At 43.1% G+C, this 57671-nt stretch carries 52 protein-coding genes (2 of these 52 running past the window's edge); 14 read left to right on the top strand and 38 right to left on the bottom strand.

Annotation, left to right across the window (positions count from 1 at the left end):
- From panB (AC1ECB_RS27530) to ilvD (AC1ECB_RS27455), 16 genes are all read right to left on the bottom strand, one after another.
- Positions 1–687, bottom strand: the 5' portion of a protein-coding gene (gene panB / locus AC1ECB_RS27530) for a 3-methyl-2-oxobutanoate hydroxymethyltransferase (protein ID WP_485666730.1). It extends 165 nt beyond the left edge of the window; only the first 687 of its 852 coding nucleotides appear in the window; it begins with the start codon at positions 685–687; its stop codon lies off the left edge, out of view.
- Positions 688–809: 122 nt separating this feature from the next.
- Positions 810–2540, bottom strand: a complete 1731-nt coding sequence (ilvD, locus tag AC1ECB_RS27525; RefSeq protein WP_485666729.1) for a dihydroxy-acid dehydratase — start codon at positions 2538–2540, stop codon at positions 810–812.
- A gap of 24 nt (positions 2541–2564) precedes the next feature.
- Positions 2565–3812: a four-carbon acid sugar kinase family protein gene (locus AC1ECB_RS27520; protein WP_485666728.1), complete on the bottom strand. Its 1248-nt coding sequence runs from the start codon at positions 3810–3812 to the stop codon at positions 2565–2567.
- A gap of 218 nt (positions 3813–4030) precedes the next feature.
- Positions 4031–5965 carry a sigma 54-interacting transcriptional regulator gene (locus tag AC1ECB_RS27515; protein WP_485666727.1) on the bottom strand — a complete coding sequence of 645 codons (1935 nt, stop codon included), beginning with the start codon at positions 5963–5965 and terminating at the stop codon, positions 4031–4033.
- Between the two features lie 58 nt (positions 5966–6023).
- Positions 6024–7703: a dihydroxy-acid dehydratase gene (gene ilvD / locus AC1ECB_RS27510; protein ID WP_485666726.1), complete on the bottom strand. Its 1680-nt coding sequence runs from the start codon at positions 7701–7703 to the stop codon at positions 6024–6026.
- Between the two features lie 30 nt (positions 7704–7733).
- Positions 7734–8744, bottom strand: coding sequence for a 4-hydroxy-2-oxovalerate aldolase (gene dmpG / locus AC1ECB_RS27505; RefSeq protein WP_485666725.1), 1011 nt, complete (start codon positions 8742–8744; stop codon positions 7734–7736).
- Positions 8741–9631, bottom strand: a complete 891-nt coding sequence (locus AC1ECB_RS27500) for an acetaldehyde dehydrogenase (acetylating) (protein ID WP_485666724.1) — start codon at positions 9629–9631, stop codon at positions 8741–8743. Before AC1ECB_RS27500 ends, dmpG begins: the two co-directional genes overlap by 4 nt.
- A gap of 102 nt (positions 9632–9733) precedes the next feature.
- The gene (locus AC1ECB_RS27495; protein ID WP_485666723.1) at positions 9734–10522 is read right to left on the bottom strand and encodes an IclR family transcriptional regulator; all 789 of its coding nucleotides are present in this window, start codon (positions 10520–10522) and stop codon (positions 9734–9736) included.
- A 105-nt stretch (positions 10523–10627) separates the two neighbouring features.
- A complete protein-coding gene (dapA, locus tag AC1ECB_RS27490) occupies positions 10628–11527 on the bottom strand; it encodes a 4-hydroxy-tetrahydrodipicolinate synthase (protein ID WP_485666722.1) in 900 nt (299 codons plus the stop codon).
- A 46-nt stretch (positions 11528–11573) separates the two neighbouring features.
- Entirely contained in the window at positions 11574–13139 is a 1566-nt protein-coding gene (locus AC1ECB_RS27485; protein ID WP_485666721.1) for a response regulator transcription factor, read from the bottom strand.
- Positions 13140–13175: 36 nt separating this feature from the next.
- Positions 13176–14750, bottom strand: coding sequence for a histidine kinase (locus AC1ECB_RS27480; RefSeq protein WP_485666720.1), 1575 nt, complete (start codon positions 14748–14750; stop codon positions 13176–13178).
- A 149-nt stretch (positions 14751–14899) separates the two neighbouring features.
- Positions 14900–16198: an MFS transporter gene (locus tag AC1ECB_RS27475; RefSeq protein WP_485666719.1), complete on the bottom strand. Its 1299-nt coding sequence runs from the start codon at positions 16196–16198 to the stop codon at positions 14900–14902.
- A gap of 330 nt (positions 16199–16528) precedes the next feature.
- Positions 16529–17818 carry an NPN-dependent 2-hydroxyacid racemase, LarAH10 family gene (larAH10, locus tag AC1ECB_RS27470; RefSeq protein WP_485666718.1) on the bottom strand — a complete coding sequence of 430 codons (1290 nt, stop codon included), beginning with the start codon at positions 17816–17818 and terminating at the stop codon, positions 16529–16531.
- Positions 17819–17958: 140 nt separating this feature from the next.
- Positions 17959–18810 carry a 3-methyl-2-oxobutanoate hydroxymethyltransferase gene (gene panB / locus AC1ECB_RS27465; protein WP_485666717.1) on the bottom strand — a complete coding sequence of 284 codons (852 nt, stop codon included), beginning with the start codon at positions 18808–18810 and terminating at the stop codon, positions 17959–17961.
- Between the two features lie 24 nt (positions 18811–18834).
- Complete coding sequence (gene panB / locus AC1ECB_RS27460; protein ID WP_021168907.1) at positions 18835–19668, bottom strand: 3-methyl-2-oxobutanoate hydroxymethyltransferase; 834 nt, start codon at positions 19666–19668, stop codon at positions 18835–18837.
- A gap of 34 nt (positions 19669–19702) precedes the next feature.
- Positions 19703–21367: a dihydroxy-acid dehydratase gene (ilvD, locus tag AC1ECB_RS27455; RefSeq protein ID WP_485666716.1), complete on the bottom strand. Its 1665-nt coding sequence runs from the start codon at positions 21365–21367 to the stop codon at positions 19703–19705.
- A 342-nt stretch (positions 21368–21709) separates the two neighbouring features.
- Between ilvD (AC1ECB_RS27455) and AC1ECB_RS27450 the strand changes: the two genes are divergently transcribed.
- Together AC1ECB_RS27450 and AC1ECB_RS27445 are read left to right on the top strand one after the other, a co-directional pair.
- The gene (locus AC1ECB_RS27450; protein WP_485666715.1) at positions 21710–22474 is read left to right on the top strand and encodes a DUF2087 domain-containing protein; all 765 of its coding nucleotides are present in this window, start codon (positions 21710–21712) and stop codon (positions 22472–22474) included.
- A 30-nt stretch (positions 22475–22504) separates the two neighbouring features.
- Positions 22505–22861 (top strand): GIY-YIG nuclease family protein, encoded by a 357-nt coding sequence (locus tag AC1ECB_RS27445; protein ID WP_485666714.1) that lies wholly within the window; start codon positions 22505–22507, stop codon positions 22859–22861.
- A gap of 236 nt (positions 22862–23097) precedes the next feature.
- Here AC1ECB_RS27445 and AC1ECB_RS27440 read toward each other — a convergent pair whose 3' ends face one another.
- The 4 genes from AC1ECB_RS27440 to AC1ECB_RS27425 all read right to left on the bottom strand — a co-directional run bounded on the left by AC1ECB_RS27440 (position 23098) and on the right by AC1ECB_RS27425 (position 26460).
- On the bottom strand, positions 23098–23820 hold the full coding sequence (locus AC1ECB_RS27440) for a phosphatase PAP2 family protein (RefSeq protein ID WP_485666713.1): 723 nt from the start codon (positions 23818–23820) through the stop codon (positions 23098–23100).
- A gap of 52 nt (positions 23821–23872) precedes the next feature.
- A complete protein-coding gene (locus AC1ECB_RS27435; protein WP_485666712.1) occupies positions 23873–25789 on the bottom strand; it encodes an LTA synthase family protein in 1917 nt (638 codons plus the stop codon).
- Positions 25790–25959: 170 nt separating this feature from the next.
- The gene (locus AC1ECB_RS27430; RefSeq protein ID WP_021168901.1) at positions 25960–26106 is read right to left on the bottom strand and encodes a hypothetical protein; all 147 of its coding nucleotides are present in this window, start codon (positions 26104–26106) and stop codon (positions 25960–25962) included.
- 48 nt (positions 26107–26154) lie between these two features.
- On the bottom strand, positions 26155–26460 hold the full coding sequence (locus tag AC1ECB_RS27425) for a zinc-ribbon domain containing protein (protein WP_094606035.1): 306 nt from the start codon (positions 26458–26460) through the stop codon (positions 26155–26157).
- A gap of 400 nt (positions 26461–26860) precedes the next feature.
- Here AC1ECB_RS27425 and gltS point away from each other — a divergent pair, with 400 nt between their 5' ends.
- Positions 26861–28084 (top strand): sodium/glutamate symporter, encoded by a 1224-nt coding sequence (gene gltS, locus AC1ECB_RS27420; RefSeq protein ID WP_485666711.1) that lies wholly within the window; start codon positions 26861–26863, stop codon positions 28082–28084.
- A 42-nt stretch (positions 28085–28126) separates the two neighbouring features.
- Here gltS and AC1ECB_RS27415 read toward each other — a convergent pair whose 3' ends face one another.
- Positions 28127–28609 (bottom strand): hypothetical protein, encoded by a 483-nt coding sequence (locus tag AC1ECB_RS27415; RefSeq protein WP_485666710.1) that lies wholly within the window; start codon positions 28607–28609, stop codon positions 28127–28129.
- 400 nt (positions 28610–29009) lie between these two features.
- On the opposite strand from AC1ECB_RS27415, the gene murI reads away from it, so the two are divergent.
- Positions 29010–29861: a glutamate racemase gene (gene murI / locus AC1ECB_RS27410; RefSeq protein WP_485666709.1), complete on the top strand. Its 852-nt coding sequence runs from the start codon at positions 29010–29012 to the stop codon at positions 29859–29861.
- A 32-nt stretch (positions 29862–29893) separates the two neighbouring features.
- Here the strand turns inward: murI and AC1ECB_RS27405 are convergent, their stop codons facing one another.
- The 12 genes from AC1ECB_RS27405 to AC1ECB_RS27350 form a co-directional block, all read right to left on the bottom strand.
- Complete coding sequence (locus AC1ECB_RS27405; RefSeq protein ID WP_485666708.1) at positions 29894–30103, bottom strand: CopZ family metallochaperone; 210 nt, start codon at positions 30101–30103, stop codon at positions 29894–29896.
- Between the two features lie 27 nt (positions 30104–30130).
- Positions 30131–32557, bottom strand: a complete 2427-nt coding sequence (locus tag AC1ECB_RS27400) for a heavy metal translocating P-type ATPase (RefSeq protein ID WP_485666707.1) — start codon at positions 32555–32557, stop codon at positions 30131–30133.
- 30 nt (positions 32558–32587) lie between these two features.
- Complete coding sequence (locus AC1ECB_RS27395) at positions 32588–32857, bottom strand: metal-sensitive transcriptional regulator (RefSeq protein ID WP_485666706.1); 270 nt, start codon at positions 32855–32857, stop codon at positions 32588–32590.
- 198 nt (positions 32858–33055) lie between these two features.
- Positions 33056–34342, bottom strand: coding sequence for an ArsB/NhaD family transporter (locus AC1ECB_RS27390; RefSeq protein ID WP_485666705.1), 1287 nt, complete (start codon positions 34340–34342; stop codon positions 33056–33058).
- Between the two features lie 325 nt (positions 34343–34667).
- A complete protein-coding gene (locus tag AC1ECB_RS27385) occupies positions 34668–35069 on the bottom strand; it encodes a bacteriohemerythrin (RefSeq protein WP_485666704.1) in 402 nt (133 codons plus the stop codon).
- A gap of 114 nt (positions 35070–35183) precedes the next feature.
- Positions 35184–35621, bottom strand: a complete 438-nt coding sequence (locus tag AC1ECB_RS27380; RefSeq protein ID WP_485666703.1) for a GNAT family N-acetyltransferase — start codon at positions 35619–35621, stop codon at positions 35184–35186.
- 67 nt (positions 35622–35688) lie between these two features.
- Complete coding sequence (gene asrC, locus AC1ECB_RS27375; RefSeq protein ID WP_485666702.1) at positions 35689–36651, bottom strand: sulfite reductase subunit C; 963 nt, start codon at positions 36649–36651, stop codon at positions 35689–35691.
- 15 nt (positions 36652–36666) lie between these two features.
- Entirely contained in the window at positions 36667–36969 is a 303-nt protein-coding gene (locus tag AC1ECB_RS27370; RefSeq protein ID WP_485666701.1) for an iron-sulfur cluster-binding protein, read from the bottom strand.
- Positions 36970–36996: 27 nt separating this feature from the next.
- Positions 36997–37461 (bottom strand): hypothetical protein, encoded by a 465-nt coding sequence (locus AC1ECB_RS27365; RefSeq protein WP_485666700.1) that lies wholly within the window; start codon positions 37459–37461, stop codon positions 36997–36999.
- Entirely contained in the window at positions 37448–38536 is a 1089-nt protein-coding gene (gene asrA / locus AC1ECB_RS27360; RefSeq protein WP_485666699.1) for an anaerobic sulfite reductase subunit AsrA, read from the bottom strand. The genes AC1ECB_RS27365 and asrA overlap by 14 nt, the downstream gene beginning before the upstream one ends.
- Positions 38537–38578: 42 nt before the next feature.
- A complete protein-coding gene (locus tag AC1ECB_RS27355) occupies positions 38579–38851 on the bottom strand; it encodes a helix-turn-helix domain-containing protein (protein ID WP_485666698.1) in 273 nt (90 codons plus the stop codon).
- Positions 38835–39089: a cyclic nucleotide-binding domain-containing protein gene (locus tag AC1ECB_RS27350; RefSeq protein WP_485666697.1), complete on the bottom strand. Its 255-nt coding sequence runs from the start codon at positions 39087–39089 to the stop codon at positions 38835–38837. The genes AC1ECB_RS27355 and AC1ECB_RS27350 overlap by 17 nt, the downstream gene beginning before the upstream one ends.
- A gap of 201 nt (positions 39090–39290) precedes the next feature.
- Here AC1ECB_RS27350 and AC1ECB_RS27345 point away from each other — a divergent pair, with 201 nt between their 5' ends.
- From AC1ECB_RS27345 to AC1ECB_RS27335, 3 genes are read left to right on the top strand one after another with little or no spacing between them, the layout of a single operon-like run.
- Positions 39291–40400, top strand: coding sequence for a citrate/2-methylcitrate synthase (locus AC1ECB_RS27345; RefSeq protein ID WP_485666696.1), 1110 nt, complete (start codon positions 39291–39293; stop codon positions 40398–40400).
- A 23-nt stretch (positions 40401–40423) separates the two neighbouring features.
- Positions 40424–42352: an aconitate hydratase gene (locus AC1ECB_RS27340; RefSeq protein ID WP_485666695.1), complete on the top strand. Its 1929-nt coding sequence runs from the start codon at positions 40424–40426 to the stop codon at positions 42350–42352.
- Between the two features lie 4 nt (positions 42353–42356).
- Positions 42357–43358: an isocitrate/isopropylmalate dehydrogenase family protein gene (locus AC1ECB_RS27335; RefSeq protein ID WP_485666694.1), complete on the top strand. Its 1002-nt coding sequence runs from the start codon at positions 42357–42359 to the stop codon at positions 43356–43358.
- 543 nt (positions 43359–43901) lie between these two features.
- Here AC1ECB_RS27335 and AC1ECB_RS27330 read toward each other — a convergent pair.
- From AC1ECB_RS27330 to AC1ECB_RS27320, 3 genes are all read right to left on the bottom strand, one after another.
- Positions 43902–44054 (bottom strand): hypothetical protein, encoded by a 153-nt coding sequence (locus AC1ECB_RS27330; protein WP_485666693.1) that lies wholly within the window; start codon positions 44052–44054, stop codon positions 43902–43904.
- Between the two features lie 282 nt (positions 44055–44336).
- Positions 44337–45362 (bottom strand): C4-dicarboxylate TRAP transporter substrate-binding protein, encoded by a 1026-nt coding sequence (locus AC1ECB_RS27325; protein WP_485666692.1) that lies wholly within the window; start codon positions 45360–45362, stop codon positions 44337–44339.
- A gap of 294 nt (positions 45363–45656) precedes the next feature.
- Positions 45657–46778: a DUF6765 family protein gene (locus AC1ECB_RS27320; RefSeq protein ID WP_485666691.1), complete on the bottom strand. Its 1122-nt coding sequence runs from the start codon at positions 46776–46778 to the stop codon at positions 45657–45659.
- A gap of 428 nt (positions 46779–47206) precedes the next feature.
- Between AC1ECB_RS27320 and AC1ECB_RS27315 the strand changes: the two genes are divergently transcribed.
- The 6 genes from AC1ECB_RS27315 (at position 47207) to AC1ECB_RS27290 (ending at position 54636) form a co-directional block, all read left to right on the top strand.
- Positions 47207–48049: an MBL fold metallo-hydrolase gene (locus AC1ECB_RS27315; RefSeq protein WP_485666690.1), complete on the top strand. Its 843-nt coding sequence runs from the start codon at positions 47207–47209 to the stop codon at positions 48047–48049.
- 215 nt (positions 48050–48264) lie between these two features.
- The gene (locus AC1ECB_RS27310; protein WP_485666689.1) at positions 48265–50496 is read left to right on the top strand and encodes a HelD family protein; all 2232 of its coding nucleotides are present in this window, start codon (positions 48265–48267) and stop codon (positions 50494–50496) included.
- A gap of 169 nt (positions 50497–50665) precedes the next feature.
- Positions 50666–51034: an IS66 family insertion sequence element accessory protein TnpA gene (gene tnpA, locus AC1ECB_RS27305; RefSeq protein ID WP_485664427.1), complete on the top strand. Its 369-nt coding sequence runs from the start codon at positions 50666–50668 to the stop codon at positions 51032–51034.
- Positions 51028–51384 (top strand): IS66 family insertion sequence element accessory protein TnpB, encoded by a 357-nt coding sequence (gene tnpB, locus AC1ECB_RS27300; RefSeq protein WP_485666585.1) that lies wholly within the window; start codon positions 51028–51030, stop codon positions 51382–51384. Before tnpA ends, tnpB begins: the two co-directional genes overlap by 7 nt.
- An 89-nt stretch (positions 51385–51473) precedes the next feature.
- Positions 51474–53057, top strand: a complete 1584-nt coding sequence (gene tnpC, locus AC1ECB_RS27295) for an IS66 family transposase (RefSeq protein WP_485664464.1) — start codon at positions 51474–51476, stop codon at positions 53055–53057.
- Positions 53058–53361: 304 nt separating this feature from the next.
- Positions 53362–54636: a PocR ligand-binding domain-containing protein gene (locus tag AC1ECB_RS27290; RefSeq protein WP_485666688.1), complete on the top strand. Its 1275-nt coding sequence runs from the start codon at positions 53362–53364 to the stop codon at positions 54634–54636.
- Positions 54637–54647: 11 nt separating this feature from the next.
- On the opposite strand, the gene AC1ECB_RS27285 is transcribed toward AC1ECB_RS27290, so the two are convergent.
- Together AC1ECB_RS27285 and hcp are read right to left on the bottom strand one after the other, a co-directional pair.
- Positions 54648–55055, bottom strand: coding sequence for an HD domain-containing protein (locus AC1ECB_RS27285; protein ID WP_485666687.1), 408 nt, complete (start codon positions 55053–55055; stop codon positions 54648–54650).
- Between the two features lie 270 nt (positions 55056–55325).
- On the bottom strand, positions 55326–56969 hold the full coding sequence (gene hcp, locus AC1ECB_RS27280; RefSeq protein WP_485666686.1) for a hydroxylamine reductase: 1644 nt from the start codon (positions 56967–56969) through the stop codon (positions 55326–55328).
- Positions 56970–57081: 112 nt separating this feature from the next.
- Here hcp and AC1ECB_RS27275 point away from each other — a divergent pair, with 112 nt between their 5' ends.
- Positions 57082–57671, top strand: the 5' portion of a protein-coding gene (locus tag AC1ECB_RS27275; RefSeq protein WP_485666685.1) for a Crp/Fnr family transcriptional regulator. 103 nt of this gene lie beyond the right edge of the window; only the first 590 of its 693 coding nucleotides appear in the window; the start codon lies at positions 57082–57084; its stop codon lies off the right edge, out of view.

Genomic DNA, 57671 nt, shown 5'->3' with positions numbered 1-57671 from the left:
TGTAAAGTTATCATACATACCAACCATGTCCGCATAAATCAGCAGTTGACCGTGAGTATAAGAACCGGCGCCAATACCCAGGATGGGAATCCCGGCTCTTTCAGTAATGGCTTTGCCGACAGCAGTAGGAATGCCCTCTACCAGAATGCTGAAGGCACCTGCTGCTTCAACTGCTTTGGCCTCATTGACAATCTTCATGGCCGCCGCCGAGCTGCGACCCTGGGCTCTGTAACCACCGATTTGCCCCATAAGCTGAGGTGTCAGGCCGATGTGACCCATAACCAGGATACCAGCCTGCTGGATGGCTTTAATCCGCTCAGCAATCATCGGGCCGCCGCCTTCCAGTTTGATGCAATCGGCACCGGCTTCTTTTATGAACCGACCGGCATTAGCAATAGCTTGCTCATTGGAAGTCTGGTAAGACATATATGGCATATCGCCAACAATAAAGGTATTAGGAGCGCCGCGGCGGACAGCCGAGCAATGGCGAATCATGTCATCCATAGTTACCGGAAAAGTAGTATCATAACCTAAGCTTACCATACCGAGAGAATCACCAACCAGGATCATATCTACGCCAGCTTTTTCTTCCATTTTGGCTGTTAGATAGTCATAAGCCGTAAGATATACGATCTTCTCACCATTTTCCACCATTTGAGCAAAATCATTAATTGTTTTCTTCGCCATACTACCGCCTCTTTTCATTTTTTTCTATAAATTTTCTATAAAGTTAGACTTTGCTTCAGGTGGGGGTTGGACCCCAGTTGAAGTTTAGTCGGACTTAGTCATCGGAGAAAGCAAATACCACCTTAAATATCTAATCCTGCGCCTTCCGTACAGGTACGAGCTAGCTTCTTGTACATTCTTAGTAATGGTGTTGTTTCTTTCACCGGGAATACCTTCGTCTTTTTACGTTCTGCCAACACTGCCGCTACCTCTTCGGGAGTAGCAGGTTCGCCTTTAATACCGACAATATCCAGCTTGCGGGCGGCAACATCCATCTTAATCAGATCGCCATCTTCCAGATAAGCAATGGGACCGCCTTCCACTGCTTCAGGAGCAATGTGACCTACCGCCGGGCCTCTGGTGGCGCCGGAAAAACGTCCGTCAGTGAACAAGGCTACACTATTTGACAGTTCCGGCATATTCCACAATGCTTCTGTTGTCCGCAGCATTTCAGGCATACCAGAACCTTTAGGGCCTTCAAACCGGATGAATATCGCTGTTTTGGGACCAATTTTTCCATCCAGCAGCTCAGCGACAGCCTCTTCTTCAGAATCAAATACCCTCGCGGTACCAGTAAAGTTGTGGATAGCCTCATCAACACCAGATAACTTAATGACTGCCCCTTCTGGTGCCAAATTGCCTTTGAGGACTTTGATATTACCTTGTGGCTTGACAGGGTTTTTGCGGGTTTTTACAATATCGCCGGCCTGTACTTTATAGTTGGCTAAATAGCTGTTTACTTCATTAAACCAACCAACAGCTTCCAGGTCGTCCAAGTTTTGACCAACCGTTTTGCCGGTAACCGTCATGGCATCAAGGTACAGCATATCTTTCAGTTCGCGCATCAATGCCGGTACGCCGCCTGCATACCAGAACAGGTCTGTCGGCCATTGCCCACCTGTTTTAAGGCTGACAAGCACCGGAACCTCACGGTTAATAGCATCAAACTCCTGTTGCTCAATAGCAATTCCCACTTCGCGGGCAATTGCCGGCAGATGCAGCATTGCATTGGTTGAGCCGCCCAGCGCCGCATGAACCATCAAGGCATTCATGAAGTTCTTTTTGCTGATAAATTTACGGGGAATCAATGAATCTTTTACATTTTGAATAATTTGCCGTCCGGCTCTACGGGCAAAGCGGGTCAGATGGGTAGTGTACGCAGCAGCCAGCGCATTGCCCGGTAAGGCTAAGCCCAGTGCTTCTGACATACATTGCATAGTACTTGCTGTGCCAATAAACTGACAAGCACCGGCGCTGGGACAACAGTTACGGGAATAATACATTAATTCCTGCTCTGTCATCTCGCCCTTAGCATACTTATCGCCTGCTCCATAGAGAATTTCGGAAGACATGAAATTAGGGCCGCTGAGCATGGAACCGCCGGTAACATGGATAGTAGCCATATCCAGACGCATCATAGTCATCAGTTGCGCCGGTACTGATTTATCACAAGAGGCCATGAAAATACTGCCGTCGAAGGGTGACGCCAAGGCATGTATTTCAAACATAAATGACATGATTTCACGGCTGGCCAGGGAATAATTCATTCCATCATGCGCCATGGCAATACCATCACAGATATCGGTAACTGCATACACGGCCGGTTTTCCCTGTGATTCATAAACACCTATTTTAGCTTCGTCGGCAAGTCCACCTAAGTGACTGCTGCCAGGATGGCTGTCACCATGCACGGTATCAATCAAAATCTGAAGCTTTCCCAGATCTGCATCCTCCCACTGCATTCCTGATCTCAGGCCATCTCCCTGATAATTGACTTTTCGTAAGTTTTGACTCCGACTACAACCACAACTCATATAATCAACCTCCTTAATTTTTTACTATAATAATTCCAATACTTTGCGGAGTGAATTTCGTTTGCCGAAACCGCCGGCCTTTGTAACCAAGTGCACACCATCACAACTGCTGCCAACTACTTTGCCAACCGGTATGCCAGGCAATATTTCCCGTTCGAGATCAATGAGTCCAATCCCCAAGGTATGACAAATACTTGTAGTCGTACCATCACCGGCGATAACGAGATTGCGCAACCCATGCTTCCTAACAATTTTTTGGGTGATCTCCGCCAGAAAATTGGTTACTGCCTGACCATACTTTTGCACTTGTATTGACAAACTTAGCGCTCCGGCGTCATTACGATTTTTAAGCAGCGTATCAGTTACAACTACTGGAATCCTGCTGTCATCTAACGCTGTCTCCACCCTGGCTATCACCTGTTGCAATTCTTCCACTACCCTGCCATCATAAATTGCATTTGATTGAATCTCAATTAACTCGGTATTAGGATAATCTAAAACACTGATTATTTGCTCAGCAGTAACATGATTCAAGGTTCCTGCGACAACCATAGTACCTTGCCGCAATCCTAAATGCGCTTGCTGAGTCACCTTCCAGGCAATCGGTAATTTGCTTGCTAACCCGGCAGACCCGACAGGGAGGCAAGGAATATCAAGTTTACTGATAGCAATAGCAATAGTATGCAAATCCTCATCTGTTACTGCGTCAACCGCAATTAAGCTGATGCCTGCGGTGTAGAGCTCAGTAAATTTTTGCCGAAGCTTTTTCTCACCCTGCCGTACGTCTGCCAATGGTAAGACCGCTACAGGAATTTTAACTGCAGGCTTTATTATTGAGGGAACATAGCAGATAGGCAGCGAACTGCTGTTATCACCCCAACCCTGTACAATCTGCAAATAGCCATTTTCGACAATTCGGCCATGAGCAGGATAGGACGGAACAATAATCGCGAGAGTAAGCGCCAGCGATTTCATCGTTGCGTTTATTTCTTCAGCAATATTTCCCCGCAGGGTAGAGTCAATTTTTTTATAAAAGCGTCGAAAACCAAGTTTAATAAGCGCAGACCCGACCTGATAGACACGGTCATAGGCAACCTCTGCCGAGAGCTTGCGTGAGTTAGTATTAATTGAAATCACATCAATTCCCGTACAGTAGTTTGTTAGTTCTGTGTGGTTGAGTACAACTTGAGTACCAAAACCAAATTTCCGAAATTGTACTCCCGCATCATTTGCACCAGTCAGGTTATCTGCAATAATCGCTAGCTGCTCCATTATCTATCTCCATCCTCATTTCTACCTATTAGTATATGCATTTTCCATGCCAAGTTTCCGTTGCGATTATATTTTCGCAAAAACATAGCAATATCAAGGTTATTGTCGAAATAGCACTACTAATTTGAATTTATACCAATAGTATAACATTACAAAATGAAAGCCAGAAATATAGTTAATACTATATTCCTGGCTTAATAGTTAAGCTTTAATGAGCTTTATTGGATTTGTTGCAAATTGAAATCATTTCTTTCATTTTGAAATAGCTTTATTTTTCGCCAAATAGTCGTCGTACTAATCCCCAAAATTTTGGCTGCTTTCTCATGACTGCCTGTTTCTTTCAAAACCTGCATTATTATGGCATATTCTATTTCTTCCATTGTTCCGTTAGGCACCGTTCTAACGCCATCAGCCTGGCAGCCACTGACATCTAAAACTTTTTTTACATCATCGCTAGTCACATTGGTATCTTTTTTTAGAATTATTAGTCGCTCAATAACACCCGCCAATTCTCTTACATTTCCCGGCCATTGATAACGCCTCAGAACATCTATAGCCCCAGCGCTAAACTGCAAGGACTGTTTAAATAGCTTGGCTGAAAGTTTTTTCGCAATATTTTCAACCAATAAAGGTATATCTTCCGGTCTGGCCGACAGCGGCAATAGCCTTAGCTGTAAAATACTTAAGCGATAATAAAGATCTCTGCGGAATACTCCTTTTTCTATTAGGTCAGGCAAATTTCTATGCGTTGCCGCTATAATGCCCACATCTACAGGGATTACTTTATCCCCGCCCACCCGCATAATCTCACGCTGCTGCAGCACTCGCAGTAATCTGGCCTGCATACCTAAGGAGACCTCGCCTATTTCATCAAGAAAAATCGTCCCCTTATCGGCTTGTTCAAACAGGCCTTTCTTGCCGTTTTTACGAGCACCAGTGAAAGCTCCGCTCTCATAACCAAAAAGCTCACTTTCCAGCAGGCTTTCCGGCAAAGCGGCACAGTTAACCGCAACAAAGGGACCCCGGCAGCGCTGGCTATAGTTATGAATACTTTGCGCAATAATTTCCTTGCCTGTACCAGTATCACCGTTAATTAGAATTGTTGAGTCAACACATGCATAGCTTTTAGCCGCCTCCAGGGTCTCCTTCATGAAGGTGTTCGCAGTGATAAAATTCTCAAAATTATAGGTAGCTTTATAGCCGCTTTCAGCAAGGGCCCTGCTCGCCTTATCTTTGTCCTTAGCAGCAAACGGCGCTTCGGCAATCGTTAAAACAGCACCTACGGTTTGTCCACTGATAAGCATGGGTACAATCCGGCAGGTAAATCCCTGGTCGCCATCATTCACTTCTGCAACCCTCGTTTGTCCATACCGCAAGGTATCATCAAGATTTACATCCGGAAAAATAGTGGCGGCAAGACTGCCAATAACCTGCGCCTTACTCTTATTCAATAATTTTTCTGCCGTATGATTGATGTAGGCAATCCGCCGCTGGCTGTCAACAGCAACAATTCCTTCCCCGGTAAACTCCATAACGGCCTTAAACTGTTCCAGCTTTACCCTGTCTACACGCCCAGCCAAAACCAGCTCGCGCGCCTGACGTACCGACTTAAACACAGTTTCATGGCCTACGGTTATCGAAAAACAAGGAATGTCATTTATAGTAGATGTTGGTTCACTGCCCTGACTGTTTGCTATATCCGCAACTTCCCTGACAACAACTGCAAGCTCTGCTAGTTCTCCGGCCTGACTATCAGACAAAACCGTAGTCTTAATTCCCAGGATGTCAGCCACAACTGTGGCCTCAGCAATAATGGCATCGCCGATTATCCCTACCGTCTGCTGAGCGCCGGCCCATTCCCTGTTTTTTTCCAACCATTCCTTGACCCCTTGCAAACTCCGCAAAATGTCCAACATACTTGGCCGCAGGGAAACAGTGGGGATGTTAACTGTTGTTTTTATTGTCTCATTAAAAGACGCATAACAAATAAGTGCATCTGCCCCTCGTTCGCTGAGCTGCTGCGCGATGACAATACTATCTTCCCGTGAGGCCACTGCCACATGGATCTTTTCTCCCCATTCACTAAATAAATCCAGAGCCCGCAAGGTGAAATCCTTATTAGGAGCAATAAGTGCAATTTTATTTGTCTGCAAGGTTAATCCTCCCCATCGTGCGCGGTACCCGGAATAATCTCTGGCAGTCATTTTTTGCTTAGAGCTTAATTACAGCACCCTTTGCCGCCGAACTTGCCAGTTTGGAATAGATCCCCAAATAGCCGCGGGTAAATTTTGGTTCAGGTCGTTGCCATTTTTCCAGTCTTGCACTAATTTCTTCATCCGAAAGATGCAACTGCAACAGTCCCTTAGTAATGTCAATGGTAATCTTATCACCATTTTCTACAGCAGCTAACGGTCCGCCCTCAGCCGCTTCCGGCGAGATATGGCCAACAAAACAACCATTATTTGTGCCTGAAAAACGTCCGTCGGTAATTAATGCCGTCTTTTTGGCTAATCCCATACCATAAAGATACTTCATTGCTTTATACATTTCCCGCATACCAGGTCCGCCTTTCGGCCCCTCATAGCGAATTACGACAACATCACCGGCTGTAATACCGCCATTTAATATTGCCGCTTCAGCGGTTTCTTCACTGTCAAACACCTTAGCGCTGCCTGTAAACACATGCATAGCCGGGTCAATTGCCGCCGGCTTGGTCACCGCTGTATCAGGCGCAAGATTACCCCTCAAGATAGCTAACCCCTTTTGCGTACCGAAAGGTTTATCCAGGGTACTGATTACGTTATGATTAAAGGGATATTTAAATTTGTAGTCTGCCAGGTTTTGTTCTACCGTTTTACCGGTTACTGTAATGCTGTCCTTATTAAGCAATTGCTGAATCTCTTGCATCACCTTCGGGATTCCTCCCGCCTGATGAAAGTCTTCCATATCGTATTGCGAAGCCGGATTTACCTTAGCAATCTGCGGTGTCGACTGACTGAGCCGGTCATAGGCAGCCATCATAGTCTCAGCCTCAATCCCCAGTTCTGCCGCAATCGCCGACAGGTGTAAAACGGCATTTGTCGAGCCGCCGGTAGCCATCAATACCCGGATCGCGTTCTCCAGTGACTGATAGGTAATGACTTTGTCAGCCGTGACTTGGCTAGTTACTAATGATACTATGGCCTTACCCGTATTTTCCGCCAGCCTTAGCCTATCGGCATAAACAGCAGGCACAAGCGCCGCTCCCGGCAGAGACATTCCCAGCGCTTCTGCCATGCAGCACATGGTGTTAGCTGTACCATAAAAAGCGCAAGAACCGCAGGTCGGACCACATAGTTCCTCTAACTGCTCATAGCTCTCGCCGCTGATTTTGTCACTTTTTAGCATACCCAAGGCCTCTGACATTGTTGTTAAATCAGATTTCCGGTTATCAAATGTTACGCCGCCAAGCATCGGCCCGCCAGCCAGGAAAATCGCCGGAATTTTAAGTCTGGCCGCCGCCATTAACATTCCGGGGACAATCTTATCACAGGAACCCAGCAAAACAATACCATCTAACCGGTGAGCCTCCACCATTACCTCAACATCATTAGCAATTAAGTCGCGCGACGGCAAAATATAGTGCATGCCCGCATGCCCCTGGGCAGTACCATCACAAGCACCAATAACGCCAAATTCAGCAACTGTCCCGCCAGCCCGATAGATACCTTTGCGCACATGTTCAGCAACCTGACGCAGGTTGGCATGACCGGGAACCAGTTCATTCCAGGAGTTGGCAATACCAATAACAGGACGTTTTAAATCATCATCAGAAAACCCTACTGACTTAAATACGCTCCGGTTGAAACACCAATCAGGTTTGTTTAAAATATCATTACTTCTATTTCCCATACCAGCTATTCCTCCCTTTATTCACCGAAATTATAAAGCGGCTTTTTTCTTAGCCAATTCGATGGCTACGTCAATAATCAGATCCTCTTGTCCGCCTACCGTTTTCCGGCGTCCGAGTTCCAGTAAGATATCACGTGCATCTACCCCAAATTTTTCAGCTGCCCGCCGGCTATGGAGCATAAAACTGCCGTAAGCACCAGCATAGCCAATGGCCAAAGCATCATTGCTGATAATCTGGGGACGGTCCATTATATTGTCAATAATATCTTTTCCCAGATCCATTAGTTTATAAAAATCAACCCCGGTCTCATAACCGGCTTTGCTCATCGCGGCAGTCAACACTTCCAATTGAGCATTGCCGGCCCCGGCACCCAGTCCGCGTATAGTACCATCTACCGACGTTGCACCGGCCTCAAGCGCCGCCAACGTATTGCCGATTGCCAGGCCCAAATTATTATGGGCATGAAAACCCACCGGAACAGATACCGCCTCCAATACGCTCTCAATCCTGATTTTGATTTCGACCGGCAGCATTGCTCCCGCTGAATCGGTTATATTGATCCGGTCTGCGCCGTAGCTTTCAAATTTTTTGGCTTGTTCCACCACTTTTTCCGGTGTCGCCATATGTGACATCATCAGAAATCCGATGGTTTCCAGTCCATTTTGTTTGGCAAATTTAATGTGCTGTTCACCGGTATCGGCTTCAGTGACATGGGTAGCTACCCGTACGGTGTTCAACCCGTATTCCATAGCAACCTCCAAGTCTTCTACTGTGCCAATCCCCGGAATTAGTAAAACAGCAAACTTCGTTTTCTTTAAAACTTTAGCAACCGCTTTAAAATACTCTTCGTCTGTAGCTCTGGCAAAACCGTACTGCATAGATGATCCACCGACACCGTCGCCATGACCCACCTCAATGGTATCTACACCGGCCGCATCCAGCCGGGCAGCAATAGTTGCCATTTGTTCCGGCGTCATTTGGTGACTAACGGCGTGCATTCCGTCGCGCAGTGTTGTATCGAAAATTCGAATTGATTTCATTTTGTTACCTCCCCGGACTTCAGTTTTGCGTAATGTTCCGCAACAGCTACGGCAGCGGACGTAATAATATCAAGATTGCCAGAGTACTTGGGCAGGTAATCTCCCCTACCTTCAACTTCCACCATAGTAACCACGCGGTCACCGTCTGCATATGGCTGCACTTTCAAATGATAGCCTGGTACATACTGCCTCAAGTCTGCTACCATTGCCTGCACAGAATCGACAATGCTTGCGATTTTACTGGTATCACACTTGGTGTAGATCGTATTGCGCATCATGATCGGCGGCTCGGCCGGATTGAGAATAATAATTGCCTTAGCTTTTTTTGCCCCGCCAACCTTCACCAATGCATCGCGGGTAGTCTGAGTAAATTCGTCAATGTTCTGCCTGGTCCCCGGACCGGCACTCAGACTGCTAAGTGTGGCAACAATTTCCGCATATTCGACCGCTGCTACCCGGTTAATCGCATAGACAATCGGCACAGTTGCCTGTCCACCGCAGGTGACCATATTGACGTTGCATTCATTGATATGCTGCTCCATATTCACTGCCGGCACCATATAGGGACCGAAGGCAGCCGGAGTTAGATCAATCGCAAAAATCCCTGCTTCTTTTAATAACGGCGCATGCATGGTATGCGGTCTGGCACCGGTAGCATCAAAAACAAAATCGATCTTGTTGGTAGCATGATACGCCAACACACCGTCAATGCTTTCGGCACTTGTGGCAATACCAAATTCCTTTGCCATTCTCAACCCTTCCGATGCAGCAACAACACCTGCCATCATCACCAGTTCCAAATTTTCGCTGCGCCGAATCTTCATCATTAGGTCAATTCCAATATTACCGGGACCAATAATGGCTGCCCGCAATTTCTTTTGCTCCAAATCAATCATCCCTTCTCTTGTGACACTACTATATTAGTTCGACATTACCAAACACTGTTCTCATTTTCACTTAAAAAAAACCTGCCTCCAAGCCCCCTTTGGTTAGTCCCTAAATCCCAATTGAAGGGAAATCTTTTTGGCAGTTCTTACTACTTCAATGGCAATCTGATCCATTTGCGAAGCCAGCAGCCTGCTAGCCGGTCCCGAAAGACTAATTGCGGCGATAATTGTGCCAGAACTATCCTTTATCGGCGCGGCAACGCATTGCAGGTCTTGTTCAAATTCCTCACTATCAAAAGCATATCCCTGCTTGCGTACCTGCTGTATCTGACTAATCAGTTCCGGCAAATTTTTCACTGTATTACTCGTGTACTCTTGCAATACTTTGTCATAATACAAATTTTCGATTTGCTGTTTATCTAACCCGGACAGCAGCACCTTCCCGACGCCTGTACAATAGGCCGGGTTGCGCCCTCCGACTTGCGAGCGTATGCCAACAGAGCGCAAACCATCCACTTTTTCTATATAAACAACATCTTCACCAGAAAGTATCGCCAAATGCGTTGTTTCCTGATAAGTAAGTGATAGTTCCTTTAGATACGGCAACGCAATTTGGCGCAAATCAAGATTAGCAATATAAGCCTGTCCCAACTCGAAAACCTTTATCCCAAGAGAATATTTTCCGGTCTTGGGGTCCTGACGCATATAGCCGCATTTCTCCAAAGTAGCAATAAGACCATGGACCGTACTTTTGTTTATGTCAAGCCCTTTGCTTATTTCCATTAGACCAGCGAGATTCCCATGCTCTGCTACATACTCTACGATCTTAAGTGCGCGAAATAGCGATTGAATGGTTCTATCGCCTTCTACTTTGCCAGCCAGTAGGCCCACCTCCGTTCGGCATTATCAACTACTGTTTGTGATTATTTTGCATATTCGCTGTTCACCAGCATTATTCCTGCTCTCCAGGTTATTGCCATAAAAAATATTTTTAGACTAATTCCGGATAACTGCTGCTTTTTTCAGCAAATCCTGAATGGTCTGCAATTGCGTAGTTGTCAATTCAGTTGCTGGTTCTTTTACCGCAGGAACTATCGGCACTCCCACCGCGGCCACAGCACCTTTAATGCCAGCGATAAAAGGTTGAGACACATCATATAGGTTCATTAACAAGGAAATCTTAGCTTGTGCTGCTGCAACCTTGTCCAAATCCTTGGCAGCATAGGCGTTCATAAGACCGGCAAACACCTGGGGAACGATATTGGTTAAACCACATAAAACACCATCGCCTCCTGCCATTAGGTTAGGTATCAGATATTCATCAAAGCCTGATAAAACACTAAAATCCGGACGTTCATCCTTAACAAGCTGGATCACCTTTCTCGTATGGCTGATGTTATCTACGGTATCTTTGATGCCAACAATATTGTCGAACTCTTTGACCAGTCGAAGAACAAGCTCCGGCGTAAGGTCTGAAGCTGTCCTGTCAGGGAAATTATATAGCATAATCGGCAGCGAAGTGCTCCGGGCAAGATTAGCATAATAACGGTAGATAGTATCGGGCCCCAGTTTGAAATAATAAGGGGAAATAACTACCGCCGCGTCGGCCCCTGCCTGCTCTGCAAACCGGGTAAGTTCAATAACTTCCTCTTGCACCGTACCGCCTGTCCCAATAAGCACAGGTACCCGCTTGTTTACTGTTTTTACGGCAAAGGTGATAAAAGCCTTTTTTTCTTCCATCGAAAGAGCAAAAAACTCGCCAATACTCCCCAGAAAAAGAATTCCGTTAATACCATTGTCAATTAGCCTGTTAATGTGGAACTCGTTTCCCTTAAAGTCCAGTCTTCCTTGCTCATCAAGAACAGTAATAATTGGTGATAATATTCCTCTAAACATATCTATTCCCTCCGTTGTAGTTAAAATTCCAATATATCTACCTGCATCAGGAGCCCACTCGTATAGATGCAGCAAGATTACTGGGCGATTGGTGGTAGTGCTTTTTAAAAACACTGCTAAAATAGCTGGCATCACGAAATCCTACCATACGTGCAACCTCATTAACAGTGTAGTTACCTGTCAGCAATATTTCTTTTGCTTTTTTCAAGCGAATATTGGTCAAATAGGTCGCATAGCCTTCGCCGGCATGTTTCTTGAAAATACGACAGAAATAGCCTGTACTTATAAATAATTTTTCGGCCAATTGTTCCAGTGTAAGCTCTTTATGATAATTACTGTTTATATACTCAATCGCCCATTTTACCGCCTGCTCAGCCTGGTTTTGTTCTAAAGAACCAACATTACTCTCCAATGTGTCAATCAAGTTACACAAACATTGTTCCAAATCGCATACGGAAACTGTCTGATTCACTTGACTGATGAAATTTTTCCGAATCAAAATCGCATCATTGTCCGAAATAATGTACTCAGCATACTTTTCAATAAGATTATTGGCAATTTTTATAATTGCGGCATGCACATATTCCGGCTGACAAACACGTTGCTTTGCTTCACTCAAAAACTGATGGAAAATTGCTTTGGCTTTATCTGATTTACGTTCCAATAAACACTCCCGGAGTTGTTTTTGAACGTCTTCACACTCTATTTCTTGCGGCCCGTCTACGGCACCGTCTATAACCAGCAGACCCTGCTGATGCCAAAATAAACCGGCTTCCCGTTTCTTCCTGGCATTTTTATAGTCCCTGCCAATTTGTGAGGGTCTAGCCACCAAACTGAGGCCGGCACAAATCGTAATCGCATATTTGCGTTCCCACTCTTCCAATTGAGTCTGCAATACACAGCGTACATCATAATCCCAACGATCAAAAATCATCACTACTTCATCACTAAATGAGGTTACTATGACATGTTCCCCAAAACGAGCCATACTTTCGTGCAGCAGCCGTTCTTCCATCCCAATACTCTGGAGCCTGTCCGAATTATGCCAATACGAAACAGAAAGGACGGCAGCCGGACTGAAATCTTCTTTTTTCGCGATGGATTGCAGTAATTTCAGAGTACCGGAATTATCACTGTCTGATTTCAACAATTCAAACAACCGCTGTTGTGTCACTACTGGTTTGTCTTTGGCAATTTGCTGTTCCAACCGTTGGAGCCGTTGCTTCGAAATTCGTTGACTTAGTGCGCTGGCGATACCCTGGCGGAGCGTGTCAGCCAATTGAGCCGGTTTAATAGGCTTTAGCAGATAGTCGGCAACATGAGTTTGCACCGCCTGCTGCGCATATTCAAATTGACTATAGGCAGTTAGAATATAAATAATTGTCTCTTTGTGCCTTTCCCTGATAATCCTGGCTGCTTCAAGACCATTCATCAGCGGCATATTAATATCAAGTATGATAAACTCCGGCTGATATAATTCTGCCAACCGCACAGCCTGTTCTCCATCCTCTGCCTCACCGCAGATTTGAAAAGGCAAATTGTACTGTTTAACAATATACCGCAGGTATTGGCGCACCGCAGGCTCGTCATCGGCAATAATCATTTTGTACATTTGCTTTCCTCCCTCTCGCTTCGCGTTGAAGACAACCTATAACGGCAAAACAATCCGGGCCAAAGTTCCTCCTGCTGATGATTTATTGATCGTAAATTCAAATTTGTCTTCATAATAATGTTTTAACCGCAAGAAAATGTTTTTGAGCCCAATACCTTTCAGACTTGGCGGATCATAATCAACATTAGGCAGTTCCCGAACTGCCGCAACAATGGCGTCAGGTATCCCGCAGCCATTGTCTTGAACCTCAATAACCCCATAGTTTCCTTGCTTATACCCATGCACCAAAAGTTGTCCCTCTTGGCAAACATTTTTAAATCCATGCAATATAGAATTTTCTATTAGCACCATGATCGTCATGAAGGGGATTTTTATCTCTAAAATAGTAGGATCTATGTCAATAGCAACTGTAAATTTATCTGGAAATCTAGTCTGTTGAATAAACAAGTAATCTTTGATATAGCTTAATTCTTCTGCGATTGTAACTAGTGAATCAGCTTTACCCAGACTTAATCGGAGCAGATTTGAGAGGGAGTACGTTAACGACGCCAACGTGCCGGCGCCATCCATTTCAGCCTGTTGAGCAATCGTATTTAGTGTATTAAAAAGAAAATGCGGATTGACTTGTGATTCTAAAAACTTGAGCCGCGCCTGGCTTAGGGAATGATGCAGCAACGCCTGCTTCTCCCGTTCCTGGGATAAATTGATCCGGTAGTCACTCAGTTCCTTTTCCTTCATGGAGTTAACCATTAATTGTACAAGCGAAGCACTCACTAATGATAAAGTTTCAGCAACCGAATTAAGATGATTGCGGTGAATAAAGTTCAGTTTGAAATAGACTTCCTGGGCATTGTCGGCAGCAAATTTGTTGGAAACTGGCTCAACCTGGGTTATGTTTGTTGACAATCTCCCATAACCACAGCCAAGATATCCTAATACCCTGTTATTAATTATAAAGGGGCTTTGGATTGCTGTAACACCATATTTACAATGGAAAATCTTCTGTTCCAAATAAGGCGGCGTTACAGTTGTTGTGTTTAAAATACAGTTTCCGCACTGTTCGTTGATACAGCGTTGACAGATCTCAGGTAAATTATCCTTGTCTGTCAGAAAATTACCAGCTACATCAATCAGTGTAACTGTCATTTGAACTGATTGCGCAAACTTTTCAACAATAGAATCAAGGTTAATCAGCTTGGCCACTTCACTAAGCTCAATATCCTTACCAATAATCTCCTCTTTTAACGGCTTGGGAATCGTTGAATAAACAATACTAAGGAAAGAAATCGGCTTTAATGAATTATTCACAATACGATGCTTACTTCCTTCACTGATATAGCTGATTTTACCCTTTTCCAGTTTTATTTCCCGGTCGTCGCACCAATGAGTAGTCGTTCCATCAAGACCAATGATAATCTCGATATAACCGGAATGCACATGGGGTGACTGTGAACCGCCAGGATATACCGTTGATACAGATACTGTTGGCTGGGTTTTCGATTTATCCGGTTCTAATTGCAACCAATGTTGTTCTCCCCAGCCAAACTGCTGATCACTAACAATATTTACTTGAAAAGTTTCTTTTATTTTGTTAGCAATATCAATGGTCATTTATAATTACCTCGTACTTTCTCAACAAGTTTGTTACCTTTAAATATTTACCCATTTGCTAGTAAAAATCCTGCATTTCTGATGGCAAAAAAGGGTAGTGAGGATCTCTCCCCGCAACCCTTTATTGTTTACTTTTATTCACTGTAAGACTATTTTCCTGCTATTTTTTTCTCTGCTGGTGGTTTACCAAGAGCCAATACCGATATTGTGCCCATGATGGCGAAAGATGCCAGGAAATACATGCTCAGAGTGGTAGATCCACCACTCAGTTCCTTAAGGAAGCCAACGACATAGGGTCCAATGAACCCGCCAAGGTTAGCTGTCGAATTAATGATAGCAATACCAACTGCCGCCGTCGCCTCTGTCAGGTACATATTAGGGAAACACCAGAAGGTACCGACAAAGCAGTAAATGCCCATCTGGCTGATACAAATAAGCGCCATAGAAACCCATAAATCATTTGTAAATGTTAAACCAATCAGGCCGAAGAAAGCTATACTGATCGGTAATGACCCATGAAACTTACGTTCCCCGGTCTTGTCCGAGTTACGGGCGACAAGCACCATCGCGACTACGGCGAAAAAGTAAGGAATGGTCGATATTAAACCTATGTTGGTGAGACTTAATGCTTTTGACAAGCCCTTAATAATTTGGGGCATCCATAATCCCAAACCATATAAGGCAATAACATAGCACAGATAACAGAAGGACAGATGCCAAACTTTCCCCATTTTGAATACATTCCATTTGTTAGCAGGTACAAAAGCAGCTTTTGCTTCATGTTCTTCTTTCAGTCTGCCAAGAAGCCATTCTTTCTCCTCTTTGTCAAGGAATGTTGCTTGTTCAGGACGGTCAATCATTGCAAAGTAGTTATAGAATCCCAGCAGTACGGCAGGTAGTCCTTCTATCACGAACAACCAGCGCCAGCCTGACAAGCCCATCCACGCAATATTTTCCATAATCCAGGTGGAAATTGGCCCTGTTATAATGTTTGCCAAGGCCATGCCACACATAAAGACGGAAACAGCACCTGCAAAATACTTGCCAGGAAACCAGAACGTCATATATAAGATAATACAGGGATAGAAACCAGCTTCAGCAACGCCAAGTAAAACACGTAAAATACCAAATTGAGTTGAGTTTTGAACAAAGCCTGTAAATACGGTTACCAAACCCCAGCTGATAAGAATCCGGGTAATCCAAATACGCGCCCCAACTCGATGCATAATAACATTACTAGGTACTTCAAAGAAGAAGTAGGCGATAAAAAAGATACCGGCAATAAATCCGAACATGCTTGGGGTTATACCCAAGTCCGCATTCATTTGCAAGGCGGCAAAACCAACATTTACCCTATCAATCATAGCCATGATGTACAGTAACATCAAATAGGGAAGTAACTTCCAACGTAACTTGCTTATTGTTTTTTCTTCAACTGCACTTACCATAATATCCCCCTTTTCCGGATTAATTAGATTATTAAGACTCTTTTCGAAATGCCCCTGGCCAGGGAAGGGAAGCCTGCATTTTCTCTATAACCTAACAAGCTTTCCTTTTTTAAAATTTTCTATGTTTATATATTTGCCAATTATCACTCAATTACCTCCGGACTTTATTGATGAGCATCATGAATATATTGCACACGTGATGACCGCAGAAATTAAATAAAACCACTAAAGATTTACCTTGTACATCTTTAGTGGTTTTCTCAATACAATTTATAAAGTTTAGTCTAACAGGGACTTGACCACTTTAACTGCCACTTCAAAGTCTGTAAATTATCGCAAAATTGGCAACGTGTTTGCGCCTTGCGGCATGACAGTATAGGTGGGGTTATTTTCGCCACATTTTTCTCTGGCAATTCGAAGCGCGTCCTCAATAGTGGTTGTAGCAATCATACCGGTCTTGCTAACAAACTCGGCGTTTTCCGGACGCGTAACCATAATATAAGTGGCATAGCTGCTGCATTCCACTTCTTTTAGCGCTACCCAGCCCGGTATTCCAAAGTCTGCGCGCAACGCTTTTTCCATCGCCAGCTTGTCATCATACTGAAACCAGCGGGAAAATTCCTCTGGTTCGTAAATGTCTGCACATTCACTTAAAAGTACTACCGCACCACCTTTTTTCACAGCATAATAGGCGTTATCCATGGTCTTACCTGTTTGGTAAAGATTAATATCTTTAGGAAAGCCGCCAGCTGTGGTAACTACAATATCTGCTAAATTATCGATTGGTACTCCATAAAGTTGATCTACCAGTTTACAGCCTTCCTTCCAGGCAGAAACCCAATTACCGGCAAAAACACCGCCAAATTGACCGTCAGGAGTAGGTACCATATTAATGATAAAGTCAGGATTAATGAAGCCGCCAACCTCCATCATATCTTCATGCAGCTCATTGCCTTGCGTCTTTCTGGAGGCAGCATGCGGATTAGAACCGGCACCAACCTCTCCGCCAAGTCCCCATAAGTGATTCTGGCGAATGGTTTTAATAGAACTAATACCTGGAACAATGCTTTTGCGACCGCCGCCAAAGCCTGCCATATAATGATACACAATACCACCTGTCAGGATTAGCCTGTCTGCTTCAGCGGCTATTTTATTAATAGAAACTTCAGTCCCCAGGCTGGTCTTGCCAAAATACACCATATTATCAGCATCAAAAGCATCATGGTTTACAACTTTAATTCGCTCATAAATTTCTTTACCGCATAACTGAACAAACTCTTGCTCCGTGTTTTGGCGATGACCGCCTACCGCAATAATAATAGTAATATTACCGTCTGGTACACCAGCTTTGTTAAGAGTGGCAATAATCTCAGGCAACACCAGTGGCATCTGCTGCCAGGCACGGGTAATATCACTAACAGCAATAACAACTTTTTCACCAGGCCGTACCAATTCGCCAAGCGGTGGCGCATCAATTGGTTTAGCCAGTGCCTCGCGCACAGCTTGCGGAATATCGTTGATCGGCGGATATTCTTTACCAATAATTTCGTGCAGCAATTGCTTAGCAGGAACAGAGAAACTCATTTCTTCTTTACCGTACTTTAATGTAAATTTTCTCAACCTTCGACACCTCTTTCTAATTCCTATGATAAACTAAAATCAACAAATTGAAAACCCGCCTATAACATTTCGTTTTAAGCGGGTTTCTTCGGCACTAGTTTTCACACAGCCGCTAAAAGGATTATCCTCTTTTTTGCTGATTATTTATCCAATAAAGCAAGAAACTCTTTTACTTCCGCTTCATTCATACCATAAGTATGTTCACTGTCAACCGGAAATTGACCCTTACGAACTTCCTCGGTATATTCTTTGAAGGCATTTGTTAAGACTTCACCAACGTTGGCATATTTTTTAACAAACTTTGGTGTGAAGTTATCATACATACCAACCATATCAGCATAGATGAGCAATTGACCATGAGTATAGGAACCGGCGCCAATACCCAGAATGGGAATCCCGGCTCTTTCGGTGATGGCTTTGCCGACAGCAGTAGGAATACCCTCTACCAAAATGCTGAAGGCACCTGCTGCTTCAACCGCTTTGGCCTCATTAACAATCTTCATGGCCGCCGCCGAGCTGCGGCCCTGGGCTCTGTAACCACCGATTTGCCCCATAAGCTGAGGTGTCAGGCCAATGTGACCCATAACCAGGATACCAGCCTGCTGGATGGCTTTAATCCGCTCAGCAATCATTGGGCCGCCACCTTCCAGTTTGATGCAATCGGCACCGGCTTCTTTGATGAACCGGCCGGCATTAGCAATTGCCTGCTCATTGGAAGTCTGGTAAGACATATACGGCATATCGCCAACAATAAAGGTATTAGGAGCGCCGCGGCGCACTGCCGAGCAATGGCGAATCATGTCATCCATAGTTACCGGGAAAGTAGTATCATAGCCTAAGCTTACCATACCGAGAGAATCACCAACCAGGATCATATCCACGCTAGCTTTTTCTTCCATTTTGGCAGTGAGATAGTCATAAGCTGTAAGATAAACTATTTTTTCGCCTTTATCTACCATTTGATTAAAATCATTAATTGTTTTTTTAGCCATTATCCATCACAACTCCTAATTAAATTAGTATAAACGTTTCAAATCCTCGTCATTCATCGTAAAGCAGTGCTTTTCTTCCGGAAAAGTGCCATTATCAATCTCCTGGCACCAGGTGTCAAAAACATCCACCATTTGTTGTCCCATCTGCGCATATTGTTTGACAAATTTAGGCACAAACTTGTCAAAAATGCCGAGTAAATCATAAGCATTAAGGTTATGTCCGTTACAATCTCCGCCGCCGCCAACACTGATTGTCGCACACTTCACCCGCTCAGTAATTAACTTGCACAAAGAAGCAGGCATACATTCTAATACCATGGCAAAAACGCCGGCATTGTCAATAGCTATGGCATCTTGCATTAATTTTTCCGCAGCTTCCGAGCTTTTTCCCTGAACTTTAAAGCCACCCATCATTGCGGCTGTTTGCGGCGTTAAGCCGATGTGGCCCATAACCGGGATGCCGGCATCCACTACCGCTTTTACCGTGTCGGCAATTTTACTATTGCCTTCCATTTTCACACAATCAGCACCGGCTTTTAGCAGCGTGCCGGCATTGCGAATGGCTTCATCGCGATTTACCTGATAGGATAAAAAGGGCATATCGCCAACAACAAAGGTATTAGGTGCTCCCCGGCGGACAAGCTTTAAGTGATACAGTTCTTCTTCAAATTCTACCGGCACAGTGCTGTCCTTGCCCTGGATAACCATGCCCAGTGAATCACCGACTAGGATAAGTTCAGCAGCCGAACGGTCAACAATACCAGCCATCGGATAATCATATACTGTGATCATTTTGAACTTTTTACCGTTTTGCTTAGTCTCAAGAATCTGAGGAATTGTAATTTTAGTTTTTGCCATTTGTAATTACCTCCTATTTTTTTGTATTACTATGTTATTTAAATACCGCACCAGCCATCGCTGACGATACCATCTTAGAGTAACGGTCAAGATAACTGCCTTTAATTACATGATCTTGCCTGGGAGCCTTCCAGGCCGCTTTGCGGCGAGCCAGTTCTTCATCGCTAACATGGAGATGAATGGTGCCGTTAGTGATATCAATTTCAATCAGATCGCCTTCTTCAATCAAGGCAATCGGTCCGCCTTCGGCTGCTTCCGGGGAAACATGCCCAATAGCAGCGCCTGCTGTAGCACCAGAGAAACGGCCATCAGTCACCAATGCCACTTCTTTGGATAAACCCATGCCAACAATAGCAGCAGTCGCTGTGAGCATTTCCCGCATGCCGGGACCACCTTTTGGACCTTCATACCTTACTACAACCACATCACCAGGTTTAATCTGTCCACCGTAGATAGCAGCCACAGCCGGCTCTTCCTGGTTGAAAATTCTGGCCGGACCTTTATGGTGGTGCATTTCCGGTACAACAGCCGCACTCTTACATACCGACCCTTCGGGTGCCAGATTGCCATACAACAGTTGCAACCCGCCTTTGGCGGAATATGGATTATCCATTGGCCTAATAACATTGCTGTTGATTATCTTAGCATCGCTGACATTCTCGGCAACTGTTTGACCAGTTACGGTTAAACACTCTTTGTGCAGTAAACCATTTTTACATAACTGACCCATTAATGCCGTTATACCGCCAGCATTATGAACATCAGCAGGATAATGACCATTGGGGGCAGGTTTAATTTTCACAAGATGAGGCACTTTTTGAGCAAGTTCAGCAAAGCAGTTGACATCAAAATCAATATCTGCGGTTTTAGCCAACGCAGTTAAATGCAGAATTGTGTTGGTTGAACCCCCAATGGCCAAATCTACAGTAATCGTATTTTCAATGGACTCTTTGGTCACAATCTGACGCGGTAAAATTGACTTATTAAACAGCTCCATAATCTTCATGCCAGTTTGTTTGGCTAGAGCCAGCCGTCTGCCTGTCCCTGCCAGACTGGTTGCACCAGGCAAGCACATACCAAGCGCCTCAGTAAGGTAGTTCATGGTATTAGCTGTTCCCAGCAAATTACAGGCGCCACAACCAGGTAGTGCATCCCGTTCTCTTCTTGATAATTCTTCGCGAGTAATAATACCTCTGGCAACATCGCCCTGCGCTGCCATCAAATCAGTGTAACCGATTTCCTGATCATCAACACAACCAGTGGCCATTGGCCCACCGCTAATCATAATTGCCGGAATATTAAGGCGAACAGCCGCCATCAGTAGTCCGGGCGTTATTTTGTCACAATTGGTAATAAGTACCATAGCATCATATTGATGACCATTCATCATACATTCAACCGAATCACAAATCAATTCCCGGCTTGCCAAAGGATAGTGCATGCCATAGTTTCCTTGTGCAATCCCGTCACAAAGACCGATTGTCGGAAACTCTATTGGCGTACCTCCTGCAGCAAGGATTCCTTCTTTAACTGCCTTGGCTATGCTGTCCAAATGCACATGTCCAGGCATAGTTTCATTTTGAGTATTTACAACAGCAATCAATGGTTTTTCCAAGTCTTCCGGTAAAAAACCCATTGAATAATACAACGCGCGATGCGTAGCCCGTTCTAATCCCTTGGTGGTAATATGACTCCTCATATTTTTTGGCCTCCTCTTCATAATTTACATTTTTACATTTACAGTGAAATTACACATGACTCCAGCAAATAAATGAGCTATTCAGGTTTTACGTTTGATAGTATTCCTTAAATACGCTGCTTCTACCTTCTGAATTTTTTGACATCATCATGAAGAATCTTGTCGTATTGATATAACGCCTAACAAACCAATTCTTCGCAATAGAGATTGGTTTATCTAATAGATAAAAATATTATTATCTAGTATATAATTAAACAATAAGCTTTTATATCTTGACTTTCAATAACAAACATTTTATAATAACATCTGTACCATTGATAGATAATATAATGAGGTGTTTAGATGAACGACTTATCAGAACTATTTTGGCAGGCATCTCTTGATGAAATAAAGCAAGGTTATCTCTATCAAAAACAAACCGACGAGTTTGTGTGCCTGATTTGCGGAAAAAGCTTTGCCAATGGAGTTATCTATCCCCATCAGGAGCAATTATACGCAGCCCGCAAGTATATTGCCATTCACATTGCAGAGCAACATCACTCCACCTTTGAGGTGCTGATTAACTTAGATAAAAAGTTAACAGGCCTAACCGATCACCAAAAAATAATCCTAGAACTTTTTTACCAAGGTCATGCGGATAATGAGATTGCCAAAACCCTCAATACAGGCAGTACTTCGACCATCCGCAACCATCGCTTTTCTCTCCGCGAGAAGCAAAAACAAGCCAAGGTCTTTCTCGCCATCATGGAACTACTAGGGGAACAGACCCCCAAGAAACAAACCTTTATTGACATCCCGCGCAGTTCCAAAATGGTTGATGACCGCTTTGCCATCACCGAAGAGGAAAACAAAAAAATATTATCCACCTGCTTTAAGCAGGGATTATCCGGACCACTTACTTTGTTTCCACCGAAAGAGAAAAAACGGGTGGCGATATTACGGCATCTCCTGACGAACTTCGAGCTGGGTAAAACCTATACTGAAAAAGAAGTAAATTCGATTTTACAGCAATTTTACCCTGATTATGTACTACTACGCCGGTATTTGATTGACTATGGCTTTATGGATCGTACACAAGATGGCAGCTCCTACTGGGTGCGAAATTAGTTCTAAAAAAACAGAACGGAGATGAGTTCATTGGATAGACATAAAGAATTAAAAACCCTATATAAACAGATGTCCTTTCCTATCGGGATATTTCAGATTAAAAATCAAGTTAACGGTAAAGCTTTTATTGGCAGCAGTAAAAATCTAAACACAATCTTTAACCGTCACCGTTTTCAACTCAAAATGAACAGTCATAAGAATAGGAGCCTTCAGGAAGAATGGAATCAATATGGCCCGGAAGTCTATTCGTTCGATATTCTTGAAATGCTAAAGACAGAGGACATAGCAGCAGAAAATTTACCTGAGGTCTTAGCAAACCTGGAAGAAAAATGGCTAAATACGTTGAAACCTTATAATGAACACGGTTATAATCCTCCAAAAAAGTAACAAAAGGTCTAGGCCCCAAGCCTCCAAAGGCTGAAAAGCCGGGCGATATTCCTAAAATCCGTAAACTCGCTACGCTCAAACAATACGGATTTTTTAACGGAATACCACCCGGCTTTTCTCCTGCGGAACGCTTTTTCCGGCAAAGGCCGGGGGGTTACGGGTTACAGCACGGGGCACGGGGCAAAGGGCAGCAGAGATAAGACAACAGAGTAAACCAGGAGCACCACACTGATTTCTTAGTGCAACAGCCCCTTATTCTCTATCATATGTTCACGCTGCTGTCCTGGAAATAGGCGGAAAAGCAGTAAATTAAACAGTAGACACCCTAGCACGGTTACCAAAGTATCGCCAATATAATGCTCACCCCGTAAAATTTGATACACACCCATATAAATACCGACGGTAAGCCCTGCCCCACCCAGTAAGAGCTGTTCTTTTCTATGTTTCGAAACAAAAAACAAAGACAGCAAGGCAAACCCACCTGCCGCATGTCCGGCAGGAAAACCCATCCCTCTTTTTTCCTGCTTAAAGCTGGCAGGGTAAGGAGACAAAGGTTTGACATAGGGCATCGTTCCGCCATAGCGTTCAATTTGGTACGGACAATAGACATTCGTCACCTGTTTACCCATACCGGCAAGCAACGGGCAAAACATCATACTAATGATCACACAGGCAAACGAACAGCGGTATTGTCTCAAAAAAGCAAACGATGATTTATAGGATAAAGCAAATAGAGCCATAAGCAGTACGGCAAACCCTGCCAGTCCGACTTTAATTCCTGTATACAACAGCCAGCCATAGTGGCTATGTACATCTTCCAAGGGCCATTTACCTGATTGAAAGTTATAGACATAGTCCTGTACAAACAAATCAAAATCAGTATACTGTATAACCAGCAAATTCAAAATAAATAGCACCATTATCACCAAAATAGTGCGATATTGTTGAAAAAAATGCACTACAACGTCACTCCCTGAATTTACGCTGTTTCAAATTGCTGCATAGGCTATTTCAATGAACCGCGCCGTATTTACCCTCTTTATACAGCGAACTGGCACCCTGATACCAACTTATGGCCTCTTTCACTAAATCAGCATCAGGCGCCTGTTTCATATATTCCCCGGTCTGATAGTTAATCTGGTAAAAAGAAACCTGCTTTTTGGGTTTTAAAACAACTAAGTTATCGCCTTTGGCATAAGCGATATTCTGATAGGTACTGATAAAAATACGTTCCCGGCCTACCGGCAACTTCATCATATCATAACCCATAAACCGCGAGGTATAAGAAAAATTGAGCAAGCCTAACAGCGTTGGTGCAACATCAATTTGACTCATTAAGCGATCAACACGCTCTGGAGCAATAAGATTGGGAGCATAGACGATAAGCGGAATATGATATTTTTTGATCGGCACTTCCGTTTTTCCGGCGCTTGCTGCCTGATGATCGGCAACAATAACAAACACCGTATCTTGAAACCAGGGGTGCTTTTTGGCCTCAGCCAAAAAATTGCCAATGGCCCAATCGGTGTATTTAACCGCACCGTAATGATTGGGTGAAGGAATATCAATTCTGCCATCTGGGTAAATATAGGGACGGTGGTTCGAGGTAGTCATAATCATCTGAAATACTTTCTCACCGCTGGCATAAGCCTTATCAAGATTTTCGACAGCTTCGCCAAAGATGACCTCATCGGCCACACCCCATACGGTTTCAGTCATAATTTTTTCTTTCGGAATGCTGGTACGGTCAAGAATCTGATAGTTATTTTTGGCATAAAAATCATTCATATTATCGAAATAACCGTAGCCACCGTAAACGAACCAGCTTTTATAATTACGGCTGTTTAGTACTGAGCCTAACGTAAACAGATCATCATTATCCGGACGACGCACAATGGATTGTCCGGGAGTCGGTGGAATGGATAAAGTGAGGGCCTCTAAGCCCCGGACTGTCCGGGTTCCTGTAGCATATACCTTAGTGAAAAAAAGTGACTCTTGCGCCAGTTTATCTAAATTGGGAGTCAATCCTTGTTGATTGCCAAAAGCCCCCAAATAATCAGCGCTCAGACTTTCCACGGTAATAACTACAATATTCGGATGCTTTTCCGAACCTGACGCGGTCACAAACTTAGTCAACTCTTTCGGATTTGCGCTGACATATTGACTATTTGGTTCCTGCAGAAGTTGTCTGAGCCTAGGCTCAAGCTCGTCATTAGGAATGGTCTCATAATACCTGACATAATCAAGCTCATTATTGCGAAAAGCTGACAAAAATTCATAGACTCCATTACCTGCCAGTTCATTATTAAAGATATTCGCACTGACATTCTTCATGTTGCCGGTAACCGAGAAAAATACAACAACCGGAAATACCAGAGCGAGACCTAACACACCTAACCGCCGCTTAAACGAAAGCATGGTATCCCAGCACAAATATTTCTTCCAAATAACAACTGTTAAAACACTAGCAGCCAACCCAATGCCGCCGAATAACGCCTTGAGCGGGTAACCCTCACGAATCATCCCCACTACTTCCTGGGTATAAATAAGATAATCAACAGCAATAAAATTAAACCGCGCCTGGAATTCATCCCAAAAATAAAACTCTGTAACTGATAACAACAGCAGGAGTGCTGTTGAAACCCATAGTAAACCCATAATCACAAGCTTATTGCCCTTAGTTGCAAAAAAGCGGCGCGGTACAAGCGCCAAATAAAAGAGCAACGGCAGCAAGCCCTGGCCGATAACTATGAGATCAAAGATGCCGCCAACCGCAAACACCTTGAGGATTTCCCAAGGCGTCGCCGCAATCTGTCTATAGGAAGATATTGCCAACATTACGCGCAGTATCGCCCCTAAAACGAACCATAGGAAACCCAGTGAAATAGCCGCAGAAAATCGGCCCCCAAAGTGTTTATCCAACTTCATCAAATTCCTCCCCGTCTAAATGATCACAACTATTATTTCTTAGTAATTATAACAACTGATTCTGAAAACAAAATGAAAAAGGACTTGTTAATTTACCAAAAAATAAAGCCAGCGGTCTATATCAAACTGAGATATAGACCACTGGCTTTACTTTATTTTTTATCAGCTATTTAGCTTGGCAGCGACTGTGTTTCTCTTGCCTTCGTTTTGTCCTGCTCATCAGCTTGATTCTTGGATTCAGGATCTTTTTTATGCATCATTTTTTTACTTCTAGCCTGTTGACGGCTAGTAAACTGGTCGAAGGTTTTTCCGCCCATTACGCCTCACCACCTGAATTTTTATAATACTGCAGTTAATTTCTTTCATTAGTAGCGCGAATTATTTTGATTAAAGCATTCCCGGCAATAAACCGGACGGTCACCACTTGGACGAAACGGAACTTCAGTCTGCTTCCCACATTCAGAACAAGTAACAGCATGCATTTCACGTTGAGGACGGTTGTTATCGCGCCGATTAGACCCTCCACTACTTTGCTTACGCGCTGCCCGGCACTCAGGACAACGCCCTGGTTCATTGGTGAAACCCTTTTCAGCATAAAAATCCTGTTCAGAAGCAGTAAAAACGAATGGAGCATTGCAATCCCTGCAAGTTAACGTTTTGTCTTCAGCCATAAAATTACCCTCCTACGAACCTTAATAGTACTAACATTGATAACTATTGCGAATCGCTTATTATTAATATAACCAAATACTATATTTTTGATGATTAGTAAACAATGGATTTGGCGGCACTAAATTTAGTATTAATGGAATAAAAATAAATCTACTTGTTTTTTCCATTTACATATTTCGCATGATTTACGCTAAAAGAGCAACAATATCGCAAAATAATTCATTTATATGCAGACAAATGAATCTCCCGAAAACATTACTGATAAATCAGTATTTTCTAATATAACATTCAGTTGTTTTCTGTAGTTTTCGTAAAGTGCTTGCTTATAATTAAAACAGAATAATGAAACACCATTCTCACTAGTTGCATTATTTAGCAAATACGAGTGGAGGGAAATTAATGGAATCAACAATTGTAAAAGGTCTTTTAATCCTCAAACTTAACATGATTCAAACAGTTGCTTTGGCCCTGGTAGTATACTTTTTAGGTTCTTTTATCAGGCACCGGGTACCTATATTTATGCGTCTCAGCATTCCGGCACCTGTTATTGGCGGTTTGATTTTCGCTGGTTTATCCACTTTTCTGCGTACCCAGGGAATTCTCGGGTTTGAGTTAGATGGTTCTATGCAAACAGCTCTCATGATTATGTTCTTTTGCACAATTGGTATGGGCGCTAGTGTAACGTTACTAAAAAAAGGCGGCATGCCTCTAATTATCTTTTTCTTGTTAGCTGTTGTGCTTGGAGTGCTGCAAAACGTTCTTGGCATTGCTCTTGCTAAGGCTACCGGTATTGATCCTCTGTTTGGTATTATTAGTGGTGCCGTAACACTGATGGGTGGCCTGGGAACAGGTGGTGCCTTCGGACCGCTCTTTGAAGAGTGGGGCGTACAGGGCGCCACGACTGCAGCTATCGCCTGCGCGACCTTTGGTATGGTTGCAGGCAGCTTAATGGGTGGCCCATTTGGTGAAACACTGATTAAAAAATACAAAATAGTCACACCATTCAAAGACGGCATTGCTGTAGATGGTGTTAAAATGGAAGAGGAACAAGAAACCAGCATTAGCGGCGATAGTTTAATAAAAACGCTTGGCTTTATACTTGCTGCCATGGGTTTAGGCTCCATTTTAAGTTTTTATTTGACCAAAGCAGGAATTACGCTTCCTGGTTATATCGGTGCCATGATTATGGCCGCAGTGATACGTAACTTTGGCGATCTTACCAAGTCTTATGAAATCAATGGCAACGCTCTTGAAATCATTTCCGAAATTTCGTTGGCCGTCTATTTAACCATGGCTATTAATGGTCTTAAATTGTGGGAACTCATTAATCTTGCCCTCCCACTGCTGATAATTTTGCTTGGTCAAATTATTCTAATGGCCCTCTTCTGCTGGCTGGTGGTTTACTTTATCATGGGTCGCACCTATGATGCTGTACACCTGTCTGTTGGTATGGTCGGTTTCGGTATGGGTGCAACGCCTAATGCATTAGTAAACATGGCTGCATTAACCGAAAAATACGGTCCTTCCCCTCGGGCCCTCATGATCGTATCATTGGTAGGAGCCTTCTTGATTGACTTTGCCAATGCGCTGATTATCACCGGTATGGCCGGAATGTTCCGCTAAAAAATCTATTAAAAAGGACAGAGTCGCCAGACTCTGTCCTTTTTAATTACCGTAGTCTACTTTATACCAAAGTTCGTTAAGTAACTCCCATTGCTGCTTATGAACGGTTTTATTTGTCCCAAGCGCCGGATGGGTCAATACCAGTTCGACCTCTGCCCAGGCTTTGTCACCCTGCAGTTCAATATCTTGTATCGCTACGCTGATATCATAGACGTAACCTGCATCACGCAACTGACGGTATTCGAATAGGCTAGGCTCAGGAATCCCTTTAAAATAGGATAACCTATATAGGGTATTATAATCCCGATTCACAAAGGCACTATTATATTCCTGCACCCGCGCCTTTAGTGCTTGATATGCCGCTAGGCGCTGTTGAGATTCTAGCATGATCTTATTGCTTAACTGCGACTGTAAGTAACGCTCAGTAGTTGCCTGGCCGGCTCCGGCTAACATGATAAGCATAATAATACCTAGTATTGGCAGTAAACTACGTAATTCCTGACAAGTTACTTTAGAGTTTTTCATTGTAGCCCTCCACTGTTTATTTATATTCTGCAGTAAAGAATTCTACACTAAGCACGTGCCACCCTAAAAATAAAACCGCCTGAAGACTACTCCTGCTACATTTACGTCTTTTGGTCACAGACAGAAGTTTACGATACAAAGCTCTTGTTGTTACTGTTTTATGTATTTCGTCACAAAAGGGCCAATACCTTCTTTCTCAGATCATTTTTCTAACTAGTTGTCTTGAGCTCTCATAATACGCAACGAACCCTAGCCTTTGGCTAGGGTTCTATCTATCAAGGCTTACCAGCCTAATTTGTGTTGCGAAAGTTGAGTTAATTCTTTATTATATAGTGATAAAGTGTTCCAATAAAATCAGCTGTTGTCACATATACTATATTACGCTTCGGAGGTGTCAGATGTGTCAAATAATGCACCCATTGGGGTTTTTGACTCCGGTATTGGTGGACTTACTGTAGTAAAAGAAATTATTAAGTTAATGCCAAATGAAAATATTGTTTATTTTGGTGATACCGGCCGGGCTCCTTACGGTTCCCGACCGGTTGAACAAATCATAGAGTTTTCAAGACAAATTCTCGATTTTCTAAACAGGCAGGACGTTAAAATCGCGGTCGTGGCGTGTAATACAATGACGATGTGGGCTTTAGAACAAGCTCGCAGCCGATATTCTTTTCCTATCGTTGGCACAAATAGTGGTGAGCAGTTGGCACTAGCCGCCACCAAAAATAAAAATATTGGTGTTGCAGCCACACAGGCTACCATTAATAGCAGCAAACATGCCACAAGAATCAAGGCTGCAGACGCAAGTGCCCGCGTGTTTCCTCAGGCCTGCCCACCACTGGTTCCGCTTGTAGAACGAGAAGAATTAACAGGAGCCGCAGCAGAAGCAGCTTGTCGCGAATGCTTTCAGCCGATGAACGATGCAGGTGTAGATACAGTAGTCTTGGGCTGTACACACTATCCCTTCCTATTAGAAACTATTAAGCACATCCTGAGACCTGATGTAATAATAATTGATCCGGCTAAACAAACAGCCCGTGATGCTTATGAAACTCTAAAAAGTATGGATCTGTTAGCAAATGCCGACCAGCAGCCAATACGACGTTTCTGTTTCTCTGCCGATCCGGCAAGAGCCAAACGATTGGCGCAGCGTATTATTAACGTACCGCTGCCTGACTTTCAGCAAGTTGATATCCTTGAAGTAAACCGGGCTGGACGCAGCGCGGTTGGTGATGTATTACATATGTTTTAAAGGCAAGCCCTGCAGGGCTTGCCTTCTTACATTTATGAAATCACATCAAAACCAATATCTTCCACGACTTTTACAAGTGCCTCCCGCTCAGCAGTACCCGTTACAATGGCTTCTTTCTTTTCCAGGTCAACACTTACGCTTACTACTCCCGCAATCGCTTGCAGGGCCTTCTCAACACTCATTTTGCAATGTCCGCAAGACATACCCTCAATTTTCAAGGTTGTTTCCGCTACTTTACTCACAAGCTTCACCTCCTCTCGTCCCTTGCCTCAGCTCCTGTAAGGATCAAACTGTTTCAATCTAAGGGCATTGGTTACCACCGAAACTGAGCTAAAAGCCATGGCCGCTCCTGCCAAAACGGGTGATAGAAATCCAGCTGCCGCAATCGGAATACCAAGCGAATTATACACAAGCGCCCAGAAGAGATTCTGTTTAATATTTCTCATGGTTGCCTTACTTAACCGAATAGCAGCCACAATACCGCTTAGTTCACCCCGCATTAGGGTAATATCGGCGGCCGCGATCGCAACATCGGTACCGGTTCCGATTGCAAAGCCTACATCGGCAGTCGCCAGCGCCGGGGCATCGTTAATGCCGTCACCAACCATAGCCACAACCTTACCCTCTTTTTTAAGGGCCTCAACTTTTTCTGCTTTGTGCTCTGGCAGTACCTCGGCCATAACATTAGTTATGCCTACCGTTTGGGCGATGGCCTGGGCGGTACGGGTGTTATCGCCTGTCATCATCCAAACTTCAATTCCCATTTTTTGCAGCTCGCTTATCGCTTGCGCTGAGCCTTCCTTAACAGTATCTGCGACAGCAAATAAACCGCTCAGCCTATCTTCTAAGGCAAATAACATAACCGTCTTACCCTGGAGTTCTAACTGTTCAATTTGGGCAACAGCAGCTGCAAACTCAATCTTATTTTCCTGCATAAGTTTGCGGGTACCTACTAAAATTCGTTTACCGGCAATAGTAACCTCAACTCCATGCCCGGGAATGGCAGTAAACGATTCCGTGTCTGCTATAAGCACGCCCTGTCTTTTACCATAGTTCACAATAGCCTGAGCCAAAGGATGTTCAGAATTTTTCTCGGCACTGCTCGCTAATCGTACTAATTCAGCTTCAGCAAATCCTGTAAGCGGCACAATATCGGTAACTTCCGGTTCGCCTTTGGTAATTGTGCCTGTCTTATCAAGGACAATAGTTGTCAATTTATGCGCGTGCTCTAAATGTTCCGCGCCCTTGATCAAGATTCCGTTTTCCGCCCCCTTACCGGTACCCACCATAATAGATGTCGGCGTAGCCAGGCCCAGTGCGCACGGACAGGCGATGACTAATACAGCGGTAAAATTAACCAAGGCCCGTGAGAAATTGCCGGGGTCCAGGATAAAAAACCAAACGGCAAAGGTTACAATCGCCAGCCCCACAACAGTTGGTACAAAATAGCCTGAAACCACATCAGCAAAACGCTGGATCGGTGCTTTCGAGCCTTGCGCTTCTTCAACAATGCGTACAATCTGGGCCAAGGCAGTATCTTTGCCAACCTTAGTAGCCTCAAATTTAAATGTACCTAATTTATTAATGGTCGCACCAACCACCTGGTCGCCGATTTTTTTATCAACAGGCAAGCTTTCCCCGGTAAGCATGGACTCATCCACTGTTGATGTCCCTTCGACAATCACGCCGTCAACCGGAACTTTTTCACCAGGACGCACAACCACAACATCTCCGGTCACCACCGCTTCGAAGGGAATATCAATTTCCTGACCATCGCGATACACTCTAGCGGTCTTAGCCTGCAGACCCATGAGGGCTTTAATAGCTTCCGAGGTTCGTCCCTTGGCAGTGGCTTCCAGCAATTTACCTAATAGAATGAGCGTAATTAAAATCGCCGATGTTTCAAAATATAAATTAGGATCATGACGCAGTACGTTAGCTATGCTGTAAAAATAAGCAGCCGACGTGCCAAGCACTACTAAAACATCCATATTGGCGCTGCCGTTCTTGAGCACCAGATAAGCACCCCGGTAAAACTGCCAGCCGGCAATGAACTGCACTGGAGTGGCTAATATCAACTGAAGATATGGATTCATCAGCAGCTCGGTAGCCCTGCCCATTGCCCCCAGCATATGCAAAACCATTCCCAACAATAGCGGCAAAGAAAAACCAGCAGCTATAAACAGACGCAATCGCTGCCTATTGACCTCTGCTTCGCGGGCTTTCTTTTCCTTATCTACTGCTAGAGTATCTGTTAATTCATGCGCACCAAATCCAATGCTTTCAATTTTAGCCTTAATATCGCTTACACTAACTACATTCGGATAGTACGTCACCGTAGCTTTCTCAACTGCCAGATTTACAACCGCGCTAGCTATGCCGGGCAGCTTAGTTAAGCTTCTTTCTACTCGACCAGAACAGGCAGCGCAGGTCATGCCGCTAATTTTTAAGTCTACTTTATCCTTGATGACTGTAAAGCCTAGAGCCTCAATTTTATTTGCGATTTCACTAAGACTTAGCTGTGAGCGGTCATAGGTCACAGATGCCTTCTCAGTCGCCAAATTTACTGCGGCCTTATCGACTCCCGGCAGCTTTGCCAACCCCCGTTCTATCCTGCTTGCACAGGCCGCGCAGCTCATCCCGCCAATCTTTAGCAATACAGTATCGGCAGCCAGGTTATTACGTACTTCAGCCATATCCTTTCCCCCTTCAATCGTAGACTTATCTCATTTTGTAAACTTAGATAAAACACCCATTAACTCATCGACAGCCTCTTCAGTTCGATTTTCCATTATAGCATTAACCACACAACTTTTCGTATGGCTTTCAATCATAACAAGCGCAACTTGATTGAGCGCCGCCCGGGCGGCCATAATTTGCTGCAGCACATCCACGCAGTAGCGTCTTTCATCAATCATTTTCTCAATTCCATTGATTTGTCCGCCAATTCGGCGCAGTCTCTTTTTAACATCTGTTATTTCACGTTCATTTAGCATTATAATCCTCCATATACGATACCCCTGTATAGTATATATTTTAGACTTATACTTATCTTTCGTCAACACTTATGTTTAGGATTTTTCTTCGAAATATACCACCCCTGTGATACCTCGCAAAAAGACTGCAACTGACCGCTAAAACAAGGTCAGTTACAGTCTTTTTTATATGAGGGGCTATCCCCTTCGGATCCCTTTTTATAGAAGATATCTTACATAAATATATACACTTGAAATCACAATAGATAATAGCATTAAAGGAAATGCCACCTTGAAATATTTCATAAATGAAATAGTATAACCATTTTGAGCAGCTAGACCAGCGACGATCACATTGGCACTTGCACCAATTAATGTACCATTTCCCCCTAAGCATGCTCCTAAAGCCAAACTCCACCATAGAGTCTCGATATTAGTAACCCCCATAATCCCCATTTCTTTAATCATCGGTATCATCGTCGCCACAAAAGGTATATTATCCACGAAAGCCGAAGCAAGGGCACTCAGCCATAAAATCACCATGGCAGTAGCAACTGGCTTGCCAGCCGTTAACTGGAGCATGTCTTTGGCGAGCAATGAAATGACCCCGGTCTCAATTAATCCTGAAACAAGTACAAACAACCCTACAAAGAAAAAGATCGTTAACCATTCAACTTTATGAAAAATCCGTTCAAGCTCATGCTCCGAGTTAGCATAAGTCATCAGTAACAATAAAATTGCACCAGATAAGGCTACTGTCGCCGATTCTAAATGAAAAACCTGGTGTACTGAAAAGCCTGCGATGGTTAGAAACAACACAAACAGGGATTTCTTGAGCAATAAAACGTCCTTAATTTGCTTTCGTTCATCTAACGCCATCATTTTAGTCTTAAGTTCTTCTGTCGTGACCAAACCTTTACGGTAAAAGAGCACTAACAATACTAACGTAATTACCAGAATAAAAAATGAAATTGCTGCTAAATTGTTAACAAAAGCTGCAAATGTTAACTCTTTCACTGCACTCCCAATCATAATATTGGGTGGATCACCAATAAGAGTTGCCGTACCGCCTATATTTGAAGTAAGAATTACCGTAAACAGATAAGGCATGGGCGTAATCTCCAACAACTTGGTAATACTGAAAACAACAGGAACAACCAACAGCACAGTTGTCACATTATCTAATAAGGCAGAAGCTACGGCTGTTAAAATACCAATCACAACAAGTATTTTAATTGGTTCAGCATTAACTTTTTTAGCTGACCATATTGATAAATATGTAAACAACCCTGTTTGACTTACAATCCCAACCAAAAGCATCATCCCGGTTAAAAGCCCAATTGTATTAAAATCAATGTGATGAAACGCAGTTTCCTGGCTAATGACCTGAAACAGAATCAATAAGATGGCACCTGCTAACGCGATGACGGTGCGATGAATTTTTTCCGAAATAATTAAAACATATGCCACCAAAAAAATCACAATAGCGACTAGGGACTTTTCCATATAAAATCTCCTTTACTTGTGCATGCGTTTTTCCCTATCATTCCTTTATTATTAACTTTCCGCACCCTAACTAATTCACAAAAATGCAAAAAGGAGCCCATAAGCGACAGGCTCCTCCAAAACTCTACGTATACAATTACTTATATTTTAACTCATGTCCAACCCAATAGCAACTAAAACAAGGACACCCGGCCATACAGTATAACACTTCTACAACAGACGCAAGCCAGACACAGTCTTTTTTTAAAAAAGAATCATTGGAAAGGCTGTTAAACTTAGCCGGATATTTCCCCAACCGACTTATTAAGTATCTTACTGCTTTCTATTATTTTTCAGCTAATCCGCCAATCTGTTTGTCTTCTTGCAAAATGTGAGAAATCAGCCATTCTGTAACAAAGTTCAATATCTCTTTTAAATATAAATTTTGTTCATTATCAATTTGGTTTAAATCGACGGTATTTATTTTTTCAATAAATTCATGGTGAAGTGCTTTGTGGGAGAGAAACTTACGATATTTGTGCTTCAGCATATAGTCTTCTTCGGCAGCAAAATGTTCAACCGTATAGTCACGTAATTCGGCCAGTACAGCTATAATATGGTCGTACTTATCAACTAATAACTCATTTGCCAGTAATTCACTGATGCGATTAGCGATATCAAATAACTTTTTATGTTGTTCATCAATAGCAGGAATACTAACATTATATTCATCTTTCCACAATACCACGATTCTTAACACCTCTTCGCATAAATTACTGGTAGGTAAAATTCGACAAAAAACAGGCATGTCCTGCAAAGTACTATTTATTATTTGGATATTTGTATTGAACTGGGATACGTCCTACAAATATTTTTTATATCCTTGTGCTATGTTCTTTGAGTACCCGATAGCTTCGTAGAACATATGGGCTTCCTTTCTCTTAACCAGCGACATAAGCATCACAAAGTAACAATTATGTTCACGAGCATTATTTTCGATATAACTTACTAGCTGCTTCCCCACTCCCTGCCTGCGACTTTTTTCACTCACAACAAGGTTCTCAAGCACCATAAAAGGTCGGCATTCACCCACTGTATCCATGCATGTAATACCCGTTACAGCTCCCAGTAATTGTTTGTTCTCATCCTTTGCTCCAACTAAAATATAGTCCGGGTTACTGATAATTTTCTTAACTGTTTTTTCTAACTGAACCATATTGGTTTGAGATCCAAAAAGCGTATTACAAAGCAGTGCATACTGCTGCAGATCTGCTAACTGAATGCTTTCTATCGATATCATGTCCGACCCTCCAGTAATTGTTTGGATTAAAGCAATTGTACCATATCATCACTTAAAATCCAAGATCTCAATAGGTAACACCTTGCCAGTAAATAGGGGTGCATACTTCCGCTTTTTCAGGGAGATGAACATCTTCCAGCGCCCATTTTTTAAATTCTTCAAAACCAGTTCTGTCCACAATGTACCCAATATGTTCCTTGCCGCCGGGAGCGGCCGGATCAATGTAATTTTTTACATAAGCATAGGTATTACACATAATTTTAATAATGCTGGCTTCATCTGCCCATTTGATGAAGTCTTCGCCCAAACGGGGATTTTTCTTGCCAGTTCTGCCAAAAATCGTTAACCGATAGTATTTTTCATGACTGCGCGCCCAGGCGCCTGTCGGGCAATTCAGCACACACTCGCCACAACCGATACATTTCTTGGTATCACGCGCTACCTTAAAATTTACCGTCTCCAGCGCGCTTACTGATTTTTTGGTACACGCTTTCATACAGGCTCCGCAACTGACACAGCGATTGGTATCATAGTGAGGCAAGGTCATACCCATAATACCAAAATCATGCATTCTTACCTTTGCACAATCATTCGGACAGCCAGTAAGCGCCACCTTAACATGCAGGTCATTGGGGAAAATTGCTTTTTCAATCCGCTGCGCAAATGCGGCGGTGTTGTAGCAGGCATACGGGCATACATTATTGCCCACACAGGCCACAACATTTCTTGTACCTGAGGCCGTATAACCTTGTCCCACAATCTCCTGGTTAATATTGAGTCCTGCGATAATGGGTTGGAGCAATTCATTGACCTTAGGCATATCTTCAAATTTGATACCCGGAAGTTCAAAGCCCTGCCGGGTTGTAATAGTAACAATGCCGTTACCGTAGGTTTCGGCGATATTTTGAATCATCGCTAAGTATTTTGCTTCCAAATATCCACCTGAAACACGAATCCGGGAGGCGGTCAAGTCTCTATGTTTTGTCACCCGAAACGCATTCTTCTTCAGCTTTTTGGTATTGACATCCATTTGAAACCCTCCCTTCTAATCAAGCAGCTGCCGGCCCTTTATATAGTTGAATACAGGCCCGTCAAGGCAAACATAGGTGTCATCAATTTTACAGTGACCGCATTTTCCGATACCGCAGCACATTTTTCGTTCATGAGAAATCCACATGTTTTCCTCACGAAATCCTCGATCCAACAGTCCCTGAGTAGTGAACTTCATCATCATCGGCGGCCCAACCACAATGGCAACTGCCTCAGCAACATTTTTCAACTTAAGCTCTGGAATATATTGAGTAACCAAACCAATCTGACAGGCAGTGTCGCCTTCTGCACAGTCCACCGTCAAAATAACCTCCAGCATTTGCTGTCAACGGCCGAAATCTTCAAGAAATAAAATATCCTGTGGTGTCTTAAATCCTGCTATCAGCGTCATGCCTTGTGTTTCTTCACTATGGTTGGCAAAATAGTCGACCACACCTTTTACCGGGGAAAGTCCTGTTCCTCCGGCTATTATAACAAGCTCTTTGCCTTTGTAGTTGTTGATGTCAAAACCGTTGCCATAAGGACCGCGCATAAACAGTTTATCACCAACATAACGCTCAAAAATCTCATTAGTAACCTTACCCACCCGGCGGATGGTCAAATCTACTGTCCCCTCGCCAATACCACTGACTGAAATGGGCGCTTCGCCATACTTCGGGATAGAAACTTCAAAAAACTGTCCTGGTTTCACATCCCCCTCATAAGTTAGGCGAAAGGTATATTCAATATCGGTGTGCTTGATAACCTTCTTGATCTCAGACAAGAAGGGAAGGTACTCATTTACCAGCATTTGCCGCCACCTCCTTACTAGCTTGAGCCAGTTTATTTATGGAATTAGAAAAAGATATATACTCCGGGCAGATGTCGTCACAACGTCCACAGCCTACGCACATATGATAGCCGTTTCGTTTTTTATAATCATATACTTTGTGCAATACCTTAAAGCGCATTCTCTGGCCATTTTTCTTACGGTATGAGCCGCCGCCGGCAACATCAGTAAAGCCATCCACCATACAGGCTGCCCACACCCGGCGCCTTTCGCCGGCATTGCCATTATCGGTGTAGAATATATCCTGCATGGTAAAACAGGTGCAGGTGGGGCAGACGAAGTTGCAGCGACCGCAATTTATGCAGCGGCTATCATACTCATCCCACATTTTGGAATGCATTACATCCAGCGTAATCCCCTCCGGAATATGGACACGAGTCTCATTTTGGGTTACATATGCAGGAATTACAACAGGTGTCCCCGTGCTGCGAGCCGCCAATGCAACGTCCCATGCTTCATTATGATTATCCACATATACCATGTCATTCTTCATTTCAAGGTAAGCATCATAATCAGCAGTTTGGGTTGTTCCCATGTCGACGCAAAAACAGTTTTCAAACGAGTGCTGACAGCCAATCAAAATGAACTTTACTTTTTCCCGTAACCGCTTATAATAGTAATCTTCGCCGCCATTTTCCAGATAAATCGTATCAAGCCGTTTGACCGCATGCAAATCACAACTGCGCAATAGGATAATTGCCCCCTTGTGCGGAGCATCAGCTTTCTTTACCGTATCTTCGGTAAAGAAAAACAGAGTCTGTGACAGTGGCAGCAGTACTTCTTTAAAAGAATACTCTGATTTACGATCAAAGATAATTTCTTCCACTGTTTGAATTTCCCCGTAACGAATGCGATCCGTATCGGAGAAACTGCCCCCATCCTTAAATAGCTTGGGAGCATAAATAACATTTTCCCGGGACAACTCTTGTAATACCTGATTGAATCCCGCTTTAGCCAGACAATAGCCCATGATTACACCTTCCTTTTTACTTGAGTAGTATGGAATGACAATCCGCACTTGTGTATTTTTTAACAATCTAAGTGTACCCTGGGATATAAAAAGCTGCCGTGACTAAAATCACGGCAACTTGAAATATTTTGAAAGTTTATCACGGTCTGTTATCGTAATTTGACCATCATTTACTTGAATCAACCCTTGTCCGGCCAGAAATTTTAACTGACGCGAAACTGTTTCGCGCCTAGAACCCAGCATGTCCGCAAGATAAGTAATACTTAAATCCATCTTGATTTTGGTTCCGCTTGCGCAGGGAACCCCGTAATCTCTGGACAGCTTCCATAGTTTGGCAGCAATACGTTTATCACCGCGCACAGAGTTAGGAGTGTTTTTCATTTCCTTTATCTAAAAGAAAGATGACTTTTTTCTCCCCCTGAGGGTCAACCGTATAGAGTGTGACAAGGCCGCTGATAACAATATAAAGGTGTTCTACCGGTTCTTTGTCAAGAAATAAATGTTCCCCCTTCGTCAGGCAGCGCAGCCTGCCATAGGCTGACAAAGCTCTGATAGAATCGGGAGTTGCTTGCTGAAATATCTCAACAAGTGCCACAGCCTCATTTGTATTTAAATTCATAATAATTCCTCTCAATCAATACTTTTGTCCCTTTGGGTTAATCAAATGTGCAACATGGTATGTATTTACGATAATAAACATCGGCATTTTGTAATAAATCACTTGATTATCTAAGAAATCACTATTATAATGAAAAGCATTATACCTTATAAGTATAGCATTCCAGTAAAACACAATGTAAGAGAGAGAGGAGCTGAGATAATGGCTGGAATGACCGATGTGATTGCTTGTGATACTTCGATCTGCTCCATTGAGGGTGGTATTCTACGCTACCAAGGTTACACTATAGATGACCTGACAAAAAACACTACCTTTGAAGAAGTCATCTATTTATTATGGTATGGAAGGCTGCCTAACAGACTGGAGTTAAAAGCACTAAAGGAAGATATGGCTGAAAACTCCAAGCTGCCCCCTGAGATTTATGCTCTATTAAAATTATATGCGCCCTGGGGAAATGCAATGGCCAAACTTCGTACTTGTGTATCCTTTCTTACTCATTTTGATGATGAAGTTATGGATCATTCCTTTGGAGCCGATCACCGCAAAGCAATTCGTATTATGGCACGAATTGCTGCTATTGTGGCAGCAATAGACAGAATCCGTAAAGGCCTCGAACCAATTGAAATAAACACCATCGCCGCCAATTCTCTGGCAGAGACTTTTCTCTGGCTCCTTACCGGCGAGAAACCAGCTCCCATTGCAGTTAAAGCCTTAGATACCTGTTTAATTCTTCACGCCGAACATGAATTAAATGCATCCACTTTTGCTGCCCGCGTTACCGTATCTACAATGTCAGATATTTATTCCGGCATAGTATCTGCTATTGGCACATTAAAAGGACCCTTGCATGGAAATGCTAATGAACAGGTTGCCGTTATGCTGGAGGAGATTGGTAATATAAGTCAGGTAGAGCCCTATCTTGATCAAAAAATAAAAAACGGCGAACTTATAATGGGCTTTGGTCATCGGGTATATAAGAAGGGTGACCCTCGCGTTAAATACTTACGACCACTGGCAAAAGAACTTGCCGAGTGGCGACAAGACTCTCGTTGGTATGAAATGGCGCTAAAAATCGAAACTATCGTCCACGACCGCAAGGCTTTAATGCCAAATGTAGATTTTTATTCTGCCCTGGTGTATACCTCTCTGGGAATACCGCGTGATCTATTTACGCTTATATTTGCTATCAGCCGGACAAGTGGCTGGCTTGCACATATCCTGGAACAGCATGAAAACAACCAACTGCTCCGGCCCAGAGCAAAATACATCGGTAAAAAAGAAGTAAGCTGGGTTGCGGTTGAGGATCGCTAATGCCGGTATAAGGAGGAAAAACTATGGCTCTTACACTCACAGAAAAAATACTTGGTTCTCATTTGGTCAGTGGAGAACTGAAATCAGGTACGGAAATAGCTATTCGTATTGATCAGACATTAACCCAGGATTCCACCGGAACCATGGCTTACCTACAGCTGGAAGCGATAGATATTCCCAGAGTTAAAACGAAACTATCTGTTGCTTACATTGATCATAATACCCTGCAGTGCGGCTACGAAAATGCCGACGATCACCGGTATATCGAAACAGCTGCTGCCAAACACGGCATCGTGTTCTCTAAACCCGGTAACGGCATCTGTCATCAGGTTAATCTTGAACGCTTCGGACGTCCGGGCTGGACATTGCTCGGTTCAGACAGCCATACACCAACAGCCGGCGGTTTGGGGATGCTTGCCATCGGGGCCGGCGGTCTTGATGTAGCAGTCGCGATGGCCGGTGGAGCCTATTACCTACGCATGCCCAGTATCTGCAAAGTAGAATTAAGAGGACAACTACCCCCCTGGACGTCAGCAAAAGACATCATCTTAGAACTACTCAGACGGCTGACTGTAAAAGGCGGAGTAGGACGTATCTTCGAATATAGTGGTCCGGGCCTGGCTCAGCTTTCTGTTCCAGATAGAGCAACAATCACCAACATGGGGGCTGAACTTGGTGCTACAACCTCCATCTTCCCCAGTGATGAGCAAACCCGGACTTTCCTTGCCAGCCAAGGAAGATCCGATGCCTGGGTCTCACTTACTGCTGATGATAATGCGCAATACGACGAAGAAGTAATTATAAACCTTAACGACCTGGAACCGCTTATTGCCAAGCCACACAGTCCTGATAACGTTGTTCCGGTACGGGAATTGTCTGGTATCGCTTTAGACCAGGTTCTGATAGGAAGTTGTACAAATTCTTCTTACTCGGATTTACTAAAAGTAGCTAAAATTCTTGAAGGAAAAAGTGTTCATCCAAACATTTCGCTAGCCATATCTCCGGGTTCGAAGCAGGTATTGGCGATGCTTGCCAGAGATGGCGCCCTAGCTGCTATGATTCAGGCAGGTGCACGGATTCTGGAATGTGCTTGCGGCCCCTGCATTGGCATGGGGCAGGCGCCCCGCTCAGGCGGAATATCGCTACGCACATTTAATCGCAATTTTGAGGGGCGTAGTGGAACACCGGACGCTCAAATTTATCTCACCAGTCCCGAAGTTGCAGCCGCCAGTGCCTTAACGGGAGTGCTTACCGACCCGCGGGAACTAGGAAATCCGCCGGTAGTCAATACCTCAGTTCCCGTAATAGCCGACAACAGCCTCTTAATTCTCCCGCCGGAAAATGGCTCAGACATTGAGATAATCAGGGGTCCAAACATTAAGCCTTTTCCCCGGGCTGACAAACTACCACCGGCGCTTTGGGGCGAAATTCTGCTAAAACCAGGCGACAACATAACCACCGATCACATTATGCCTTCTCATGCACATTTACTGCCCTACCGCTCCAATATCCCTTATTTGTCCAACTACTGTTTTCATAGCCTTGATCCTAATTTCCCCGAAAGAGCTATAATGAGAAGAGGCGGATTTATTGTCGCCGGAACCAATTACGGGCAAGGTTCCAGTAGAGAACATGCTGCCCTGGCCCCCTTGTATCTGGGAATAAAAGGGGTGATCGCCAAGTCATTTGCCCGTATCCACAGAGCCAATCTTATTAATTTCGGTATTGTTCCTTTCACTTTTTGTGACATTTCTGATTACGATGTGCTTGAACTAGGAACGGAAATAATGATAGAAAACATTCAGGAACAAATACTTGCCGGTGATAGTATTAAGGCAACCTATGGAGAAGCAAAGCGCACGCTCTCCCTAAAAATTGACCTTACCAGCCGGGAACAAAGCATAATTCTTGCCGGTGGTCTGCTCAATCACACCAAAGAGAAAGGAGAGTGAGACCATGGATAAGCATAAAGTAACCCTCATTCCCGGCGACGGTATTGGACCGGAAATCAGCAAAGCGGTTCAGACAGTATTTGCAGCCGTCGGTGCACCTGTAACCTGGGATGTTTGTACTGCCGGACATACAGCATTATCGTCCCTGGGCACAGCCCTGCCTGATGAAACATTAGCCAGTATAAAAGCAACCCGCCTGGCTCTCAAAGGTCCATTAACCACAGACATCGGCAAAGGTCACCGCAGTATAAATGTAACGCTGCGGCAAACTTTTGATCTTTACTGTAACCTGCGACCAGTAAAGAAACTGGCTGGAGTAAAAAGCCGTTACGACAATGTAGATCTCGTCGTTTTCCGCGAAAACACCGAAGACCTCTATGCCGGCATTGAGCACAAAGTAGGCAAAGACGCTGCCGAATCAATAAAGATCATTACTGCAGCTGCTTCCCTGCGAATTGCCGAAGCAGCGTTTCATTACGCTGTTACCCATGGCCGGCGCAAAGTAACAGCCGTGCACAAAGCAAATATTATGAAACTTTCAGACGGTCTCTTTCTGGAATGTGCCCGGCAAACTGCTGCTAACTATCCGTCGATAGAGTATAACGAAGTCATTGTTGACAATCTTTGTATGCAGCTAGTAATCGCTCCGGAGAAATTTGACATACTCCTGGCACCAAATTTGTACGGTGATATCATATCCGACCTGTGCGCCGGCTTGGTAGGCGGTCTTGGTGTGGTGCCTGGAGCTAATATCGGCGCAGACTGTTCTATCTTTGAGGCCGTTCATGGAACAGCACCCGACATTGCCGGGAAAAATATGGCTAACCCAATCGCACTGCTGCTATCTGGCGTTATGCTGCTTAATTCCATTGATGCCAGAGACATTGGCACTCGGGTCGAACAGGCCATTATCAAAGTTTTGTCCGAGGGAACGACGCTCACTCCTGATCTTGGTGGTTCGGCCACAACCGAGGACATTACAGCGGCGCTCATCCGAAATTTATAATTTAAAAAATCAAAAACGTCTTATTGCGAAAAAAACAGGGAGAAGCCTAATGGCTCTCCCTGTTTTGATTAGCTCTTTGGGACGGGGGACAGGCGCTTTGCCTGGGCAAGGGACAGGAAATCAGTCCGAAACCACTGAAAAAGTCAATACGTATCAAAAATAATCCAAATATGGTATAATATAGATATGCGATAGATTAAGAAAGTGGGGACTAAACATGCTTAAACCCAAATCAAAACAATTAAGCTTATATTCCATTCTATATAGTAAAATACCAGTTGATCATGTGCTTAAAAACATAGATAAAGCGGTAGATTTTAGTTTCATTAACAAGTTATTAGAAGGGTCTTAGGGAAGCATTGGGACGGTTCCTTTGCTCCTGTTCCTTAAATACAAGGCTCTGATTGATACCTGTTACTCTTGCTATCTGGCGTTGCGTTACACCTTCAATACTTTTAATTTTCCGTATTATCTTATCCGACTGGCTTTTTCCATTGATTGCAGCTCTCCAAGTGATTGTCCTCTTAAGATTTTTTGTATTTCTTAATACAAACGTTCATCTTTTATCTTTTGCAGCTTCTCCTCTATATCAAGAAATTTATCATTACTATCTTGTTTCATAAACGCTTGCCATCTTTGTCGGGCTATCCCTCCACATTCGTCAAATGTCTTTAAAATAAAGCCCGTATTATTCATATCTCCAAGATATTCGCTTCAGTCCTTCTAAATACTTTGTATAGTCTTCTTCTTCGTAAAATATATCCTGCCGATTGATTCCCCTTACTATAACATGATAGATTCCGCTATTACTTTTCTTTCTTGCAATCCTTGGCATTTTCTCCCTTCGCCATCTTTTTTCTCCAGTTTAGCATAAAAGAAGAAAGGAAGCAATGGAACCGTCCCCGAACTTCTGTATGATGCACCCTTCGCTTGGCGCACGGACAGGTTTACTGTCCCTGTCATACCACGCTGGTATTGTTACTGCTGTTTATTCATTTCCTCATAAAGCTTGTCTCTCACTTCAGTAAGCCCCAAGACCTTATAGGCTCGCTCACCTGCTTTTCTGAAGGCTGCCAAGTCAACATCCTGCACAATAGTCATGCCTTTTTGCTCAAGCTCTTTCCTAAGTGCTTCAACCTCTTGCTCCATTTCCTTCGAGGTTTCCATGCCGGCATTATTGCACTCTTCTATTAGTATTTTCTGATACTCGGGCGGAAGGCAGTCAAAGTATTTCTTGCTCATAACTTCGAAATTAATAAGTAAGATGTGATTGGTTTCACTCATATACTTTGCTGTCTCAAAAAGTTTCGCTCCGGTTACGTTTCGATAACCAAGATCGACACCGTCAATAGCCTTTTGCTGCATACCGGTATAAACTTCTCCAAATGGCATGGCTACAGGAGCGGCACCAAGTGCCCGGATAGATTGCTGCCAAATAGGTGCACCAGGAGTCCTGATACGCAAACCCTTTAGGTCCTCCGGAGTTTTAATCGGCTTATTTGTCAGTATATGCCGCATACCTTGTACCCAACTAAAGGACAATACTTTGATTCCATACTTGTCTTCGAGTTCTTTTTCCCACAGTTTAATGGTCGGTAGATCTCTAAGTTTTGCAATATCCTCAATGTTTTCTACAAAATATGGAGCATTAAGCACCGCAATAGCCGGTACATACATACCAAGTCTAGCTGCATCCGTATTTTGGCCGATGGGTGCACCTTGTTTCAATTGCTCTATAATGTCCTCTTCCATGCCAAGCTGCCCACTATAAAATACTTGAATCTCAACTTCGCCATTCGTTCTTTCTTTAACTCTTTGCGCCCATTTCAAAAATCCCTGATGGAATGGTTCTGATTCAGATAGCGCATGGTTAAATAGTAAGACGTATTTGGGCTTGGGTGCATCTGGTTTAACAGTTTCCTTGCTCTTACCGCAGGCTGATACCAATAATGACGCTATAATCAATATCAACAGCATACTATGCAGTTTTTTAGTCTCTTTCACAACATGTCCCTCCTAGTGTTGTTTTTCATTTTTAAGTTCTCCCGCAGGCCACTGGATTAATAAATACCTAATCCACGTAGATGTAAGCATTTGCTAGCAGCATGGGACATTTGCTGAATGCTGTCATCTACCAGTAGATAAGATTGTAGTAATTATTTCCATAAAAGTATATAAAATCCTTTATTTTTTTTTTAATATGTCATTCCTGGCTAAATAAGCTACTAAAATAGCCATAAAAAATCAAGCCTTCCCGTCACAGAAGGCTTGATTTTTTATGGCTATTTGTTGCGTTTTCTATGATATACAAATTCCGTAAGCTGGCAATAATTCAAGCAAAATATACTGTCGCTGAACCTGCAATCCATCATGAAATTTCTTCCAATCACTAGTAATAAACTCAGGAGTATAGGTAAATAGTTGACTGGTGTCGTCAATTTCCAATGTAGTACCAAGAGCTTTGTACTTCCAAGAGTCTTCCCCTTTCGCCTGATATGACGGAATTGAACTAACTCCTGTAATTTCACCGGTTATAGCTCTCCTACCCCATTCGTCATGGCGTTTATCGCCATCTTCATCGCGAATGTCTACAAAAAGGGATTCGAGAGTATTTTGCTGCTCCTCAGTCAAACCAGGATATCCGTCGTATAAGGCTGACAAATCGCTTGCTAATGGCACTGAAGACTTCCGGTAGGCAATAAAGAGGCGCATAGCTTTTATGATGTTTTCTGCAGCCAAAAGGAAATACTGCGTGTTATTATATGTCTGGATTCCGCGCCCAAGGTCCTCGATAAAACTGAACTGCCATTCCTTCAAATAAGGTAAATCGGGATTACATATTGCTGAGCCATGACCGACAGGAAGCAGATCGACCACTCGGTTTTTTATTTGTTGTTTTAAATCAACAGGCACTAGCTGGTTGGAATCATTACGCCAGAAGATTGATTTCACCTTATTTATTCCATTGACAACACCAGCAAATCCCCTGTGCGCCCACGTATCGGCATAAGTATGCATCGAAATACCAAATCGGTGCAGTCCATAAGGTTTGTCCCCAGAGCGGATGGATTCCTTTACCATATCACGAGCCACAAAACTATCATACGTGCAGATGATACGTTCAATAAAGGATTTATCTTCAGCCTTTCCTTTGGCATAACCACAATTGCCGGGCAAGAAATGAAATGGCAGCCAGACATTATGATTTTCTACATTGTCAGCGTTATGGTACACATCAAATACATCGTGAGCAGAACTGGTACGAGTGTAACTGGCACCAGTATCAAATTTGAGATGCCCAGTATTATTAGCATCGTCTACATACTGGGATGCATAGGCAAGCGTACTCGCATCTTCCAAACTAAATTCAGCCCAGCTGGCCAACACATAGATTACATCATAATGGAAGTCCTTTTGCATGTTAATTGCCTCCAGTATAAAAATTTATTTACAATTTTTCCATAAATATATATAATATATCGTAATACATACAATAGAAAAAGACAATGATAGAGACAGTAGGCACTTTTAAACGTTGCAGAGAGCCGGAGGCAGGTGCGATTCCGGTACTATTAGAGAATGTCCGAACATCCCTCTTGAGTTGCAGGCCGAAATCGTGGTAGGTGCTGACGGTTTTCCCCCCGTTATAAGGAACGCATATATTGGTATGTTGTATCGGGTGGTATAGCGAAGAAAAACTCTTCGTCTCGGTTTATGAGACAAAGAGTTTTTCTTTTCCCTAAGCACCTCTGTCAACATTAAATAAATAGAGGTGCACAAAACATATATAATTGATGATAGTACTGACATTAGGAATCATAAATTTACTATTTTCAGGAGGAAAGCCAATGAATATTAAAGGTAAAGTACATCTAATAAAACATGACTTTTCTATTCCATTAGGTACTGAAAAAAAGTTACTTAGATTTGTTAACTCAATCATCATATTTGGTAAAGAAATTACTCTAATTGACACTGGCATAAAAGATAGCTATCAAAAGATTTTTAGTTATATCAAAGAACAGGGAAGAAGTATTAATGAAATCAAATTACTCATACTGTCTCATTCACATCCTGACCATATCGGCTCTGCCAATAAAATTAAAAGTATGACAGATTGCAAAGTAATAGCACATCAAGCGGAAAAAAACTGGATTGAAGATTTAGATACTCAATATCAGTCAAGAATGGTGCCAGGATTTTATCAGTTAGTAAATGAACCTGTAAAGGTTGATACATGTCTTGAACATAATCAGGAAATACAACTAGATAAAAATTTGACAATACGAGTCCTGCATTCTCCCGGACACTCTAAAGGCTCAATTAGTATTTTTTTCAAAGAGGATAAAATACTTTTTACAGCTGATTCCATACCAATAGTTAACGATATTCCAAATTATGATAATTATAGTGAATTAAGGACTTCGTTAGAAACCATTAAACATCTCCGAGATTACGATATATTACTCTCTTCATGGACAGAACCAATAAACGGTTTCTCAAAAATTCAAAAATTAATTATGGATGGAGAGCAGTACTTAATAAAATTAGATCTTGGAGTAAAAAGTTTCTATACCAGCAAAGACGAAACTACATTAACCAATTGTAAACAATTAATTAATAGCCTGGGTTTACCAGCATCATACGTGAATTCTATTGTACATAAAGCTTTTCAGTCTCATTTAAAATAATCAGTCACCTGTATTGGTATTCTTTATCTAAGATTTTACGTCACATACCGTTTTTTCCCATGATTGTCTTGGTTCACAGTGACTAAAGATAAGTTCAAATAATATTAGTAATAGCACCTAACTATACCTCTGTCACCATTATAGCTTTTAACTTATAGCCAAGTCCAAAGTGCGAAACGAAAATAGGTTAACAGCTAATTCATTGAGGAGGAACTATGAACCAACAGGAACAGCAGTTTGAACTAGCACGACTCGCCGAAACACTCCAGCAAGTACAAGAACAAATACAGAAAAACAAGGAAGTTTCGGGATGCCATCAGCATGCACTCAAGAATTCTCTCCTGGATTATTGGAATAGTGGCGGCGGTAGTTCTATTGACGAAGCACAACATGTCGAGACTATGAATCGCCAGCGCGCGCTTTCCAAACATTCGCAGGGGACTGCCCATCATCTAATCAAAATGCTGAAATCCCCCTACTTTGGCCGGATTGACTTTTCTGAAGCTCATTATAATGATACGGAAAAAATCTATATTGGAATTGGCAGTCTGGCTAGTAATGACGGTGAATTCCTCGTCTATGATTGGCGCGCCCCGGTATCAAGCATGTTCTATGATTATGGCCTTGGTGATGCAGCCTACACCTGCCCGGCAGGCGTAATCAAAGGAACTATTACCCTCAAGCGTCAATACAAGATTGCTGATGGGCATATCGAGTATATGTTTGATTCTGATCTGACAATTGATGACAATATCCTTCAAGAACTACTAGCTAAAAGTGTCAATGAAAAGATGCATACTATTGTTAATAGCATCCAGCGGGATCAAAATCAGATTATCCGTGATGAGCAGCATAAGGTATTATTTTTGGAGGGGGCGGCCGGCAGTGGCAAGACATCGGTTGCCTTACACCGCATAGCCTTTTTGCTCTATCAGAACCGGGAAAAACTAACCTCCCAGAATGTATTAATCCTATCCCCTAACTCTATTTTTAGTGATTATATTTCTAACGTCTTGCCGGAAATAGGCGAAGCAAACGTTGTCCAAATGACTTTTCAGGACTACACCGCCAGGTCTGCCGCCCATATCCCCTTGCGCCTTGAAACCCGTGCAGATTACTTTGAGCACATGCTGGTTTCTAATGCCAACAAACAACGGGCAGCTACTATCAGCTTTAAATCATCTCAACTCTTTAACGAGGTTTTAACCAACTATCTTAATTGGCTGGCAGCAGATTGGATTAATGAACATCCATCTATCACAGCTCGGGGCGAAACGTTGTTTGACCAGAATGAATGGCAGCACTACTATCAAAATAGCTTTAGCATGATGCCGCCGGCAATCCGTCTCGAAAAAATCAGAACAATTATCCAAAAACGAATGCATGATCTCATTTCTGATGTTCGGCGAGAAAAGATCGCCCAACTCACTGAAGCCGGTGAAGAAGTCAATGAAAAGGTGATCAAGGCACTGGCCAGAATCCAGGCAAGAAGCGAGCTAAAACCCATTACCGATTGTGTAGAAAAACTGACAACACTGGATGCCTTAGAAGAATATGCAGCCCTTTTTTCTGATGACAGATTATTCACAGTTACCGGTACGCCTATTCCTGGCAATTGGGACGCGATAAAATCACAGACACGCAAGCTTATCAACAGGGGCATCCTTCCCTATGAAGACATTTCGCCCTTTTTGTACTTCCAGGGCGTTGTGCAGGGTTTTCCGGTCAAACAAGATATTAAGCATGTTGTAATTGACGAGGCCCAAGACTATTCCGCTTTTCAATACAAAATTCTGTCTCAGCTATTCCCCAACAGTTCCTGGACAATTGTCGGTGACCCTGCACAGTCAATCCAGCCTTTTGTTAACACAGCCAGTTTTACGGAAGCCAGTAACATCCTGGGCCAAGAGCAAACCTTGCATTTTTGTTTGACCAAAAGCTACCGATCAACCCAAGCCATTCAGGCTTTTTGCCATGCAATATTACCAAGTGCCGGCGAGAGTCTTTCTATAAACCGTCCTGGCCCGAAACCTACAATTATTCAAATAAGTAATCAGGAAGATGTAGCTGCTACTCTGCTTAGCATTATCCAAACAGTTCAGAGTGAGGGTTTGAAATCTATTGGAATTATCACTAAGAATGTAACTCAGGCCCTCAGAATATATTCTCAGTTGAAAGGAACTGCCAAGACTACCCTACTAATTAAAGATGACGACAAATTTCCAACCGGAATTGTTATCATCCCCTCCTATCTGGCCAAAGGCTTAGAGTTTGATGCTGTACTTATAGTTAATGCAGACACAACTAATTATAGCCAAGAACAGGATGGCAATATTCTATATACAATCTGTACTCGGGCTTTGCACCGTTTGTATCTGTTTTATACGGAAAGTCTGTCGTCTTATTTGCGGCGAGTTGACAGGAGCTTGTATAATGTCAGCGGATAATGCAGCAGGCCGAATTGTAAAAAATGAGAACTGCCTTGAATAAAGTAAGCGTCAAATAAATCGTCACATGTACAACCAGGCCTCCGGATGAGACAATAGGTCCAAGAGAATCACATAGAGTTTGTTGGAGTCATTTGGATTCTTAGAAACTCGCAGGAGGTCTACTTTTATGAGCGTACAGAAAGTGACGCATGAAGTTCGATTGGAGAAATGGCGCAATATTGTTACGGCTTGCCGCAACAGTGGCAAAACCATTAAAACGTGGTGCAGCGAAAATAACATTAACGTGAAAACATACTATCATTGGCAGAAACTTGTATGTCAGGAGACTTGCCGGGCAATTTCGGTAAGTCTCCCTGCCTCCAGCGAGGCTGTTCCCGTACAGGGTTCGGTATTTGCAGAAATGAAGATGCCTAAGCATCGTGCGGAAACATTGGCTATCACGATTGAGCGTAACGATATGCAAATCCATGTCTATCAAGGCGCTGATATGGTAACCGTGGAGGCTACGCTTCTGGCACTGAAACATTTATGTTAGGTGATATATCTAAAATCGAACATATCTTTCTCGCCTGTGGCCACACCGATATGAGAAGATCTATTGATGGTCTGGCAGCGACCATACAGCAATGCTTTCACCTAGATCCGTTCTCCAGCAGTCTGTTCCTGTTTTGCGGCCGTCGGCGTGATCGAATCAAAGCGCTCTTTTGGGATGGCGATGGCTTTGTACTTTTGTATAAACGGCTGGAGAACGGAGGCTTTCAGTGGCCAAAAGATGAAAAAGAGGTCAAACACATTACGCCACAACAGTTTCGTTGGCTAATGGAAGGGTTAAGCATTCAACAGCCGAGGGCGCATAAAAAAGTCGATAAAATACAAATCGTCTAATTTGCTGAAAGTCCTAAATATCCTGCAAAATCAATGGATTTAACGGATTTTTCATGGAAAAAAGCCATAAAATATGGTATAATTATTACATGAAAATTCTAGTGAACGGTACTAATACACAAGAAGAAATGATCTCTGTTTCTCGTACTGAATATGAGGCACTAAAAATACAAAATGAGGAACTGACTCAACAGGTCAAGTGGCTGATGGAGCAAATGCGTCTTTCCAAACAAAAACAGTTCGGCTCCTCCAGTGAAAAAAGCAAATACGATCAGTTTAATCTTTTTAACGAGGCGGAGGCAACAGCAGATGAACGGGTGCCCGAGCCTGAATTGACTGAAGTTCAGAAGCATTATCGTAAGAATGTCAAAGAAAGAAAAGAGACCATTCCTGCCGATTTACCAATAGAGGTTGTAGAGCATTTTTTACCGGAACATGAACAGGAATGCCCGGAATGTGGTTCAAAACTGCATATTATGGGTAAAAATGTCCGCCGCGAATTGAAGATCATCCCGGCCAAGGCAGTTATCGTAGAACATATTGACTATGTATATGCCTGCCGCGACTGTGAAGTCAATTCATGCAGCGTGCCTATTATCAAGGCACCAATGGACAAGCCGGTAATCAAAGGAAGCTTTGCTTCTCCAGAAGCAGTTGCTCATATTATGACACAGAAATTTGCAAATGGAATGCCATTGCATCGCCAGGAGCAAGATTTGAGCCGTATGGGCATAGCTCTTTCCAAACAAACTATGTCTAACTGGCTAATTCGGTGTTCTGAAGATTGGCTGGAGCCAATCTATGATGCCTTTAAAGAGCTACTTTCCATACAGCCAGTGCTCCACGCAGATGAAACCATTTTACAGGTACTTCACGAGCCGGGCAAATCTGCGCAAAGCAAAAGCTACATGTGGCTGTATAGAACTGGCGGGTGTGCTAGTATACCTATTGTGCTGTGTGATTATCAGCCAGACCGGAAGGCAAAGCATCCTTTAGAATTTTTGCAGGAGTTTAGCGGCTACCTTCATACGGATGGTTATGCCGGGTATCATAGCTTGCCGGAGCGAATCGTCATTGTGGGCTGCTGGGCACATGCCAGAAGAAAATTTGACGAGGCGCTAAAAGGCCTTTTGGAAAAAGACCGAGAAGGCTCTGGGGCGCAACGTGGCAAACAATATTGCGATAAGCTATTTACTATTGAGCGCCAACTAGCTGATTGTACACCGGAAGAACGCTATAAAAAGCGTCAGGAACTGGCAAAACCAGTGCTTGACGAGTTTTTGTCGTACCTTCATACAGTAAAGGCATCTACCAAGAGCGGATTTGGCAGAGCCGTGCACTATACGTTGGAGCAATGGAAATATCTCGAACGATATCTACTGGACGGAAGGCTGGAAATCAGTAACAATCGCGCCGAGCGCAGCATTAAGCCGTTTGTGATTGACCGCAAAAATTTTCTCTTTGCCAACACACCGCGAGGAGCTAAAGCCAGCGCAGTTGTGTTTAGCATAATAGAAACCGCAAAGGAAAATGGGCTCAATCCATATGCCTACCTGACTTATATTTTTAAAAACGCACCCAACTGGGATATACGAAATGATGTTGAGGCACTACAACGACTAATGCCCAGTTTTGTTCCAGATTACTGTAAAACTAATGCCGTTACCAAATGACTTGTTGTCAAGGTGACGGCATTTTTGACGCTTACTGAATAAACAAGGCCGGTTCTCATTTTTTATATTCCAGATCGTTTTTACATTATATTGCAAAATGACAATTTAAATCTAAATAAACTAAAAATAGTAAATTATTGGATGTTTTGGAAGGTTTTTAGACCTGTTTTATCAAATTATATATATAATCAATTTTTGTTGAGACTTTTTGCAAGTCATTAACTTATTTATATGCTATAACTTAAAACTAAATCGATCATTCCAATTAAACTGATAGTTACTATTATAATAGGGGGAAATCAATATGGTGCAAGTCTACGAGCAAGACAAAAGGCAAACAGATGACATAAACAATATCAAGTTGACTGACGTAATTGATCTCAAATTCCTTCAACGCTTTCAGGATGATTTTGCCGAGAGCGTTGGATTGGCCAGCGTAACCGTGGATGTTAATGGTAAGCCGATTACTACTCCAAGTAGATATACCAGTTTTTGTATGGATTACACGCATTCAACTAAGTGTGGTGATAAGCGTTGCGCTGAATCACACCGAAAAGGTGGCGAGGAAGCAGCTCGAACCGGTAAACCGGTAGTATATGAATGTCATGCAGGTCTTATTGACTTTGCAGCGCCAATTATTCTCGAAGGCCAGCTTATTGGGACAATTTTGGGTGGACAAATAGTAACCCACACTCCTCCTGAGGAGAAATATCGGAAATTTGCGCAAGAAATCGGGGTTAACGAAGAAGACTATGTTAAAGCGGTAAATGAAGTTACAATATTAACTCCGAAACGCATTGAAGCTGCTGCAAATGTTCTTTATAACGTTGCGAATAGTCTATCTAAGATAGCCTACCATGAAAGAAAACTAATAAAAACTACAGATGTCCTTAATAGCAATTTAAACCAAATGTCAGCGACAATGGAGCGGCTTAACGTTGTCGGTGAAATGGCCGCCAGCATTGGCCATGAAATCCGTAACCCAATGACAACGGTGCGCGGTTATCTACAGTTGTTTCAATCAAAGAATGATTTTACTAAATACCATGATCATTTTGGTGTCATGATTGATGAATTAGACCGGGCGAACAGCATCATCACTGAGTACTTGTCTTTAGCCAAAAACAAAGCTGTTACGATGAAAATCGGCAATATAAATGATGTTATACAATCTTTGCAGCCACTTTTGCAGGCTGATGCGTCCTGTAGAGGACAGCAATTGTTTACAGATTTGGGTAGAATTCCGGATAACAAGTTTGATGAAAAAGAAATCCGACAGATGATTTTAAATTTTGTGCGCAATGGTTTTGAGGCCACGCAAGATTGTGGCGAAGTTACAATTAGGACTTATGAACAAAGCGGTACTATTATGGTCTCGATTAAAGATAATGGGACAGGGATACCAGACGAGGTAATGCAGAAACTGGGTACTCCATTCCTCACCACGAAAGAAAACGGGACAGGTTTAGGCTTACCAATATGCTATCGGATTGCAGAAAGACATGGCGCTAAGATCTTGGTGGATTCTGCTTCTCAGGGAACAACCATTACCATAATGTTTAAACCCGGCACCGGATGAACCATATAAATTTAGAAGCCTTCACTCTCTAAGTTATACTGTAATCGTGCCATGCGAAGTCCGGTTGGTGTCCGGAAATTCTTATTAATAAGCTTCCGTAATTGCTGAGTATTCCCGTCCAATCCCTCTTCTTCAATATTTACCAGCAGATCGGCCTCCCAAATAATTTGGAAGTCCAAACCATCATTCTTGCGGGCAGTATGGTGACCACCTACAATATAAGTCACCCTCTCAATGATCTCTTGCGGCGCACCGAGGCGAACCATGATGTCCCTCACTATTGGCGGTCCTTCAAGCTCTTGGTAAGGCCCGGCTGAAGAATTATATTTTTGTTCAGCCACCTTGATCCCCACATCATGCAGCAAAGCGGTAACTATAACCACATCATGAGTTATACCGTTAACTTGCTCGCCACTCATTATTATTTCGGCAGCAGCCAATACCTTAAGCGCATGATTAATGCGGCGCTCATCTGAGCCGAAGTGTTCTTTCAGTTCCAGGATATACTCTTCTTTTTTGATTGCTTCACCGTATCACCCCATTGGATTTATAGATTCCTTCTCTATCTTAGACCATTTTCAAAAAACTGCTATGACAGATTATCATACCACTATAAAAGGCGGTGACAAAGCACCGCCTTTTATAGTACGGGATATCCCGAACCAAGGGTTTACTATTTCTAGCTATTATTAGCGGCTAAGAATAGCTTTGATATCGTCTTCCGGAGTGCTGATTGGTTTTAAATTGAATTTTTCAACCAAGATGTTCAGTACATTACCCGATAAGAAAGCCGGCAGGGTCGGCCCGATATAGATATTCTTTATGCCAAGCGCGAGTAGTGTAAGCAATATGCATACAGCCTTTTGTTCGTACCAGGAAAGTACCAGTGTTAGTGGCAGGTCATTAACACCGCATTTGAAGGCACCGGCAAGGGCAACAGCAACCTGGATGGCAGAGTAAGCATCATTACATTGTCCCATATCAAGTATCCGGGGAATTCCGCCAATGTCACCAATGTCAAGATCATTAAACCGGTATTTACCACAGGCTAAGGTCAAAATTACTGTATCTTTCGGCGTGTTTTTAACAAATTCTGTATAATAATTTCTACCTGGTCTGGCACCGTCGCAGCCGCCAACAAGGAAAAAGTGTTTAATCGCTCCGGCTTTGACAGCATCAATTACTTTATCAGCCACACCTAATACAGCGTTACGGGCAAATCCGGTCATTAACTCAGTCCCGCCATTAATACCGGTAAACTGCTTATCTTCTTTCCAGCCACCAAGTTCCAGTGCTTTGTTAATAATCGGCGTAAAATCCTTCTGCGCCATTTTATTTTCTTTGCTCCCAATACCAAATAACTCCATTGCTTTATCAAGAATTGAGGCAGAATCCTTTTTACTATTTGCATCAGGGATATGCTTCAGGTCAGGGTAGCCGACTACAGCGGTTGTAAAAATCCGGTCGGCATATGACGATTTTGGTGGCATCAGGCAATTGGTGGTGTAAAGAATAGGCGCGGGAATGCTGTCAAATTCCTTTTGCTGATTTTGCCAGGCTGTGCCAAAATTACCTTTGAGGTGCGCGTATTTTTTTAGTTCGGGATAAGCGTGAGCCGGTAACATTTCACTATGAGTGTAAATATTAATACCTTTGCCTGCGGTTTGCTCTAACAGCTGCTTCAGATCATGCAGATCATGACCGGTAACAACAATGAACGGTCCTTTTTCTACAAGCGTCGAAACCTTAGTCGGTACAGGGTGTCCAAAAGCTGTTGTATTGGCTTCATCCAGCAGGCCCATGCATTTTAGGTTGATTTGCCCAAATTCCATCAACAGATTCAGCCATTCTTCCGCAGTATGCTCTTCACCGATAGCGCGCATTCCTTTATAAAACCACGCGGTAACCTCATCATCTTTTTTATCCAGCACATAGGCGTGCCAGGCGTAGGCTGCCATACCCCGCAGACCCAGCAGCAAGGTGGAGCGTAATGATACAATGTCCTCATTACCAGTCCATAAATTACTAACAGGAAAATCTTTCGCACTTGAATCTAACTTGTTTTTTTCATCCTGAATTAGATTGATTAATTCGTTAATACGTAATTTATCAAAGTTAACGTTGGTGATCGTAGCAAATAGCCCCAGCATCATGAGCTCATCAGCCAATTTGGAAGGTGTGTTTTTTATTGCGGCTCGTCCCAGACCAACAAGGGCACAAGTAAGTTCATCTTGTTTATTGGCGACCTCAGGACTTTTACCACATACACCTACTTTAGTACAACCTTTACCACCGGCGGTTTGTTCACACTGAAAACAAAACATGTCTGACATTTTATTCTCCTCCTTAAGTTTTAATGTTAACTTGTTTTTCTTGTTTTCATTGTATTATAATATAAAATAAAAATCGGTAGCCATAGCTACCAAAGTGAGGTTGTGGTGCGTTTTGAGTACTAAATTTTTAGAGGTCCTCATGCAATCACCATTGTTTAACGGAATTACAGCAGATGCACTGGAAGCTGTAATTAATTGCTTACAACCCAAAGTTTGTAGCTATTCTAAGAACAGTTACGTCACAATTGAAGGAGAGAGTTTTACCGGCTTGGGTATTTTGCTTACCGGCAAGGCAACTGTAATAAAGGAAAATGCAGCAGGAAACCGGATTGTTATGACATTGCTGGCACCAGGAGACATGTTTGGCGAAATGTTTGTATTCTCCGTAAATGGTATTTGGCCTTTTTCAGTTATTACCCAGGATGAATGTCAGGTAATGTTTCTACCAGCAATAAAAATTGTGGGAACGTGTTCCAATGTATGTGCAAATCATAAACAAATTATCACCAATCTGTTGACAATAATGTCGGAGAAAGCAATCCTGCTGAACCGGCAAGTCGAATACCTTGCGCTTAAGGGAATGCGTGAAAAAATAAGTACCTATCTACTGGAACAGCATAAATTAGCCGCCAGCCAGACGTTTACCACCATGTTAAACCGTAACGATTTAGCTGATTTCCTGAATGTCTCCCGGACAGCTCT

Source organism: Sporomusa sp. 246TCP1 (genome assembly GCF_057319775.1).
The sequence above is the reverse complement of the archived record's forward strand: the minus strand, read 5'-3'. Positions and strand labels throughout refer to the sequence as shown.

Coding starts and splice junctions, on each gene's coding strand:
- AC1ECB_RS27365 (WP_485666700.1), bottom strand. CDS start 37,461: ATGCTGGTAAATGAGTACCTTCCCTTCTTGTCTGAGATCAAGAAGGTT.
- tnpC (WP_485664464.1), top strand. CDS start 51,474: ATGAAAATTCTAGTGAACGGTACTAATACACAAGAAGAAATGATCTCT.
- dapA (WP_485666722.1), bottom strand. CDS start 11,527: ATGTTTAGAGGAATATTATCACCAATTATTACTGTTCTTGATGAGCAA.
- AC1ECB_RS27345 (WP_485666696.1), top strand. CDS start 39,291: ATGGCTGGAATGACCGATGTGATTGCTTGTGATACTTCGATCTGCTCC.
- tnpB (WP_485666585.1), top strand. CDS start 51,028: ATGTTAGGTGATATATCTAAAATCGAACATATCTTTCTCGCCTGTGGC.
- AC1ECB_RS27415 (WP_485666710.1), bottom strand. CDS start 28,609: ATGAAAAACTCTAAAGTAACTTGTCAGGAATTACGTAGTTTACTGCCA.
- AC1ECB_RS27425 (WP_094606035.1), bottom strand. CDS start 26,460: ATGGCTGAAGACAAAACGTTAACTTGCAGGGATTGCAATGCTCCATTC.
- AC1ECB_RS27315 (WP_485666690.1), top strand. CDS start 47,207: ATGAATATTAAAGGTAAAGTACATCTAATAAAACATGACTTTTCTATT.
- AC1ECB_RS27430 (WP_021168901.1), bottom strand. CDS start 26,106: ATGGGCGGAAAAACCTTCGACCAGTTTACTAGCCGTCAACAGGCTAGA.
- panB (WP_021168907.1), bottom strand. CDS start 19,668: ATGGCAAAAACTAAAATTACAATTCCTCAGATTCTTGAGACTAAGCAA.
- AC1ECB_RS27485 (WP_485666721.1), bottom strand. CDS start 13,139: ATGTACAAAATGATTATTGCCGATGACGAGCCTGCGGTGCGCCAATAC.
- AC1ECB_RS27350 (WP_485666697.1), bottom strand. CDS start 39,089: ATGAATTTAAATACAAATGAGGCTGTGGCACTTGTTGAGATATTTCAG.
- asrC (WP_485666702.1), bottom strand. CDS start 36,651: ATGGATGTCAATACCAAAAAGCTGAAGAAGAATGCGTTTCGGGTGACA.
- gltS (WP_485666711.1), top strand. CDS start 26,861: ATGGAATCAACAATTGTAAAAGGTCTTTTAATCCTCAAACTTAACATG.
- AC1ECB_RS27380 (WP_485666703.1), bottom strand. CDS start 35,621: ATGATATCGATAGAAAGCATTCAGTTAGCAGATCTGCAGCAGTATGCA.
- hcp (WP_485666686.1), bottom strand. CDS start 56,969: ATGTCAGACATGTTTTGTTTTCAGTGTGAACAAACCGCCGGTGGTAAA.
- AC1ECB_RS27355 (WP_485666698.1), bottom strand. CDS start 38,851: ATGAAAAACACTCCTAACTCTGTGCGCGGTGATAAACGTATTGCTGCC.
- tnpA (WP_485664427.1), top strand. CDS start 50,666: ATGAGCGTACAGAAAGTGACGCATGAAGTTCGATTGGAGAAATGGCGC.
- AC1ECB_RS27435 (WP_485666712.1), bottom strand. CDS start 25,789: ATGAAGTTGGATAAACACTTTGGGGGCCGATTTTCTGCGGCTATTTCA.
- AC1ECB_RS27450 (WP_485666715.1), top strand. CDS start 21,710: ATGAACGACTTATCAGAACTATTTTGGCAGGCATCTCTTGATGAAATA.
- AC1ECB_RS27475 (WP_485666719.1), bottom strand. CDS start 16,198: ATGGTAAGTGCAGTTGAAGAAAAAACAATAAGCAAGTTACGTTGGAAG.
- AC1ECB_RS27340 (WP_485666695.1), top strand. CDS start 40,424: ATGGCTCTTACACTCACAGAAAAAATACTTGGTTCTCATTTGGTCAGT.
- AC1ECB_RS27330 (WP_485666693.1), bottom strand. CDS start 44,054: ATGAATAATACGGGCTTTATTTTAAAGACATTTGACGAATGTGGAGGG.
- AC1ECB_RS27335 (WP_485666694.1), top strand. CDS start 42,357: ATGGATAAGCATAAAGTAACCCTCATTCCCGGCGACGGTATTGGACCG.
- AC1ECB_RS27480 (WP_485666720.1), bottom strand. CDS start 14,750: ATGACCATTGATATTGCTAACAAAATAAAAGAAACTTTTCAAGTAAAT.
- ilvD (WP_485666716.1), bottom strand. CDS start 21,367: ATGAGGAGTCATATTACCACCAAGGGATTAGAACGGGCTACGCATCGC.
- AC1ECB_RS27520 (WP_485666728.1), bottom strand. CDS start 3,812: ATGGAGCAGCTAGCGATTATTGCAGATAACCTGACTGGTGCAAATGAT.
- ilvD (WP_485666729.1), bottom strand. CDS start 2,540: ATGAGTTGTGGTTGTAGTCGGAGTCAAAACTTACGAAAAGTCAATTAT.
- dmpG (WP_485666725.1), bottom strand. CDS start 8,744: ATGAAATCAATTCGAATTTTCGATACAACACTGCGCGACGGAATGCAC.
- AC1ECB_RS27320 (WP_485666691.1), bottom strand. CDS start 46,778: ATGCAAAAGGACTTCCATTATGATGTAATCTATGTGTTGGCCAGCTGG.
- ilvD (WP_485666726.1), bottom strand. CDS start 7,703: ATGGGAAATAGAAGTAATGATATTTTAAACAAACCTGATTGGTGTTTC.
- AC1ECB_RS27310 (WP_485666689.1), top strand. CDS start 48,265: ATGAACCAACAGGAACAGCAGTTTGAACTAGCACGACTCGCCGAAACA.
- AC1ECB_RS27290 (WP_485666688.1), top strand. CDS start 53,362: ATGGTGCAAGTCTACGAGCAAGACAAAAGGCAAACAGATGACATAAAC.
- AC1ECB_RS27285 (WP_485666687.1), bottom strand. CDS start 55,055: ATGAGTGGCGAGCAAGTTAACGGTATAACTCATGATGTGGTTATAGTT.
- AC1ECB_RS27400 (WP_485666707.1), bottom strand. CDS start 32,557: ATGGCTGAAGTACGTAATAACCTGGCTGCCGATACTGTATTGCTAAAG.
- AC1ECB_RS27390 (WP_485666705.1), bottom strand. CDS start 34,342: ATGGAAAAGTCCCTAGTCGCTATTGTGATTTTTTTGGTGGCATATGTT.
- AC1ECB_RS27395 (WP_485666706.1), bottom strand. CDS start 32,857: ATGCTAAATGAACGTGAAATAACAGATGTTAAAAAGAGACTGCGCCGA.
- panB (WP_485666717.1), bottom strand. CDS start 18,810: ATGGCTAAAAAAACAATTAATGATTTTAATCAAATGGTAGATAAAGGC.